The sequence below is a fragment of the Streptococcus sp. 3167 genome (assembly GCF_013277175.1).
Lineage (GTDB): Bacteria > Bacillota > Bacilli > Lactobacillales > Streptococcaceae > Streptococcus > Streptococcus pseudopneumoniae.
This window is the reverse complement of the sequence record NZ_VMML01000003.1, coordinates 856-58,526: the sequence shown is the minus strand read 5'-3', so window position 1 is coordinate 58,526 and position 57,671 is coordinate 856. Positions and strand designations below refer to the sequence as shown.

At 40.5% G+C, this 57,671-nt stretch carries 45 protein-coding genes and 3 pseudogenes (1 of these 48 running past the window's edge); 11 read left to right on the top strand and 37 right to left on the bottom strand.

The window, feature by feature from the left end:
* Window positions 1–462, top strand: the 3' portion of a protein-coding gene (locus tag HT678_RS00395; RefSeq protein ID WP_000136861.1) for a PTS system mannose/fructose/sorbose family transporter subunit IID. It extends 450 nt beyond the left edge of the window; only the last 462 of its 912 coding nucleotides appear in the window; its start codon lies beyond the left edge, outside the window; its stop codon occupies window positions 460–462.
* Between the two features lie 161 nt (window positions 463–623).
* Here HT678_RS00395 and pepC read toward each other — a convergent pair whose 3' ends face one another.
* The 10 genes from pepC to rpsL form a co-directional block, all read right to left on the bottom strand.
* Window positions 624–1,958, bottom strand: a complete 1,335-nt coding sequence (pepC, locus tag HT678_RS00390) for an aminopeptidase C (RefSeq protein ID WP_172924505.1) — start codon at window positions 1,956–1,958, stop codon at window positions 624–626.
* 111 nt (window positions 1,959–2,069) lie between these two features.
* Window positions 2,070–2,792 carry a pseudouridine synthase gene (locus tag HT678_RS00385; RefSeq protein WP_001234889.1) on the bottom strand — a complete coding sequence of 241 codons (723 nt, stop codon included), beginning with the start codon at window positions 2,790–2,792 and terminating at the stop codon, window positions 2,070–2,072.
* Between the two features lie 222 nt (window positions 2,793–3,014).
* Window positions 3,015–3,245, bottom strand: a complete 231-nt coding sequence (locus tag HT678_RS00380; RefSeq protein ID WP_023932538.1) for a GlsB/YeaQ/YmgE family stress response membrane protein — start codon at window positions 3,243–3,245, stop codon at window positions 3,015–3,017.
* 9 nt (window positions 3,246–3,254) lie between these two features.
* The gene (locus tag HT678_RS00375; RefSeq protein WP_023932544.1) at window positions 3,255–4,496 is read right to left on the bottom strand and encodes an aminopeptidase; all 1,242 of its coding nucleotides are present in this window, start codon (window positions 4,494–4,496) and stop codon (window positions 3,255–3,257) included.
* A gap of 21 nt (window positions 4,497–4,517) precedes the next feature.
* The gene (locus tag HT678_RS00370; protein ID WP_023938826.1) at window positions 4,518–4,694 is read right to left on the bottom strand and encodes a hypothetical protein; all 177 of its coding nucleotides are present in this window, start codon (window positions 4,692–4,694) and stop codon (window positions 4,518–4,520) included.
* Window positions 4,684–5,361, bottom strand: coding sequence for a hypothetical protein (locus tag HT678_RS00365; RefSeq protein ID WP_000970259.1), 678 nt, complete (start codon window positions 5,359–5,361; stop codon window positions 4,684–4,686). The genes HT678_RS00370 and HT678_RS00365 overlap by 11 nt, the downstream gene beginning before the upstream one ends.
* A gap of 37 nt (window positions 5,362–5,398) precedes the next feature.
* Window positions 5,399–9,790 carry a PolC-type DNA polymerase III gene (locus tag HT678_RS00360; protein ID WP_000071434.1) on the bottom strand — a complete coding sequence of 1,464 codons (4,392 nt, stop codon included), beginning with the start codon at window positions 9,788–9,790 and terminating at the stop codon, window positions 5,399–5,401.
* Between the two features lie 103 nt (window positions 9,791–9,893).
* The gene (gene fusA, locus HT678_RS00355) at window positions 9,894–11,975 is read right to left on the bottom strand and encodes an elongation factor G (RefSeq protein ID WP_000090345.1); all 2,082 of its coding nucleotides are present in this window, start codon (window positions 11,973–11,975) and stop codon (window positions 9,894–9,896) included.
* Between the two features lie 278 nt (window positions 11,976–12,253).
* Window positions 12,254–12,724, bottom strand: a complete 471-nt coding sequence (rpsG, locus tag HT678_RS00350; protein WP_000087873.1) for a 30S ribosomal protein S7 — start codon at window positions 12,722–12,724, stop codon at window positions 12,254–12,256.
* Between the two features lie 19 nt (window positions 12,725–12,743).
* On the bottom strand, window positions 12,744–13,157 hold the full coding sequence (rpsL, locus tag HT678_RS00345; protein WP_001142332.1) for a 30S ribosomal protein S12: 414 nt from the start codon (window positions 13,155–13,157) through the stop codon (window positions 12,744–12,746).
* 288 nt (window positions 13,158–13,445) lie between these two features.
* Here rpsL and HT678_RS00340 point away from each other — a divergent pair.
* A pseudogene (locus tag HT678_RS00340) lies at window positions 13,446–13,592 on the top strand (IS30 family transposase); the annotation flags it as partial.
* A gap of 265 nt (window positions 13,593–13,857) precedes the next feature.
* Here the strand turns inward: HT678_RS00340 and HT678_RS00335 are convergent.
* Window positions 13,858–15,855 carry a thiol-activated cytolysin family protein gene (locus HT678_RS00335; RefSeq protein WP_172924504.1) on the bottom strand — a complete coding sequence of 666 codons (1,998 nt, stop codon included), beginning with the start codon at window positions 15,853–15,855 and terminating at the stop codon, window positions 13,858–13,860.
* A gap of 581 nt (window positions 15,856–16,436) precedes the next feature.
* Between HT678_RS00335 and spuA the strand changes: the two genes are divergently transcribed.
* Window positions 16,437–20,297, top strand: a complete 3,861-nt coding sequence (gene spuA / locus HT678_RS00330) for an LPXTG-anchored pullulanase SpuA (protein WP_172924503.1) — start codon at window positions 16,437–16,439, stop codon at window positions 20,295–20,297.
* Window positions 20,298–20,372: 75 nt separating this feature from the next.
* On the opposite strand, the gene HT678_RS00325 is transcribed toward spuA, so the two are convergent.
* The 8 genes from HT678_RS00325 to HT678_RS00290 form a co-directional block, all read right to left on the bottom strand.
* Window positions 20,373–21,137 carry an amino acid ABC transporter ATP-binding protein gene (locus HT678_RS00325; protein ID WP_000942261.1) on the bottom strand — a complete coding sequence of 255 codons (765 nt, stop codon included), beginning with the start codon at window positions 21,135–21,137 and terminating at the stop codon, window positions 20,373–20,375.
* 9 nt (window positions 21,138–21,146) lie between these two features.
* Complete coding sequence (locus HT678_RS00320) at window positions 21,147–21,869, bottom strand: amino acid ABC transporter permease (RefSeq protein WP_000362517.1); 723 nt, start codon at window positions 21,867–21,869, stop codon at window positions 21,147–21,149.
* Between the two features lie 3 nt (window positions 21,870–21,872).
* A complete protein-coding gene (locus tag HT678_RS00315) occupies window positions 21,873–22,565 on the bottom strand; it encodes an amino acid ABC transporter permease (protein WP_004256697.1) in 693 nt (230 codons plus the stop codon).
* A 159-nt stretch (window positions 22,566–22,724) separates the two neighbouring features.
* Window positions 22,725–23,603 carry a transporter substrate-binding domain-containing protein gene (locus HT678_RS00310; RefSeq protein WP_172924502.1) on the bottom strand — a complete coding sequence of 293 codons (879 nt, stop codon included), beginning with the start codon at window positions 23,601–23,603 and terminating at the stop codon, window positions 22,725–22,727.
* 11 nt (window positions 23,604–23,614) lie between these two features.
* The gene (locus tag HT678_RS00305; protein WP_172924501.1) at window positions 23,615–24,613 is read right to left on the bottom strand and encodes a uroporphyrinogen decarboxylase family protein; all 999 of its coding nucleotides are present in this window, start codon (window positions 24,611–24,613) and stop codon (window positions 23,615–23,617) included.
* A 2-nt stretch (window positions 24,614–24,615) separates the two neighbouring features.
* Entirely contained in the window at window positions 24,616–24,819 is a 204-nt protein-coding gene (locus HT678_RS00300) for a hypothetical protein (protein ID WP_000823549.1), read from the bottom strand.
* A 9-nt stretch (window positions 24,820–24,828) separates the two neighbouring features.
* Window positions 24,829–25,836, bottom strand: a complete 1,008-nt coding sequence (locus tag HT678_RS00295) for a uroporphyrinogen decarboxylase family protein (RefSeq protein WP_000202171.1) — start codon at window positions 25,834–25,836, stop codon at window positions 24,829–24,831.
* A 219-nt stretch (window positions 25,837–26,055) separates the two neighbouring features.
* Window positions 26,056–27,105, bottom strand: coding sequence for an LLM class flavin-dependent oxidoreductase (locus HT678_RS00290; protein WP_172924506.1), 1,050 nt, complete (start codon window positions 27,103–27,105; stop codon window positions 26,056–26,058).
* 55 nt (window positions 27,106–27,160) lie between these two features.
* Between HT678_RS00290 and HT678_RS11340 the strand changes: the two genes are divergently transcribed.
* The gene (locus tag HT678_RS11340) at window positions 27,161–27,328 is read left to right on the top strand and encodes a hypothetical protein (RefSeq protein ID WP_023932522.1); all 168 of its coding nucleotides are present in this window, start codon (window positions 27,161–27,163) and stop codon (window positions 27,326–27,328) included.
* A 28-nt stretch (window positions 27,329–27,356) separates the two neighbouring features.
* On the opposite strand, the gene HT678_RS00280 is transcribed toward HT678_RS11340, so the two are convergent.
* The 12 genes and pseudogenes from HT678_RS00280 to ruvB all read right to left on the bottom strand — a co-directional run bounded on the left by HT678_RS00280 (window position 27,357) and on the right by ruvB (window position 43,279).
* Window positions 27,357–28,493 carry a mannitol-1-phosphate 5-dehydrogenase gene (locus HT678_RS00280; RefSeq protein ID WP_000682964.1) on the bottom strand — a complete coding sequence of 379 codons (1,137 nt, stop codon included), beginning with the start codon at window positions 28,491–28,493 and terminating at the stop codon, window positions 27,357–27,359.
* A 61-nt stretch (window positions 28,494–28,554) separates the two neighbouring features.
* A complete protein-coding gene (locus tag HT678_RS00275; protein ID WP_000764149.1) occupies window positions 28,555–28,992 on the bottom strand; it encodes a PTS sugar transporter subunit IIA in 438 nt (145 codons plus the stop codon).
* Between the two features lies 1 nt (window position 28,993).
* Window positions 28,994–30,949, bottom strand: a complete 1,956-nt coding sequence (locus HT678_RS00270; protein WP_001864364.1) for a transcription antiterminator — start codon at window positions 30,947–30,949, stop codon at window positions 28,994–28,996.
* Window positions 30,950–30,972: 23 nt separating this feature from the next.
* Window positions 30,973–32,742 carry a PTS mannitol-specific transporter subunit IIBC gene (locus tag HT678_RS00265; RefSeq protein ID WP_023939117.1) on the bottom strand — a complete coding sequence of 590 codons (1,770 nt, stop codon included), beginning with the start codon at window positions 32,740–32,742 and terminating at the stop codon, window positions 30,973–30,975.
* A 444-nt stretch (window positions 32,743–33,186) separates the two neighbouring features.
* Window positions 33,187–34,995: a glutamine--fructose-6-phosphate transaminase (isomerizing) gene (gene glmS / locus HT678_RS00260; protein WP_000334290.1), complete on the bottom strand. Its 1,809-nt coding sequence runs from the start codon at window positions 34,993–34,995 to the stop codon at window positions 33,187–33,189.
* Between the two features lie 191 nt (window positions 34,996–35,186).
* Window positions 35,187–36,566 carry a 6-phospho-beta-glucosidase gene (gene bglA, locus HT678_RS00255; RefSeq protein WP_101514829.1) on the bottom strand — a complete coding sequence of 460 codons (1,380 nt, stop codon included), beginning with the start codon at window positions 36,564–36,566 and terminating at the stop codon, window positions 35,187–35,189.
* Window positions 36,567–36,664: 98 nt separating this feature from the next.
* Window positions 36,665–38,518 (bottom strand): proline--tRNA ligase, encoded by a 1,854-nt coding sequence (locus tag HT678_RS00250; RefSeq protein WP_054392882.1) that lies wholly within the window; start codon window positions 38,516–38,518, stop codon window positions 36,665–36,667.
* Window positions 38,519–38,530: 12 nt separating this feature from the next.
* On the bottom strand, window positions 38,531–39,790 hold the full coding sequence (gene rseP, locus HT678_RS00245; RefSeq protein WP_000900657.1) for an RIP metalloprotease RseP: 1,260 nt from the start codon (window positions 39,788–39,790) through the stop codon (window positions 38,531–38,533).
* Between the two features lie 21 nt (window positions 39,791–39,811).
* Window positions 39,812–40,615 (bottom strand): phosphatidate cytidylyltransferase, encoded by an 804-nt coding sequence (locus HT678_RS00240; RefSeq protein WP_000189868.1) that lies wholly within the window; start codon window positions 40,613–40,615, stop codon window positions 39,812–39,814.
* Between the two features lie 8 nt (window positions 40,616–40,623).
* On the bottom strand, window positions 40,624–41,382 hold the full coding sequence (locus tag HT678_RS00235; RefSeq protein WP_000466722.1) for an isoprenyl transferase: 759 nt from the start codon (window positions 41,380–41,382) through the stop codon (window positions 40,624–40,626).
* A 345-nt stretch (window positions 41,383–41,727) separates the two neighbouring features.
* Window positions 41,728–42,300, bottom strand: a pseudogene (locus HT678_RS00230) (nucleotidyltransferase family protein).
* On the bottom strand, window positions 42,281–43,279 hold the full coding sequence (ruvB, locus tag HT678_RS00225; RefSeq protein ID WP_007284862.1) for a Holliday junction branch migration DNA helicase RuvB: 999 nt from the start codon (window positions 43,277–43,279) through the stop codon (window positions 42,281–42,283). The pseudogene HT678_RS00230 and the gene ruvB overlap by 20 nt, the downstream one beginning before the upstream one ends.
* Window positions 43,280–43,410: 131 nt before the next feature.
* Between ruvB and HT678_RS00220 the strand changes: the two genes are divergently transcribed.
* The gene (locus HT678_RS00220; RefSeq protein WP_000970381.1) at window positions 43,411–43,503 is read left to right on the top strand and encodes a type I toxin-antitoxin system Fst family toxin; all 93 of its coding nucleotides are present in this window, start codon (window positions 43,411–43,413) and stop codon (window positions 43,501–43,503) included.
* A gap of 595 nt (window positions 43,504–44,098) precedes the next feature.
* Here HT678_RS00220 and HT678_RS00215 read toward each other — a convergent pair.
* Window positions 44,099–44,752: a DUF4352 domain-containing protein gene (locus tag HT678_RS00215; protein WP_001074692.1), complete on the bottom strand. Its 654-nt coding sequence runs from the start codon at window positions 44,750–44,752 to the stop codon at window positions 44,099–44,101.
* A 230-nt stretch (window positions 44,753–44,982) separates the two neighbouring features.
* Window positions 44,983–45,430 (bottom strand): annotated as a pseudogene (locus HT678_RS00210) (helix-turn-helix domain-containing protein); the annotation flags it as partial.
* A gap of 115 nt (window positions 45,431–45,545) precedes the next feature.
* On the opposite strand from HT678_RS00210, the gene HT678_RS00205 reads away from it, so the two are divergent.
* Window positions 45,546–45,638, top strand: coding sequence for a type I toxin-antitoxin system Fst family toxin (locus HT678_RS00205; RefSeq protein ID WP_000970294.1), 93 nt, complete (start codon window positions 45,546–45,548; stop codon window positions 45,636–45,638).
* An 823-nt stretch (window positions 45,639–46,461) separates the two neighbouring features.
* Here HT678_RS00205 and HT678_RS00200 read toward each other — a convergent pair.
* Genes HT678_RS00200 through leuS form a run of 4 tightly spaced genes read right to left on the bottom strand, consistent with a single transcriptional unit; the run spans window position 46,462 to window position 51,026 of the window.
* Window positions 46,462–46,878 (bottom strand): GNAT family N-acetyltransferase, encoded by a 417-nt coding sequence (locus tag HT678_RS00200; protein WP_000628384.1) that lies wholly within the window; start codon window positions 46,876–46,878, stop codon window positions 46,462–46,464.
* Window positions 46,879–46,889: 11 nt separating this feature from the next.
* Window positions 46,890–47,585 carry a GNAT family protein gene (locus HT678_RS00195; RefSeq protein ID WP_001144903.1) on the bottom strand — a complete coding sequence of 232 codons (696 nt, stop codon included), beginning with the start codon at window positions 47,583–47,585 and terminating at the stop codon, window positions 46,890–46,892.
* A 55-nt stretch (window positions 47,586–47,640) separates the two neighbouring features.
* Entirely contained in the window at window positions 47,641–48,483 is an 843-nt protein-coding gene (locus HT678_RS00190; protein ID WP_001081167.1) for a hypothetical protein, read from the bottom strand.
* 41 nt (window positions 48,484–48,524) lie between these two features.
* On the bottom strand, window positions 48,525–51,026 hold the full coding sequence (leuS, locus tag HT678_RS00185; RefSeq protein ID WP_000011746.1) for a leucine--tRNA ligase: 2,502 nt from the start codon (window positions 51,024–51,026) through the stop codon (window positions 48,525–48,527).
* A gap of 147 nt (window positions 51,027–51,173) precedes the next feature.
* Between leuS and HT678_RS00180 the strand changes: the two genes are divergently transcribed.
* The 5 genes from HT678_RS00180 to HT678_RS00160 all read left to right on the top strand — a co-directional run bounded on the left by HT678_RS00180 (window position 51,174) and on the right by HT678_RS00160 (window position 57,499).
* Window positions 51,174–52,823, top strand: coding sequence for a histidine kinase (locus HT678_RS00180; RefSeq protein WP_000019712.1), 1,650 nt, complete (start codon window positions 51,174–51,176; stop codon window positions 52,821–52,823).
* A complete protein-coding gene (locus HT678_RS00175) occupies window positions 52,816–53,589 on the top strand; it encodes a response regulator (protein WP_000475415.1) in 774 nt (257 codons plus the stop codon). Before HT678_RS00180 ends, HT678_RS00175 begins: the two co-directional genes overlap by 8 nt.
* Before the next feature lie 111 nt (window positions 53,590–53,700).
* Window positions 53,701–54,747, top strand: coding sequence for an ABC transporter substrate-binding protein (locus tag HT678_RS00170; RefSeq protein ID WP_000731166.1), 1,047 nt, complete (start codon window positions 53,701–53,703; stop codon window positions 54,745–54,747).
* Between the two features lie 12 nt (window positions 54,748–54,759).
* Window positions 54,760–55,851: an ABC transporter ATP-binding protein gene (locus tag HT678_RS00165; protein ID WP_172924499.1), complete on the top strand. Its 1,092-nt coding sequence runs from the start codon at window positions 54,760–54,762 to the stop codon at window positions 55,849–55,851.
* Window positions 55,841–57,499 (top strand): iron ABC transporter permease, encoded by a 1,659-nt coding sequence (locus HT678_RS00160; protein WP_000440017.1) that lies wholly within the window; start codon window positions 55,841–55,843, stop codon window positions 57,497–57,499. The genes HT678_RS00165 and HT678_RS00160 overlap by 11 nt, the downstream gene beginning before the upstream one ends.
* Window positions 57,500–57,671 lie beyond the last annotated feature (172 nt).

The following is a 57,671-nucleotide window of genomic DNA, read 5'->3' as shown; positions in this document are numbered from 1 at the left end:
CGTATGTCATTCTTGTGGTATGTTCAAGAGATTGGATATAAGGCTGGATCAGAAATCACCAAAGATATGTCTGGTGGTATCCTTCAAGATATCACTAAAGGAGCTTCTATCCTTGGGATGTTCATTCTTGCTGTCCTTGTTCAACGTTGGGTAAATATTAAATTTGCTTTCGATGTTTCTAAAGTTCAACTAGATGAAAAGGCTTATATCCATTGGGATAAATTGCCAGAAGGGTCTAAAGGTATCCAAGAAGCATTCGCACAAGTAGGACAAGGATTGTCTCAAACTCCTGAAAAAGTTACTACTTTCCAACAAAACTTGGATATGTTGATTCCTGGATTATCAGGACTACTCCTTACTTTACTTTGCATGTACTTACTTAAGAAAAAAGTATCTCCAATCACTATTATCCTTGCCCTCTTCGCAGTGGGTATTGTGGCACATGTTCTTCACATCATGTAATCAAGCAACTAAAAAGGAACCAGGTTCTAAAATCTGATTCCTTTTTTCTAGGCTTTTATACTCAATGAAAATCAAAGAGCAAACTAGGAAGCGAGCCGCAGGCTGTACTTGAGTACGGCAAGGCGAAGCTGACGTGGTTTGAATTTGATTTTCGAAGAGTATTATTCTGCCAAGGCTCCCATTGGATCCCAAGGTGCAAGTACGATTGGTTCTGCTCCATAGGCAGCTTGTTCTTCTGCTGTCAGCAATTCCTTACGAACAACGATTTGGTATGTGTATTCGTCCATCCAAGCGTCTGAGGCAACAAAGTAACCATCGGTACCAACCTTGTCTCCCCATGAGTTTTCAACCTTCCACTTGATTGACTTGCCATTTTCATCCAAATCAACACCTGTCAAGACCATGGCGTGAGTCATCAAGCTTTCGCTGTAATCCAAACGTCCAGCCTTGTCTTGAGTAAGTTTAATGTCCATGCTTGATTCAAAGTCATAAACATCTGTCGCAAGGATTCCAGCTTTACGGTTGCTGAGCTGGCCAACATCAGAACCAAACCAAACAGTCTCACCTGCTTGCATTTGGGCAATCGCCAATTCTTTCAAGCGCTCCATTGGAACGTTGATGTAGCGAACTGCACGGCTACCAACGACATTTCCCAACATCTCAACTGTGTAAGATTTACCGTATGGTTTATCAGCAGTTGGAGCATTGATAACAGAAACGTAGTCTTCTAAAGGAAGATTGACATATTTCTTGTAAAATTCCTGTGGAGTAATACCTTTTTCGCTTTGGTAGTTATTATCCTTATCACGATAAGCAAAGTCAAATTTACGTGGTGGTAGTCCTAGTGACATGGCAAGGAAGTTAAAGATCTCTTGCAAGAGGTCTTCTTTCTTAGCTTGAACAGTCGCTTGGTCTGCGCCAGAAGCTAGTAAGTCACGCAAGATTTGAGCATCTTGGCGCAGCAATTTGTTAAGGATTGCATTTAGCTCACGGCTGCTACTAGATGAAACAGACTCAGGATAAACTGACTTAGGCACGACACCGTATTTTTCAAAGAGGGAAACGACCATATCCCATTGACCACCATCTTGTTGTGGTATTTGGAGTAAGAAGCTAACCTTACGGCTCGTCAATTCTTGGTCTGCAGTCGCAATGACTTGCTCCAAGAACCAGTTTGATTTCTCATACTTGTCCCAGAAGAAAGTGTGGGCTTGTGACAACTCAAAGTTCTCCAATTTGTATTGCGAGATGAGTTTGTGGCGAAAAGTGTTGAGAGCCGCAAACATCCAGCAACGACCAGACGCTTTCTGGTTAGTGACCTTGTCCTTGGTTAAATCCAATGAGAAAACAGGTGTGTTGTCTACATGGCTTTGGCGACGTTCCAGAGCTGCAAAAATTCCGTTGTGGCTAGCAGCATTTTCAATCGCTTGGTATTTTACATTTGCTTCATAGTTGGCAAATAGTTTATCAGTAAATGATTCTTGAATCGCGTTCATAGATTCCTCCTTTTATTCTACAGTCTATTATAACTCTTTTCACAAAGGAAGCAACTAAAAAACATAAAAGGCAAGGACATTCTTCCTCACCTTTTTCAAATATAAATCAAATTAAGCAATACTAGCAAGGAGAATTTCTAAGTCTTCCTTGGTCAAGCGACGCCATTCCCCTCGTTCCAGGTTCTCATCTAATACTAAAGTTCCCATAGTCAATCGTTGCAAGTCCACCACTTCCTTGCCACAGTAGCCCACCATACGCTTGACCTGATGAAACTTTCCTTCTGCAATAGTCACACGGATTTGGCTCTGATTCTTTTCTGCATCTGTGGAAAGAATCTCCAGTCTAGCGGGTTGACAAGTAAAGTCTTTGAGAGGAATACCCTTGGCAAATATCTCCACATCTTCTTGTGTCATAATTCCCTTGACCTGAGCCAGATAGGTCTTATCCACATGACGCTTGGGTGAAAGAAGAGCATGGGCAAGCTGACCGTCATTGGTCAGGAGCAGGAGTCCATGCGTATCGATATCCAAGCGCCCTACTGGGAAAACTTCCTTGCTCCGAGCAATATCATCCAACAAGTCCAGAACGGTTCTGTGCTTGGGATCCTCAGTCGCTGAGATAACTCCTTGGGGCTTGTTCATCATATAGTAGACAAACTCCTCATACTCCAACACTTGCCCATCAAAGCGAATCTCATCTCTTTCTTCATCAATCTGCAATTTAGCTGATTTTTCTTTTTTACCATTTACAGTCACGCGCCCAGCCTTGAGCAAGTTTTTGACCTCAGTCCGACTTCCCACCGCACAGGCAACTAAAAATTTATCTAATCTCATAGAACTATTATATCATATCAAAAGGAGGCTAGTACAATGACCTACCTCCTTTTCGTTTCATACTCTTCAAAAATCTCTTCAAACCGCGTCAACGTCGCCTTGCCGTATATATGTTACTGACTTCGTCAGTTCTATCTACAACCGCAAAGCAGTGCTTTGAGCAACCTGCGGCTAGTTTCCTAGTTTGCTCTTTGATTTTCATTGAGTATCAGATTTAAGAAATTAACTTCCTCGTCTCCAGAAAATTGCTAAGACAATCATGGAACCTAAAACAGCTGGGATAATAGCTGTTCCTGATAAAACTGGCCCCCAAGTTCCAAAGAGCAAGTGACCTAGAAAGGCTCCGATCCAACCGAGAAACATTTTTCCAAAACATCCCATTCGCTCTCCACGATTGGTCAGAGTACCTGCTAAAAATCCCACTAGGAGACCAACGAACATACTTCCTAACATATTATCTCCTTAATTTGCCCAATTCCCATTACGGAAAAGAGGTACTCGCGTTCCATCCTCACGAATACCATCGATATCCATTTGGTTAGAACCAATCATAAAGTCTACGTGAACATCTGAACGGTTAAGCCCTGCAGCTTCAAGCTCCTCTTCGCTCATCTCCGCTCCATCAACAACGCTAGTCGCATAGGCTGCACCGATAGCCAAGTGGTTTGACGCATTTTCATCGAAAAGGGTGTTAAAGAAGGTAATGCCTGACTGAGAAATTGGACTTGGATCTGGTACCAAGGCACATTCACCCAAGGCACGCGCACCCGCATTTTCAAAGACAAGGTCTTTCATAACCTGATCACCCTTCTCAGCAGTGATATCTACGATTTGTCCATCCTTAAAGGTCACCTTAATGCCTTCAATGATATTTCCGTTGTAGCTAAGCGGTTTTGTAGAAGTGACATAACCATCTGCACGACGGAAGTCAGGCGCTGTGAAGACCTCTTCTGTCGGCATATTTGGCAAGAATTCTTCGCCCTGTGCATTAACAGCACCAGCTGATTCCCAAACGTGGTTCTTCGGCAAGCCAAGGGTCAAATCTGTCCCTGGCGCTGTGTAGTGAAGGGCTGAAAATTGCTCTTTATTGAGCATATCGGCCTTGCTCTTTAAGACAGCTGCATGTTCCTCCCAAGCCTTAACGGGATCTGCTTCGTAAACACGGCAAGTTTTGAAGATTTGGTCCCAAAGGAGATCGACTGCTTCTTCGTCGCTCGCAGCATTTGGAAAGACTTTCTTGGCCCACTCAAGTCCAGCAGCGGCTGCTACAGTCCAGCTAACCTTGTTAGATTGAGTTGCGATTCGCATTGGCTTCATGGCAAGTCCCATAGCTTTAGCAGAAGCTGAAAGCTTGTCAGCGTCCACTCCGTTCAAGGCACCTGGATCAGATGAACGAACTCCAAGACGGCTAGCCTTGTTCTCCAAGAGATAGTTCATCTCAGCAATCTTGTATTCTGGCACATTGTCCAAACGCTCCATCGGGGCATGGAGGAATTTCTCACGGTTAATCACATCATCTGTCCACTGAACGATGACCTCATGCGCACCCAAGGCATAAGCTTCTTTCACGATTAGATGTGCCAATTCACGTTGCTCCACATCAATAGAGAGAGCCAAAGTGTGACCAGGTTGCACGTTAATTCCGTTCGCAACCAACAATTTCGCATATTTTTCTAGATTTTCTTTAAAATTTGGTAAAACCATGTAATTTTCTCTTTTCTATTTTTATTTTTCTTTCACAGCAGAGAATAATCCTGCTAAAGCAATGACACCTGACAAAAGTGCTGTTGATAGAAGAATTGTCTGATCAGCAAGGTCTAATTGATACTCAAAGACTTTTTCAGCTGGTTTGTCTTCCGCAAAAATTCTTAGTTTCATGAAATGTCCTTTCTTATTCTTCATGCTCTCCTAGGTAGAGGCGTCGTGCCTCTGGACTATTTGTGAGGATATCTATATAGGTTTCATAGTCATCAGGCAGAGGCTTTCCTAAAGAGATATCTTGTTCTGGATTTATATTTTTCCCATAAAGAAAGCAAAGATAGAGACGTTCGTTGAGTGTTGGAAATACTTCAATAGACATAAGTTCAGCCTGACCTACCCGATCCCAATCCTGTTCTTTGATATCTGATATGATATAGGTTTGGAAGAGTCCCATAAGTGGATTATCTTCTGGTAGTCCACTGTCTTTATCCGCCAGGACCAAAGAACAACGTCTACCAAAACCAGCAAGTTGGCGCTCCCTTCCCTTTACCGAAACAGTAATAGGATGCCCTCCAATATGGCTATAAATCCATTCTTTAGGCAGTTCATAATTTAACAGGGGGGTAACTTCTTTGACAATCGCTACAGGACTATAGCGTAGAAACTGGCGAGTAACAGCCTTACAAAAGAGGATATCTTCATCTTTCAAGGTCACTCCCTTCCAGTTATTTTCCTCATTAAAATGGTTGAAAAATACCAGATAGGGATCACGCACCATTTGTGCTAATACATAAACGCCATTTCGCAAACGTATGGAAATAACTTTCCCTGGTTTCCAGGGTGTTGCTCTTTTTTTCTTTTCCATCATGATACAACCTCAAACCTACACAAGACATTTCAAACTATTAAAACAAATCATCAAACAAGCTGAGCTGGTTATCCTCTGGCATATTTCCAAGAATCCCCATCTCATCCATCTTTTCAACCAAGGTTGATGAGAGTCCACCACGCTTGCGTAGTTCTGTTTTAGAGAGGAATTCTCCCTCTTCACGCGCTCGCACCAACTGCTTAGCAACGTTCTCTCCCAGACCATCCATTGCTACAAATGGCGGGATGAGGGTGTCTCCATCGATGAGGAATTCAGTCGCATCACTGCGGTAGAGATCGAGTTTGCCAAACTTAAAGCCACGCTCCCACATCTCATTGACAATCTCAAGAGTTGTATAAAGATCAATTTCTACATTAGAGGCTTCATTGTTCTTCCGTTTTTCAGAGATTTCTTCCATTCTGCGCTTGATAGCCTCCAAGCCCGCCCCCATGGTCTTGATATCAAAAGCCTTAGCACGGATTGAGAAATAAGCACAGTAGTAATAAATGGGATGATGAACCTTGAAGTAAGCTACGCGCAAGGCCATCATAACGTAGGCTGCAGCATGGGCTTTAGGGAACATGTACTTAATTTTCCCACAGGATTCGATATACCACTCTGGTACCTTATTAGCCTTCATGGCTTCGATGTAGCCATTGCGTTCCTCTTCGGAAATCTTGAGCCACAATCCCTTACGTACCCGTTCCATGATGGTAAAGGCCATCTTAGGTTCGAGACCAGCATGCATGAGGTAAACCATGATGTCGTCCCGACAACCAATAACAGTCGATAGGTCTGCTATTCCTTGCTTAATCAAATCTTGGGCATTTCCCAACCAGACATCTGTACCATGGGATAGACCTGAGAGCTGAAGCAACTCCGCAAAAGTCGTCGGATGGGTTTCATCTACCATGCCTCGGACAAAGTTGGTTCCAAACTCTGGAATCCCCAGCATACCCGTAGGCGTTCCGATTTGCTCAGGTGTTACTCCTAGCACATCAGTCCCAGAAAAGAGTGCCATCACGCCTTCGTCATCCATAGGAATTTCATTAGGGTCAATCCCAGACAAATCCTGAAGTTTCCGAATCATGGTCGGATCATCATGTCCTAGAACATCTAGCTTGAGGACATTCTCATCGATATCGTGGAAGTTAAAGTGAGTGGTCTGCCATTCAGCCGTCACATCATCTGCTGGATACTGGACAGGCGTAAAATCATAGACATCCATGTAGTTAGGAATAACAACGATTCCCCCCGGGTGTTGTCCTGTTGTCCGCTTGACACCAGCGGCACCTTGAGCGAGGCGTTCTACCTCTGCGTCACGATAAAACTTGCCATAATCTCGCTCATAGCCCTTTACAAAGCCATAGGCAGTCTTGGCAGCCACCGTACCAACCGTTCCTGCACGGAAGGCATATTCCTCACCAAAGATATCACGCACATCCAAGTGGGCGCTAGGCTGGTCTTCTCCCGAAAAGTTCAAGTCAATATCAGGAACCTTATCCCCATCAAAACCAAGGAAGGTCTCGAAAGGAATATCTTGCCCATTTTTGCTGAGTTTGTGACCACAGTTTGGACAGTCCTTATTGGGCATATCAAAACCTGAACCGTAAGATCCATCGGTGATAAACTCACTATACTGACACTGACCACAGACATAGTGAGGAGAGAGAGGATTAACCTCCGTAATCCCAATCATAGTCGCAACGAAACTGGAACCAACAGATCCACGGGAACCAACCAAGTAACCCCGTTCATTGGAACGTTGCACCAGCATCTGCGAGGCTAGATAAATCACGGCAAATCCATTCCCCAAAATAGAGGTTAGTTCTTTTTCAATCCGCAAATCAACAATATCTGGCAACGGATTTCCATAAATCTCAAAGGCCTTCTTATAGGTTAATTCGGCAACTGTTTCTTCAGCCTTGTTGATGAAAGGCGTGTACAAGTCACCCTTAACGACCTCAACAGGTTCAAAGATTTCTGCTAAGGCATTGGGATTTTCAATAACCAGTTTACGAGCCAGTTCCTCTCCCAAGAAGGCAAATTCATCCAACATCTCATTAGTCGTTCGAAAATGAGCCTTGGGAAGAGGAGCGGGTTGGGCATGTTCACCATGACCAATGGTTCGGTTAATCATAGCCCCCTGTCCCAAACTACGGACGATAATTTCACGATAAATCTCTTCTTCCGGTTCGATATAGTGGACATTTCCCGTAGCCAGAACAGGCTTGCCAAGGCGGTCTCCAACCTCTATCAAACTCTTGATAATGGTCTGGAGTTCCTCCATATCCTTGACCTGCTCCTTGGCAATCAAGGGAGCATAAATAGCAGGTGGCATAACCTCGATAAAGTCATAATACTTAGCCAACTCAACCGCCGCATCCACACCTTGGGAAACGACTGCATCAAAAACTTCGCCTTCTGCACAAGCTGATCCTAAAATCAAGCCCTCCCGATGGGCATCTAGAACCGTTCTCGGAATCCGTGGTACCCCTTCAAAGTACTTGGTATTAGACAAGGAAACCAGCTTAAAGATATTTTTTAGCCCTACTTGATTCTTGACATAAATGGTCGCATGTTTAATCCGAGCTTTTTTATAAGAATCTGGACTAATCAAATCAATGTTTAGTCTATCCAAGTCGGTCACACCATGTTTTTCTGCCACCTCTTTGATAAAGATGAAAAGCAGACGACCAGTAGCTTCCGCATCGTAGTTGGCCATGTGGTGATGTTCCAAAGCCACACCAAAACGCTTAGTCAAAGGCCCCAAACCATGACGTTTGTACTCAGGATAGAGGTTTCGAGCAAACTCCAGCGTATCAATCACTGGCTGACTAATCTTTGGCAGACCATGACGCTCATAATTGGCATTCATAAAGCCAACGTCAAAGGTCGCATTGTGGGCGACTAGGACCGTATCCTTGCAAAATTCTTGAAATTCCTGTAACACTTGTTCCAGTGGTTTAGCATTTTTGACATGGTCATCTGTAATTCCAGTCAACTCAGTAGTAAACGCTGACAAGGGATGTCCAGGATTAATAAATTCATCAAATTCAGCAATGACATTCCCCTTGTACATCTTAGAGGCCGCAACCTGAATCAAATCATTATAGATAGCTGAAAGTCCCGTCGTTTCCACGTCAAAGACCACATAGGTCGCTTCTGACAAGTCCATCTCCACTTCGTTATAGACGATAGGGACACGGTCCTCCACGATATTGGCTTCCATCCCATAGATCAGCTGGATTCCCGCTTTCTTAGCCGCCTTATAGCCATGTGGGAAGGACTGGACATTTCCATGATCCGTGATGGCAACCGCCTTGTGTCCCCACTTAGCAGCTGTTGCAACGATTTCTTCTACCTCTGGCAAAGCATCCATAGTCGACATGTTAGTATGAGCATGAAACTCAACCCGACGCTCACCTTCTGGCATCAAATCCTTCCGCTCATAGTGAACAACTTCCTGCACATCCTGTACGTTCATCGTCAAATCTCGTGTGAAGTTATTCATCTCCACATTCCCACGCACTCGGAGCCAAGAATTCTTCTTGATGAGATCAAACTTTTGAGCTTCTTCCTCATTTTTAACCCACTTTTGCATAGAAAAACTTGAAGTGTAGTCCGTCATTTTAAAGTTGATCAAAACACGCCCTGTTCTGGTCACTTTTTGCTCCACATCAAAAACAACCCCTTCAAATACCAAACGATTTTCCTCCGTCGTCACTTCGATCATAGGAGTAATCTCCGCCTTATCCAGCTTGGGTTTAGCTGCAGCTTTTTTGGCTTGAAAATCAAAGGCTGGTTTCTCTTCAGCTGGAGGTGGTGCCATCTGTTCCAGTTGTTCCATAGCACGAAGCGCTTCCTCATTGGCAGCTTGAACAATCTGCTCATTTTCAGCATGAAAGGCTTCCTCTTGCTCTTGGGTCAGCACATCATTTTTCTCTACTTGACAATTAAAAGTTGGAAAGCCAAATTGTTCAAGTTGTTTCGCTAAATTAGGAAGATGATTCTTCTTAAAATGTTCCTTATCAATCGCCTCTGAACCCTCAATAAAGAGTTGATTGCCCTCAGCACGAACTTGCAAATTCTGATAAAGAGATTTAAAACCTTGACTAGCACATGGCCCTTCAGAAAAAGCTTCTCTATAATAGGCCTGCAAGAGCTGATTTGAAAATTCTTGAGACAGAGCCTTGATCTCAAAAACAGCTTTATTGCCTGTCTTAGAAAATTCTTCGCTTAAACCTTTCTTTAATTCTAAAAAGATTTCAATCGGTAAAATATTAGAAAATATGAAATGAAACTCCCATACCTTACTAATTTTATGAACTACAACTCGCTCAATATCAGCCTGTGATAAAGCAGGAGCCTGTCTCATTTCAGCAGGCATCCCCAATTGATTCATCAAAATTTCAAAACTGTTTGACATTCATTTTCCTCACATTATTCTCCTACTATTTTACCATATTTAGAGGTATTTTCTAAAGACAAAAGGAAGCCACTAAGTGACTTCCTTCTAGAGCGAGGACTGATTAGTCTTCACCTTTGTTTTTCTTAATGATTTCTTCTTGTACTGACTTAGGTACATCTTCGTAGTGGTCAAATACCATCATGAATGTACCACGTCCTTGAGATGCAGAACGAAGAACTGTTGCGTAACCGAACATTTCAGCAAGTGGAACGTAAGCACGAACGATTTGGCTGTTACCGTGTGCTTCCATACCATCTACACGTCCACGACGAGCAGTTACGTGACCCATAACATCACCAAGGTTTTCTTCTGGAACAGTGATTGTTACAAGCATCATTGGTTCAAGGATAGCTGGTTGTGCTGATTTAGCAGCTTCTTTCAGAGCAAGTGAAGCCGCGATCTTGAAGGCAGTTTCAGATGAGTCGACATCGTGGTATGAACCATCGTAAAGTTTAGCTTTAACGTCAACCATTGGGTAACCTGCAAGAACACCGTTAGCCATAGATTCTACCAAACCTTTTTCAACCGCTGGGATAAATTCACGAGGAACCACACCACCGACGATTGCGTTTTCGAATTCGAATCCTTTACCTTCTTCGTTTGGAGTAAATTCAATCCATACATCACCAAATTGACCTTTACCACCAGACTGACGTTTGAAGAATCCACGAGCTTGAGTAGAAGCGCGGAATGTTTCACGGTAAGATACTTGAGGAGCACCTACGTTTGCTTCAACTTTGAACTCACGACGCATACGATCAACAAGGACATCAAGGTGAAGCTCACCCATACCAGAGATAACTGTTTCACCAGTTTCAACGTTTGTTTCAACGCGGAATGTTGGATCTTCTTCAGCCAATTTTTGAAGGGCGATACCCATCTTGTCTTGGTCAGCTTTAGATTTTGGCTCAACCATCAATTGGATAACTGGTTCTGGAACGTTGATTGACTCAAGGATGATTTTAGCTTTTTCATCTGTCAATGAGTCACCAGTTGTAGTATCTTTCAAACCAACGGCAGCAGCGATATCACCTGAGTAAACAGTGTCGATTTCTTGACGGCTGTTGGCGTGCATTTGAAGGATACGTCCGATACGTTCACGTTTACCTTTGGAAGTGTTCAATACGTATGAACCTGATTGAAGAACACCTGAGTAAACACGGAAGAATGTCAAACGACCTACGAATGGGTCAGTCATGATCTTGAAGGCAAGAGCTGCAAATGGCTCTTCATCAGATGCTGGACGAGTTTCTTCAGCGTCTGTATCTGGGTTAATACCTTTGATTGCTGGGATGTCAAGTGGGCTTGGAAGGTAGTCGATAACCGCATCAAGCATCAATTGAACACCTTTGTTTTTGAAGGCTGAACCACACAATACTGGGAAGAATTCAACGTTGATAGTCGCTTTACGGATACCAGCTTTCAATTCTTCGTTAGTGATTTCTTCACCTTCGAGGTATTTCATCATCAATTCTTCGTCAGTTTCAGCAACTGCTTCAATCAATTTTTCACGGTATTCTTGAGCTTGGTCAAGGTATTCAGCTGGGATGTCTTCTTCAAGGATATCTGTACCAAGGTCGTTAGTATAGATTTCAGCTTTCATCTTGATTAAGTCGATGATACCACGGAAGTCATCTTCAGAACCGATTGGCAATTGGATTGGGTGGGCATTTGCTTGAAGACGATCGTGAAGTGTGCTTACAGAGTAAAGGAAGTCAGCACCGATTTTGTCCATTTTGTTGGCAAATACGATACGTGGAACTCCATACTCAGTTGCTTGACGCCAAACTGTTTCAGTTTGAGGCTCAACACCTGATTGTGAGTCAAGAACTGTAACCGCACCGTCCAATACACGAAGAGAACGTTGTACTTCGATAGTGAAGTCCACGTGTCCTGGTGTGTCGATGATGTTTACGCGGTGGTTGTTCCATTGAGCTGTTGTCGCAGCAGATGTGATAGTGATACCACGCTCTTGCTCTTGCTCCATCCAGTCCATTTGTGACGCACCTTCGTGAGTTTCACCGATTTTGTGGATTTTACCAGTGTAGTAAAGAATACGCTCAGTAGTTGTTGTTTTACCGGCATCGACGTGAGCCATGATACCGATATTACGAGTTTTTTCAAGTGAAAATTCGCGTGCCATGAGGTTTGTTTCTCCTATTTATTTTTGATTTCTATTCTATTATAACACGATTTTAATAAAAACGGATAGGCAGGACCTACCCGTTCTCAATGTTTTCATGCTATTGTTGGTTTCAACTTACGAGCTGGTAAGTTGAGTTATAGCTAATACTAATCGATTTAGCTAATTTGAACCCGGGCTAAAAGCTCGGAAAATAGATAAGCTCTCCTAGAATCTTCGATTCTTCGTCAAGCTTCCTAATTTTCAGTCGCTTTTTTAACGCCCTTAGTATCTTAATCTTACCAACGGAAGTGTGCGAATGCACGGTTAGCTTCAGCCATACGGTGAGTGTCTTCACGTTTCTTAACAGCTGCACCAGTGTTGTTAGCAGCATCCAAGATTTCTTTTGCAAGACGGTCTTGCATTGTGTGTTCACCACGAAGACGAGCGATTGTTACCAACCAACGAAGTCCAAGTGTTGTACGACGTTCTGGACGAACTTCAACTGGGACTTGGTAGTTAGAACCACCAACACGACGTGCACGTACTTCAAGTACAGGCATGATGTTTTCCATAGCTGTTTCAAATACTTCAAGTGCATCGTTGCCAGTAGCTTCTTTGATTTGCTCAAAAGCACCGTAAACGATTGAAGCAGCTGTACCACGTTTACCGTCAAGCATAACGCGGTTGATAAGACGAGTAACTAGTTGTGAATTGTAAAGCGGATCTGGCAATACGTCACGTTTTGGAGCTCTATTTTTACGACTCATTTCTCTTTATCCCCTTTCCTTATGCTTTTGGACGTTTAGTACCGTATTTAGAACGGCCTTGTTTACGATCGTTAACACCTGCAGTATCAAGTGCACCACGGACGATATGGTAACGTACCCCTGGAAGGTCTTTTACACGTCCACCACGAAGAAGAACCACGCTGTGCTCTTGCAAGTTGTGTCCGATACCTGGGATGTAGGCAGTAACTTCGATAAGGTTGCTCAAACGTACACGAGCGAATTTACGAAGGGCTGAGTTAGGTTTTTTAGGTGTCATTGTTCCAACACGAGTTGCAACACCACGTTTTTGTGGTGAAGAAACGTTTGTTTGAACTTTTTTATGACTGTTGTAACCAACGTTCAAAGCTGGTGATTTAGATTTTTCTACTTTTGATTTACGCGGTTTGCGAACCAATTGGTTAATTGTAGGCATCTACATTCTCCTGTGTTTTTTTATTTTTGGTGATGATACACTTGGTGACAGCTATCATCTGTGTGTACTTTTGCAACATTTGTCAGCACGTCCCTGTACACTTTTGAGAGACCAAAAGTAAAAAGTACCGTCTATTATTGTAACAAAATTTTCCCTTGCTTGTCAAGATATTTTTCTTTTTTTGTTAATTTTAGCTCTTGCTAACTTCTCAAAGTAACTTCCATTTGCCTGACCAAAGTGGAAATTAGTCTAAAACGGATTTTTATAGTGGAATTAAGTATGAGACTTTTCCGTTCCATCGTTGAGAATATGGGAAAAGGCCCGTCAAAGATTTCAAAGGAAATCAAGCGCAATCGCATCATGCATCCAACATCCGTCAAATCTGATTACACGGATTGCCCACTACTCGACAAAGCTCCTGATATCTGTAAAAACGCGTTTTTCTCTTACTAAAAGCTAGGTTGTGGAAAACTGGAAGTTAGTTTTATATTGAATTGAAATAAGACATGAACAAATCTATTGGGAAAGTCAACTTAATTTCTAGAAATGTTTTAATAGCAACAACGTACTATTCTAGTTTCAAGCTACTATAGAAGTTCCTCTTTTCATCTTTTCATTCTCTCAAAAGTCAATCATAAAAGAGGAGGAATCGAAGTTCCTCCTCTTCACTGTTTACTATCGAATCAAGTAAATCAAATCGTTACTCATTCACAATTTTTTCATCAACTTTAGGGTTTAGAGTTGTTCCCCAATGTGTAATTGTACGCTGTTGTACTAGTGGTAAGTCTGTGCGGTTGTAAACTGTACGCCATGGTTCCCATACAAGACCTGTCTTTTCTTGAACCTTGATACGAAGATTACGGACATTTCCTCTAAATTGAATCTCTGTTTGGAAGCCTGAAGTTCTGTTTTTTCCGTTATCTTCCCATTGACGTGAACGGATTTCTGGATTTCCTTGTTCATCATATGTAATTTCATCCCAATAAATGTAGTAACGCGCAACATAAGCACCCTTATGATGAAGTTTCAAGAAGCCATTTTTGTAAGAAGTAACCTTCGTTTCGATATAGTCTGTACTATTTTGTAAAGTTGCTTGGGCATTATCTTTTAGGAAGGCAGTCTTATATGAGATTGGCACAGCTGGACTTTGAGCGCTAAAGTTGGCTCCTTCTCTGATGAGTTCCTTCAAGTTTTCGACTGTTCCTGTGACAACTTTGGCGGCACCGCTAGCATTACCTCCTACAATTACTGCTGTTACAGAAGTATTCTTCAATAGACGGCTCCATTCAGAATTTGGAGCAATTGTTGCACCTTTGATAACCGCATTAATAGCTGCTTTTAATTCAGTAGACTTACTTGTTGACTCAAACTTAACATAGATTTGACGTCCGTAAGAAACGTTTGATACATATACAGGTGGAGTTTGTGAATCAACGCCTCTTTGTTTTAAATCTTCAGGTGTCACACTCTTGTCAAATACAGCTGCTGGATTGGTCGGTGCATCAAATGTCGCTGTATAGTAAATTTGTTTAAAGTTTACAACTTCAATTTGCTTTTCACCCTTTTGCACAGCCTCAAAGTCAATCTTAAGCGGTGCGCCTGCTTTTTCAAAGTCTGCACCAAATTTTGCTTTCAATTGGTTCATGCTATAGGCTGTAGTTGATTCATACTGAACACGGGCAGGAACGGAATGGCTAGATGAGTAATTCTTTGTCCATCTTTCAACCAAGGTATTCATCGCAGACTGCATACCACTAGTTGTAGGATCTGCTTCAATTCGGCTGTCAGACTGAATCATACCAGGTAAATCGACGCTGACTGTCCCCTTTGCACGGGCAAGACTAATCAATTCTGGCTGATTTTCTAGCAGATTTTGGTTGGCTTTATACAAGCCACCTAGGAAGACATTTTGATTTCCATTGATGGAAACATCTGCTGTGCCTGTAGAGAGGGTTTTCTTGATTTTTTCTACAACGACAAACTCTCCATTTTGTTCCTTAGCACTTGTGTTGTAGCGATTTTCTAAGGTTTCTCCCTTGCGAGTTAAAATATCCAAAGGATTATAAGTTAAACCAAAAAGGTAGTCTTTCAATGCTGATGTTTGATTTACTACTGGTGCGGTTCTGTCCTGTCCAACTTGAGTTGTTGCTGAACGGAATACTTCCACTTCTGCCAAGCTCAATGGAGTATTTTTAGTTTTCAACTCCACTTTTACATAACGAGCGTCTTTGGCGGTGAAGAAAACTTCAAGTTCTGCCTTCCCATTCAAACTATCAAAGTGTTGACGAGCAACTTCTTGTTTTGCTTCATTTAACAAAACAACATCAAAATTGGAAAGACGATTAGCTACATTCCCATCTCCACGATTGTAAAGTTTAACTTTTCCAACATTCTCTGTTTTTCCAAGATCAACTTGCCACCAAGCATTGTCTTCAAAGTTTGTGTGCGTTACAGAATGGTGCCCATAGTTACTATCAACATTACCATCCACTGCTCGTGTAGCAGCTCCTCCATAAGCAGTAGAGCTTTGACTAGCTTGTTTTCCACGAGCGATGTTTTCTGTCTCAACTGGACGATTCCCTTGCTCTGTAGCCAAAGCTACTCCCTGAGCGCTCAATAAAAAGGCCGCAACAACAGCACTACACACACCGAGTCCACACTTTTTGACAAAGCGATGCAAACGTTTTTCTTGATTCATTCCTTATTCCTCCATTTTTAAATGAATACGTTTTCCTATTTGTTTATAGTCTATCAAATTTCAAGTAAAAGTCAAGCACAAACCAGCAAAAAAGTCAAGAAAATAAGAAGAAAACGTTTGCTGAATTTTTCTGATATTTTCTTTCGATTTCCAGTAAATACTATAGTTTGGAAACTAGATAACACTTGAAAAACACTAACTTTTTTCTTTTCCTATTTATAGTTTCACTAGATGAGCTTTTTAAAAGAAATATTAGAGATCAATTTCTGAATAAAAATAGCTGGGAACACATCATCTTCCTAATAATACGTCTTGTCTTATGTGACATTTTTATACTCTTCGAAAATCTCTTCAAACCACGTCAACGTCGCCTTGCCGTACTCAAGTACAGCCTGCGGCTAGTTTCCTAGTTTGCTCTTTGATTTTCATTGAGTATTATTTCCATTATTTATACTGATATATAAAATAATACGGAAAACTTCTCAAAAGTAAGAATTTCTTTGACAAACCAAAGAAAACGCTTGCATATTGTTTTACTACATGCTATACTGGTATAGAAATTTATTGATTGGAGAATCATCATGAGAAAAACACCAGCTCAAACTGAGAAAAAAATGGTCTACAGCATCCGTTCCCTCAAAAATGGAACTGGTTCTGTCCTTATCGGCGCAAGCCTTGTCTTGCTTGCCATGGCTACACCAACTATCTCAGCAGACGAAAGTACACCAACCACTAACGCAAATAATAGTGAAACTACTACTGCCCTTGCCCAGCCTCTTACTGATACAGCAACTAGCACTGGTAAGAAAGAAAGCGATTTTTCTTCACCTAATAATGCAAGCGCTTCCCTAGAGAAAGAAGAAAAACCTGCAACAGAGGCGACCACTCCTGTTGCAAGCCCAGCCGATCCAGCACCACAAACTGGACAAGATCGTTCAAGTGAGACAACTACTTCCACTAGTCCAGTAACGACTGAAACTAAGGCAGAAGAGCCCATCGAAGATAACTACTTCCGTATCCATGTCAAAAAACTTCCTGAAAAAAACAAGGATGCTCAAGGACTATGGACTTGGGACGATGTTGAAAAACCATCTGAAAATTGGCCAAACGGAGCCTTGTCCTTCAAGGATGCCAAAAAAGATGACTACGGCTATTACCTAGATGTCAAATTAAAGGGAGAAGAAGCCAAGAAAATTAGCTTCCTCATCAACAATACAGCTGGAAAAAATCTAACCGGCGATAAATCTATAGAAAAACTAGTTCCAAAAATGAACGAGGCTTGGTTAGACCAAGATTACAAGGTTTTCTCTTACGAGCCACAGCCTGCAGGAACTGTTCGCGTCAACTACTACCGCACAGATGGCAACTATGACAAGAAATCTCTCTGGTACTGGGGAGATGTGAAAAATCCAAGTAGCGCTCAATGGCCTGACGGAACAGACTTTACGGCTACAGGCAAATATGGCCGCTATATCGACATTCCTCTTAATGAAGCCGCAAGAGAATTTGGATTTTTATTACTAGATGAGAGCAAACAAGGAGACGACGTGAAAATCCGTAAAGAAGATTATAAATTCACAGATTTGAAAAATCATAGCCAAATTTTCCTAAAAGACGATGACGAATCAATTTACACAAATCCATACTATGTCCATGATATCCGTATGACAGGTGCCCAACACGTAGGAACTTCTAGCATTGAAAGTAGTTTTTCAACACTTGCCGGTGCTAAAAAAGAGGATATCCTCAAACACTCCAACATCACTAATCACCTAGGAAATAAAGTAGCTATCACCGATGTTGCAATAGATGAAGCTGGTAAAAAAGTGACCTACAGCGGAGATTTCTCTGACACAAAACACCCATATACTGTTAGCTACAATTCCGGCCAATTCACTACCAAAACAAGCTGGCGCCTGAAAGATGAGGCTTACAGCTATGATGGTAAACTTGGAGCTGATCTCAAAGAAGAAGGAAAACAAGTTGATTTAACCCTTTGGTCACCAAGTGCTGACAAGGTTTCTGTTGTTGTCTACGACAAGAATGACCCTGAAAAAGTAGTTGGAACTGTCGCTCTTGAAAAAGGGGAAAGAGGAACTTGGAAACAAACTCTAGATAGCACAAACAAATTAGGCATCAAAGATTTCACTGGATACTATTATCAATACCAAATCGAGCGTCAAGGGAAAACTGTTCTTGCACTCGATCCTTACGCTAAATCCCTCGCTGCTTGGAATAGTGACGATGCCAAGATTGACGATGCCCATAAAGTAGCTAAAGCTGCCTTTGTAGATCCAGCCAAACTAGGACCTCAAGACTTGACTTATGGTAAGATTCACAACTTCAAGACTCGTGAAGATGCCGTTATCTACGAAGCTCATGTGCGTGACTTCACTTCAGATCCTGCCATTGCAAAAGACTTAACCAAACCATTTGGTACATTTGAAGCCTTTATTGAAAAACTAGACTACCTCAAAGACTTAGGTGTGACCCACATCCAGCTCCTTCCAGTCTTGTCTTACTACTTTGTCAATGAATTGAAAAACCATGAACGCTTGTCTGACTATGCTTCAAGCAACAGCAACTACAACTGGGGATATGACCCTCAAAACTACTTCTCATTGACTGGTATGTACTCAAGCGATCCTAAGAATCCAGAAAAACGAATCGCAGAATTTAAAAACCTCATCAATGAGATCCACAAACGTGGCATGGGAGCTATCCTAGACGTAGTTTATAACCATACAGCCAAAGTCGATCTCTTTGAAGATTTAGAACCAAACTACTACCACTTTATGGATGCTGATGGGACACCTCGAACTAGCTTTGGTGGTGGACGCTTGGGGACAACCCACCATATGAGCAAACGGATCCTAGTTGACTCTATCAAATATCTAGTTGATACCTACAAAGTGGATGGCTTCCGTTTCGATATGATGGGAGACCATGACGCCGCTTCTATCGAAGAGGCTTACAAGGCTGCACGCGCCCTCAATCCAAACCTAATCATGCTTGGTGAAGGTTGGAGAACCTATGCTGGTGATGAAAATATGCCTACTAAAGCTGCTGACCAAGATTGGATGAAACATACCGATACTGTCGCTGTCTTTTCAGATGACATCCGTAACAACCTCAAATCTGGTTATCCAAACGAAGGTCAACCTGCCTTTATCACAGGTGGCAAGCGTGATGTCAACACTGTCTTCAAAAATCTCATTGCTCAACCAACCAACTTTGAAGCAGACAGTCCTGGAGATGTCATCCAATACATCGCAGCCCATGATAACTTGACCCTCTTTGACATCATTGCCCAGTCTATCAAAAAAGACCCAAGCAAGGCTGAGAACTATGCTGAAATCCACCGTCGTTTACGACTTGGAAATCTCATGGTCTTGACAGCTCAAGGAACTCCATTTATCCACTCCGGTCAGGAATATGGACGTACTAAACAATTCCGTGACCCAGCCTACAAGACTCCAGTAGCAGAGGACAAACAACCAAACAAATCTCACTTATTGCGTGATAAGGATGGCAATCCGTTTGACTATCCTTACTTCATCCATGACTCTTACGATTCTAGCGATGCAGTCAACAAGTTTGACTGGACTAAGGCTACAGATGGAAAAGCATATCCTGAAAATGTCAAGAGCCGTGACTACATGAAAGGTTTGATTGCCCTTCGTCAATCTACAGATGCCTTCCGACTTAAGAGTCTCCAAGATATCAAAGACCGTGTCCACCTCATCACTGTCCCAGGTCAAAATGGCGTGGAAAAAGAGGATGTAGTGATTGGCTACCAAATCACTGCTCCAAACGGTGATATCTACGCAGTCTTTGTCAATGCGGATGAAAAAGCTCGCGAATTTAACTTGGGAACTGCCTTTGCCCACCTCAGAAATGCTGAAGTTTTAGCAGATGAAAACCAAGCAGGACCAGTCGGAATTGCCAACCCTCAAGGACTTGAATGGACTGAAAAAGGCTTGAAATTGAATGCCCTTACAGCCACTGTTCTTCGAGTCTCTCAAAATGGAACTAGCCATGAGTCAACTGCAGAAGAGAAACCAGACTCAACCCCTTCCAAGCCTGAACATCAAAATGAAGCTTCTCACCCTGCACATCAAGATCCAGCTCCAGAAGCTAAACCTGATTCTACTAAACCATCTGCAACAGTAGCTGATGCAGAAAATAAACCTAGCCAAGCTACAACTGGTTCACAAGCTTCACAACCAGCACAAGAAGCACAAGCATCATCTGTAAAAGAAGCGGTTCGAAACGAATCGGTAGAAAACTCTAGCAAGGAAAATATACCTGCAACCCCAGATAAACAAGCTGAACTTCCAAATACAGGAATCAAAAACGAAAACAAACTCCTATTTGCAGGAATCAGCCTCCTTGCGCTCCTTGGTCTCGGTTTCTTACTAAAAAATAAAAAAGAGAACTAAACTAGCCCTCCTATAGAACTATCCCCCAAGCCTTAACGCTCGGGGGATTGATTTTTGCCCTGATAAGCCTATCTATCAAATCATATATTCTACACTATAGGTCGCATCCGAGAGTATTCGTGCCAAAAATTGCTTGGTTCGTTCTTCTTTTGGACGACTAAAGAAATCATGGGCATTATTTTCTTCAACAATTTTCCCACCGTCCATAAAAATAACATGATTGGCTACATCTCTAGCAAAACCCATCTCATGAGTCACTACTACCATAGTAACTCCTTCTTTAGCTAACTGTTTTAAAACATCTAAAACATCCCCTACCAACTCTGGATCCAAGGCCGATGTTGGCTCATCTAATAAAATGACCTCTGGTTTCACAGCAATGGCACGCGCAATACCGATTCGTTGTTGCTGGCCTCCAGAAAGCTGAGAGGGATAGTAAGCTTTATAAGCTAGTAAACCAACTTTTTCTAAGGCAGCTTCCGCACGTTTTGTTGCTTCTTCCTTAGGAATTTTCCGAGCAATAATCAAGCCCTCCAAAATATTTTCCAAGGCCGTTTTATTAGCAAATAAATTATAATGTTGAAAAACGAAAGCAGTCTTCTTGCGAATTTCTAAAATATCTTTTTTAGTCAATTTTCCAAGGTCGTATTCTTTATCAGCAAGCTTCAAAGAGCCACTATCGGCTTTTTCTAAATGATTGAGACATCTGAGAAAAGTCGTTTTACCTGATCCAGATGGCCCCAATATTACAACCACATCCCCTTGGTTGACCTTGAGATTAACATCTCCCAGGACTTGTCTGTCTCCAAATTTTTTTGCAACATGTTCTACTTGTAACATTGTCTCCTCCTATGCTAAACCTGTACTGGGCACTACTTGTCCCTTTCTTCTTTGAATATAGCGTTTCTCTAAGATTGAAAAGCCCCATTGAATCAATCCGCAAATAAGAATGTACTGTAAAAAGATCACAAAATAGGATTCAAAATACTGATAACCATAAGACGCTTCAACACGGGCAATTGCTGTAATATCCTTAATGGTCATCACAAAGACCAAAGAGGTTCCTTTTACAATATTTATGACTAGATTAGCCAGATTGGGCAAGGCTGATTGCAAGGCCTGTGGAAAAACAATCCTCACATAAGCCTGACTAGTGGTTAAACCAATCGCTTGTGCAGCTTCTAATTGTCCCTTATCCACAGTCAAAATAGCCGAACGTAAGATTTCTGATAAACTACCTGTTGTCATCAAACTATAGATAATAAAAGCATAATAGATCGGATTGAGTTTAAAGATATCAACATCACTCCCTATGCTTTTGAGAAATTGATTGAGCAAACTCGGAAACAAACTATAAAAGAAAAGAATCAGCAAAATCGGAGGTGTTGCTCTTATAAAAGCTAGATACACGAGAGAGAAAGTTCGAACACCTTTGACTTTATATATTTGTCCCAGAGCTAAAAACAAGGCTGGTCCAAAACTTAAGACCATGGCTACAATCATAATGATTAAGGTGGTTGGCACCCCTTTTAAGGTCTCTAAAAAAGTTTTCGCAATATAGTCTAAATCCATATCCTATCTCCCTTTCGTTTCCAAAGATTTTTCTAACAAGCGACTCAAGAAGGAAACAGCCAAGGCTACACCCCAATAAAGAATGGCAACCGCTGTATAGGTTTCAAGAGAGTAATTCCCCAAATTGCGACTGATTAAGAGATTCCCAGCTCCCATGACATCCACAAAACCAATCGTATAGGCTAGGGCAGCGTCCCGCATCAAATTTAGAATAGCGGTCGTCATATTTGGAAGAGCCACTTGAAAAGCCTGAGGAAAAATGATTCTCCAAAATGTCTGACTAGGGGTCAGACCAATACTGACTCCAGCTTCCATCTGACCTTTGGGAATTGCCTGATAGGACGCCTTAAATACTTCTGCAATGATAGCCGCAAATAGCAAGACCATGGTGAATAAGACGAAGACCGTCTTAGACCAGTTGTTGATATCTAAATTCAGCCACCATTTTAAAAATTCAGGTAAACCATAAAAAACTAAAAACAGTAAGACAATGGGGGGAGTACAGCGAAGAGTGAAAATATAGCCCTTAGAAAGACCTGCAAAAGTCTTGTCTTCTCCCACTTGAGCCCAAGCCAGTAAGCCACCGAAAAGGGAACCAAGGATTGTAGTAAAAAAGAGAATGGACAAGGTCATCGGAAGAGCCTGCCATAAGGTGGGTAAAAATTGGAACACTCTTGAAAAGTCATATGAAACCATGTAAACCTCTTTCTAATACTCAATGAAAATCAAAAAGCAAACTAGCCGCAGGTTNNGTTGTGGATAGAACTGACAAAGTCAGTAACCATACCTACGGCAAGGCGACGTTGATGCGGTTTGAAGAGATTTTCGAAGAGCATAACATGCCTGATTGCTCATCTAATCTTTATCAACGTAGCTAAAGACATCTTCTTTAAAGTATTTTTGAGAAAGTTTAGCTAGAGTACTGTCTTCTTTTAATTCTTTAATCGCTTTTTCATACTCTTTAGCAAACTTCTCACCCTTTTCATCACGGTGAATCAAGGGATAGGTTGGAATTCCTTTATAAGGGAACCAGCTAAGTTTGTCCGCATATTGGTGGTAAGAACCATCCTCTGCTGTCACTGCTTTTTCAAAAGACAACTTGATGTCAAAGAAAGCATCATAACGTCCTTCTAAAACCCAAGCATAAGCATCTGCCACCTTGAAAGATTCAGCAGCTGTCAACTCAATTGGTGTATCCTTGTGCTTGTCATTATAGCTATTAATCACATTCCACTGGGCATTTTGAGGAGAGATGGGTACTAATTTCCCTTTATTTTTGGCGAAATCATCAATATTCTTATATTTAGCTTCATCTCCTTTTCTGACAGTAAAACCAATAATGCTGGCTCCTACTGGCTCAGATGGAATAATGAATTTCTTAGCCCGTTCATCTGTATACCAAGCACCTTTAGTTCCAATATCGTACTTGCCAGACTCAAGTCCAATCAAGAGATCATCATCACTAGTTCCAGTATACTCAAATTTATAATCTGCTAATTTCTCATCCACCGCCTTTAAAACAGCGACTTCATAACCATCTGATTCCCCTTTTTCGTCAATAAAATCATAAGGGACATAGTTTTGAGTATGGGCAACTTTTAAAGTTGTTACTTGTCCAGACGAAGCTGCATCTGCACCTTTAGCAGATGCTCCCGACAAAGTCCTACCAATAATCGTTGCTCCAAGCACTGCCACAACCGCAACTCCACCAACAATCCATGTTTTCTTACTCATATTCTTCTCCTTTATTTAGCTACTGCTTCTCTCACCCACTGGATACGCTCCACTGCAATATCGTTTGGAATGGTACAATCTGCTCCAAGTATGAGGCCATCTTTCCCTGTTTCTTCTACCAATCGTTTGGTTTCAGCCTGAATTTCTTCCTTACTGCCTCGATAGAGAAGGCCGTCTTTACCGTTTTCAAATCCTCCCAGAACAGCACGACCCTTGAAAATCTCACGACCTTCTTTTAGGCTAATCCCTTCTGGACCAACTGCCCAGTTAAAAACATGAGCTGGATAGTCGGCAAAGATATGAATATCGTTTCGGGCTCCTTCATAGCCACAGATATGAAGGATATTTACCCCACCAACCGACTTAGCCGCATTTAAAACAGTCAGTTCACTCGGCGCAATAATCTCCTGATAGGCTTCAGCAGAAACACGCGCATCCTGAATACTTTGCACACTGAGATAAATACCATCTACTCCTGCATCTTTAATAATAACTTGACTCAAGCTAGCGATATCTTGCGCAATCACATCAAGGACTTTTTTCAATTTCTGAGAATCTTGAACTAAGAAGTCTGCAATGAGATCATCTCCACCAGACACTTCTCCAAGTAACCATTTGAGGTAGGTCACAGGCGCAAAAATATTGTAAATAGCAACAATATCTTCCGTAAACTCCTGCTTAATCTTCTTCACTAATTCTACCTGCTCTCTAATCCACAGATGATCTTCACCCAGAGGTTGAATCTCCGACAGCTCTTGGAGTGACTTTCCTTTGGCAATAACTGGATTTGGATAAGCAAAATAGCCATCACTCATCAACTTGATAAAGTCTGGATGTAGGTCACGGATAAAACGTTTGTGACCTTGTATGTTCTTTTCAATAATCACAGGATTGGAAAATCCCTTTAACCATTCCTCTTCTGATGTAAAGTGGTGCCAAAAACCTACAGGTACACGGCCAACCACTTCTCCTCTAAATGCTTTTAAAACCCAGTCTCTTTTTTCTGACATCTCTATTTTCCATTTCTTTCTTTTTCAACTAATAAAACACTGGCAATATCATTGGTTTGAATAAAGGGAAGACTTCTCTTCTGAAAATCCTGAATCCCATGACATCTTGGCCCTTCCTTACAAGCAAGTCCCTTTGTAAGACTGATCGCAAGTAAGATGACAAAGCCGAGGGCCGTCCCTACCAATAGCCACTTTTTTCTTTTCATAAGGCTCTCCTATTCTAACATAGCAGCCTGACGAATCCAGTCCAATCTTTCTAATTCAAAGTCATCTGGAACCGTGCAATCCGCTCCAAGAAGGACTCCTCTAGTCCCAGCTTCAGCCAACAATCGTTTGGTTTCCTCTTGTAGTGCAGCCTTTCTACCTCCATAAAGCAGGCTCTGCTTCCCATTTTCAAAACCACCCAAGACCGCTTTGCCATGAAATAGCTCCTGACCTTGAGGTAAACTGACTGCTTCATGGTGGGTTGCCCAATTGAAAACCTGGGCTGGATAATCTTTGAAAATAGTCACATTGTTACTGGCACCTTGGAAACCGCAGATATGCAGGATATTTACCCCACCTACCTGATTGGCAGCTTCTAAAACCTTTATGTTACTTGGCTCAATATAGGTCTGATACAATTCTGCTGTGATGCGCTCATCCTGAATTTCTTGTGTACTGAGATAGATTCCATCTGCTCCACCATCCTGAATGATTTTTTTAGTTAGGATAGCGATATCCTCAGCTATCACGTCTAAAACATCCCTGAATAGCTCTGGATTTTCAAGAAAAAGATCTGAAACCTCCTTATCACCTCTAGAAGTCTCTGTACGAAACCACCTTTTCAAATAGGAGATCGGAGAAAAAATATTGTAAAATGATGCAATGTCCTCAGTGAAGGTTGCTCGAATAGCCTCTACCACTTCTACTTGTTGCTGAATCCAAGGATGGTTTTCACCAATCGACTCAATAGAAGCTAATTCCTGAAGACTTGTAACCTTAGGACTGTAGACATTACTTGGATAAATGAAAAATCCGTCACTCATCATTTTGACAAAATCAGGATGGATTCTTTCCACGTACTTCCGATGTCCCTCTACACTTTTTTGAAAGATACGTGGATTATTTAAACCTTGTCCTTTTTCCTCCAGTGTTACAAAATGAAACCAAAAGCCAACAGGAACCCGTTCCACCTCTTCTCCTCGAATAGCTCTAAAAACTAGCTCTCTTTTACTTGTCATACTTCTCTCCTTCCATTTGGATTGAAACCATCTTACCACTCCTTTTGACCTTTTCCCAATATATATTGACTATCGACTTGATTGGGATTGTTTATATCAATAGAGAAAAAAATCTCTGAAAAGCTTGATTTTACTAGCTTTTCAGAGATTTTTTCTGTTTATTGCTTTTTTAAAATAGTTGTTATATAGATTTTTTATCAGCCTGATTAGTATTTTTTATTAAGCCTCTTTCATGGCAAAGTAAGCCCGGACTTTGGGTGCTACTTGTGTTCCGAATAGTTCAATAGCTCTCAGAACCTGATCATGAGGCATAGAACCAAGAGGTAGGTGCAACATGAAGCGGTCCAAATCTAAATCCTCTATCATGCGAATCAATTTTTCGGCCACCTGATCTGGATTGCCCACAAACATGGCGCCATTTGATCCTACCTGCTCCAAATATTGCTTATAACGCAATTCTTGCCAGTGTGGACGGTCTTTGGAAATAGCATCCACTACTTGCTTGGTCGGATGGAAATAATCTTTCACAGCCTGCTCGCCATCTTCAGCAATCCAACCCCAAGAATGGACCCCAACCTTTAGTTCATGAATGGCATGGTCTGCTTCGCTCCCAATCTCACGATAAGCCTGAATCAACTTTTTAAAATAACGAGGGTTACCACCAATAATGGCATAGACAATCGGTAGGCCTGCCTGAGCAATCTTTACTGTTGATTCGACATGACCACCTGTCGCTATCCACAAGGGTAATTTGTCCTGAACTGGACGAGGATAAACTTCTTTACCAGCAATCGTTTGGGTCAATCGACCTTTCCAGTCTAGCTTTGTCTTTTCATTGACTAACTGGAGCAAGTCTAATTTCTCATCAAAAAGGGCTTCGTAGTCTTTCAAATCATAGCCAAACAGAGGAAATGATTCCGTGAAAGAACCCCTTCCAGCCATAATCTCCGCACGTCCATTTGACAAAGCATCGATAGTGGCATATTGTTGGAATAAGCGAATCGGATCCATACTCGAGAGAATGCTGACTGCACTGGTCAAACGGATTTTCTTGGTATTGACTGCCCCAGCTGCCAGGACAATCTCTGGGGCTGATACTGCAAAATCCTCTCGATGGTGCTCACCAATCCCATACACATCCAAACCAACCTTGTCAGCCAGTTCAACCTCTGCTAGCAACTGGCGAATGCGTTCGTCATGACTGTAAGTTTGCCCAATCCCTTCAAGCTCCGTTGTTTCCCCAAATGTTGAAATTCCCAATTCTACCATATCCATTATCCCTATCTACTCTGTCCTCCAATTTGAAAAATTATTCTAATACTCAATGAAAATCAAAGAGCAAACTAGGAAGCTAGCCGCAGGCTGCTCAAAGCACTGTTTTGAGGTTGCAGATAAGACTGACGGAGTCAGCTCAAAGCACTGCTTTGAGGTGGTAGATAGAACTGATGAAGTCAGCTCAAAATACTGTTTTGAGGTTGCAGATGGATGCTAACCTGATTTGAAGAGATTTTCGAAAAAGATTAAATATACTCTACAATTTGCTCAATCAATTCTGGGTCGTCTAAACCTGTAACTTGTATAACAACATCTTTGACTGATTGTTTAGCCAACAATTCACCTAATCGAATACTTTCTTCATCATTTACATCGCGATAGTCAAAGGCATAGCCAACTGTTTTAAGTAGGTTTTTATATGACAAACTGAGTTCTTTCAATTCACGTATCGGCCGGATGAATCGTTCATTATAGCCTAATTTTCGGATTGGAGTACGAGCTACGCGACTAACCTCGTCCACTATGAAAGGATTTTCAAACCGTTCTATAATGACTTTGTGATAATTCTCCAATTCTTTTTTATCAAAGTTCCATTTGGCAATCAAGAGACTCCGAATTTCAGTTAATACAGATTCAATCCGAGATTTGATATTAGGATTTTGAAGAGCTTCCAAAATTGTCTTGGCACCATAATGCGCACCAATGTAAGCTGAAGTTGCATGTCCAGAATTGACTGAAAAAAGTTTTCGCTCAATAAAGGGTTCTAAATCTTCTTCATAATGCACATCTTTTAGACGTAAATCTGGATTTTTAAGACGCTTGGTTTCCACGACCCATTCATTAAAGGGTTCGACCACAACAAAAAGGGAATCTTCGTGACTTTGTGCTGGAACAATCCTGTCTACTGCAGCATTTGGAAAACCTATGTAGTTATCAGCAAATGTCAAACCTTCCGGACTTAAATATTTCTTGACTTCTTGATAAAGAAATTGAGACCCGCCAATCATATTTTCACAGGCCATAACATCCAATGCCTGTGTATTTCCTGCAACTCGGCGAGCTTCGATTCCTTTGGCTAGAAGTTCAGCGATAAAAGGGAGTATATTAGGTCCGATTGCAGTAGTAATAATATCCGTCTTTTGAATCGCTTCAATGACTTGCTCAGGGTCTTCTTTGCTATTAATGCCAGCCACATTAGTTACTTCTATACGAGACTGTCCTTTCTGTGCAATTTCAATTTCATACTTGCCCTTTTCATTTAGAGCATGAATTATCTGATTATTGACATCCACAAAATCAATATGGAAACCATTTTTAAATAGAATTTCACCTATAAAACCACGACCGATATTACCGGCACCAAAATGAACAGAATGTTTCATTCAATTTCTCCTTTTCCTATTTGAGGGACATATATACTAGATAACAAATGACTAAATTCAATTATTCAACAGCATCAAATAAGCGCAATACTTCCTCTTTTGACTGAGCATCTGCTAGTTTAAGAACATTATCTACATCTGCACAGAAGATAGAAATTTTCTGAATAATTTCTAAGTGTTCATTACCAATACCAGCAATACCAAAAAGAACCGTTGCCACTTGAGGGTTAGATACATTCCCAAAATCAACCCCTCTAGGGACTTGAACGACTGTAATACCAGACTTGAGGACATCATTTTTTGCTGCATCTGTTCCATGCGGTATGGCGATAAAGTTACCCATGTAAACAGATAGCTCTTTATCTCGCTCAATCATGGCTTCAATATAGTCTTCATTAACATATCCACCCTCATAAAGAACTTGCCCACAATAACAAATAGCTTCCTCCTTGTTAGAAAATTGTTTATTAAGCTTAATCAAATGTTTTTCAAGTTTCATATTAGTTCTCCAATTTCTTAATTTTTTCGTTAAAAATAGTATTTAGCATCTGATAAATAATGGATTGATTTCCCGTCTTGTAAATCTCTGTATAAAGATGATTTTCAATAATCGACTGACTGATAGCTGTCATTAAATCTCTCGCTTCCTCGCTAGCTTCTTTAGACATTAGCATTAGCAGACACCTTTTGACCTCTTCTTCCTCTCGTTTCATTGACAATGCGGAGATAGGTAGTTTGAGTTCAAACATAGTAAAACTATTTGTTGTTACTTTGCTAGACTGACTATGTAAAAGCACCAGACCAGTATTAGGAATAGCCATAGGACTATTCTGGAAGTGAGATAACAATTTTCTTGTTAGGTAATCTCTGTCACTCACATTCTTCTGATATTGGATGATTTGTTCTACCGTGTGCTCAAATGATTGATTATTCTCCAATTGAACCAACTCGAATTGACTCAAAAGCTGACTACTAGATATTAAATAATCTTGCAAGTCATAACTTTTCTCTGGAGCGATAGCATCACGCGCGACAATTGTACGATGTGCCTGTACATACTGAAGTCGTTCCTGTAATTCAAGCAGTTCTTTGACGGTTGGAAAACTAGAAATTACATCGATTTCCTGATTAGTCAGCGGCTTGGTAGATAAAATATAATCATACTGACTGAGATCAATACTATGGTAATCTACTAGAGACTGAATATCTATCAACTCTACAAAAGGAGCAACACTCTTAATTTTACTGACTAATAAATCTCTAGTGACCCGACGTTCATCCGTTAAAAGCAAAACACGGACTGGATAAATCTCTGGACTACGGCCTAAGCTAGAGATAAAATGTAGGGCAATCATGCCATACTCATACTCTGTATGAAGATATTTCGGAAAAATATCATTCACTAAAAGACTGATGACTGTATAAAGAAATTTATTCCTTTCAACTAAAATCTGGACAGATTCTGGCAAATTTTCACCCTGAAAAAGGATAGGGACGCCTAAACTGAGCCGAATATGATGGAAAAGAAAATTGAATAAAACCTTGTCCTTAAAAAAGTCAATCTTGGTATACATGGAAACCGTATCAATCAGATTTGAAATATTGTAGAAAAATTCACCATCAAATTTCTCCGTAAAGAGCGGATTGTCCTGACGTTTAATGATTAATTCATCCAAGATGCTCGCAAAATAGATAATTTCCTGAATACTATAAAATTGTGCAGTCTGCTTAGAGTAAGCTTGAAAAATTTTTTGAGAAATTTCCAAAGCCTGCTTACTAGTATTAGGTGAATTTTCAATGTTTTGCTCCTGACCTATAAGAGATAACAAGATCGCAAAAAACATCTTCATCCTAGCATCCATATCTGGAAAACCTGACAGTTGCTTATTAACAATCTGACTGGCCAGCCTAGTTCTATCTGCTTCTAAAATATCAAAGCTCCCAAAATTACCGGTTGAAAAATCTGCTACTGAGATACAGTTTGTCAGTAAAATAGCCAAAAATCTTCTCTTACCAACTGAATCACCAGAAATACGATAACCTTTTTGTCGTTCAATTTTCAGATCAAAGTCTAAAAGACGCTTATCAATATCTGAAATATCCTGAATAATAGTTACATTACTGACTTTCATGCACTCTTGCAATGCTTCATTGGTGACAAAACCACTCTCAGTCAGAAGGCGATAGGTAATCAACTCTTGTCTTTCTTGGGGACTATACTCAACTAACACTTCAAGTTCTGTCGGCAAATCATCCAACTCTCCAGTCAAAATATAGTATTTCCCATGCTTCGTTATTTCGATTCCATATTGCTCCATGCTATCTGTCAAATCTGATAAAGTTCGATAAATTGTTCTAGATGAAACCTGTAAGATTTCAGTCATGTCTTGCATTGAAAGCTTCCCTACATGTAGGAAAGCCTTCAATAATTGTTCTTCTCGTTTGGTTAATAGCATTCGTAATTTAGAAACCTCTAGTTCTATTTGTACATTCTAACAGCCATTTTGTCATATTCTGGTGTTGTTACTAAACTATCCACAATAAGAAATTGAGAATTCGGTGCTGTTTGCTGCACTTCTGCCTGTAAAGAAATAGTTGTTACAATCATTATGTTTTTAGAATTAAATTCACCTAATTCTGAAATTTTGGCAGTAGAAACTGGAATACGAATATTCTTGTTTCTAAAGATAGCCCGAATCGTTTCACAGCCCATAGTTGCAGATCCCTGTGCTTTACCATAAGCAACTACTACAGCATCAATATGGTTAAGGTCAATTTCCTGACTATCTACTGGTGCTGAAGTTGATATATCTCCTTCAATTTCTGCTATTGGAGAAGCTCCTGTTAATGAAGCTACAATTTCATCATAACGAGGGGACGCTAAGAAATTATCAACAGAAACATGAATAGCACTTGGACTCTTGTCTTTAGCTCTTGGTGTCAGTTCTTCCTGAGTAACAATTAATGTTTTTGGTGTATCAAGCAAATTTGAGATTGCCTGATTAGATACTGGAATCTCTAGACCTGCTTTTTTAACCTTATCTCGAAGAATACTAGCTCCCATAGCAGAGCTTCCCATACCAGCATCGCAGGCGAAAATGATTTTTTCCACTGAGTCTGTCGAAACAACTGCATCAACAGAAGTTGATACTAACTGACCTTTAGACTGAGCCTTAGCTGCTTGGGTAGCCGCCTGAGCAGCTTCGAGCGAATCCTCAGTTGACTTGTCTGCATGAAGAATAAGGGCTGCTACAAGGAAAGAAACAACTGCTGCCACTAAAACACCTAGAAGAACATTTAGATGGGGCCAAACGCCTTTTGGCGCCGTAGCCATAATCGCAATAATAGAACCTGGTGAAGCTGGAGATTTAAGACCAGCGTCTAAGAGTTGAAAAGTAAAAGTTCCAGAGATACCTCCTGCCATAGCAGCTAAAAATAGAGTAGGCTTCATCATAACATAAGGAAAGTAAATTTCATGAATCCCTCCGAAGAAATGAATAAGCATTGCCCCCCAAGAAGAAGATTTAGCAGAACCTTTACCGAATACAGCATAAGCTAATAGAATTCCCAGGCCTGGTCCAGGATTAGCTTCCAATAGGAAGAGAATTGACTTACCAGCTTGAGCTACCTGTTCTACTCCCAGAGGAGTAAAAATGCCATGATTGAGGGCATTATTGAGGAAAAGGACTTTAGCCGGTTCGATGATAATATTAGCTATAGGAAGGAGGCGAGCATTAACAATAGCCTCAACACCATTCCCAACAGCTCCAGTAAGAGTCGATACGACTGGACCGATTGCGTAGAAAGCCAAAAGCAATAATGCAAAACCAACGAGACCAGCTGAGAAATTATTAACTAACATTTCAAATCCGGGACGAATTTTTTCCTGGAACTTTTCATCAAATTTCTTGATAGTCCATCCTCCCAGTGAGCCCATTACCATAGCTCCGATAAACATAGGAACACTAGAACCTGTGATTGCACCAACAGTAGCAATAGCTCCTACAACGGCACCACGTTGACCATGGATCATATATCCACCTGTGTAACCAATCAGGATTGGCAATAAATACGTTAACATAGGACCAACAACAGTAGCTAACTGTTCATTTGGCAGATAGCCATCAGCGATAAAGAGGGCAGTCAACACTCCCCAAGCAATAAATGCTCCAATATTGGGCATAACCATATTTGAAAGCGATGTCCCTAGTTTTTGAACTCTGACTTTCAATGATACTTTTTCTTCCATTAGGATCATCCTCCTTTTCTTAAAACTAGTATATACAAAGTTAAAAACCTTTAAAACTAAAGTTTTGTCACAGATTTTGTGCCAAAACTTTACTTTTGACGAGGCTGGGCAAAAAGGCTTAAAAATGATAAAACGCATCATATCAGGTGTACAAAACCTTAATATGATGCGTTTTATCATGGAAAGATTTACTGAATTTTCTCTTCAAATTGAGTTTTTGCCCAGCTTCCTCTTTTTATAGTAGTTTGAAATAAGATACGAACAAATCAATTGGAAAATTCAAATTAATTTCTAGAAATATTTTAGTATTCCTGTGTACTGTTCTAAATTCAATCTGCTATAATTATTGAAAAGTAAACCCCTATCATCATTTGTAACATAAAAAATAGGCTGTAAAACCTTATAGGATAAACCTATGGCTTTACGCCCGTATATTCATAGATTCTATTCTACCGTTACTGATTTAGCAAGGTTACGTGGTTTGTCCACATCAAGACCACGGTGGAGGGTTGCAAAGTAAGCGACCAATTGTGTTGGTACGACCATTGAAATTGGTGAGAGGTAAGGGTGTACAGTCGTAAGGACGATATCGTCTGTCTCTTTAGCAACATTTTCTTCTGCGATAGTGAGGACTTTTGCACCACGGGCTGCCACCTCTTGGATATTTCCACGAGTGTGGTTGGCAAGGACTGGATCTGACAAGAGAGTCAAAACAGGTGTTCCTTCTTCAATCAAGGCAATAGTTCCGTGCTTGAGTTCTCCTGCCGCAAAGCCTTCACACTGGATGTAAGAAATCTCTTTAAGTTTGAGACTTGCTTCCATGGCTACGTAGTAATCTTGACCACGTCCGATGTAAAAGGCGTTACGAGTTGTTTCAAGTAGCTCACGAACCTTGACTTCAATGGTTTCTTTCTCTGAAAGAGTTGATTCGATAGACTGAGCTACGATTGACAACTCATGAACTAAATCAAAGGCTTGCGCTTTGGCATTGCCATTTGCTTCTCCGACTGCTTTTGCAAGGAAGGCAAGGGCTGCAATTTGCGCTGTATAGGCCTTGGTTGAGGCTACGGCAATTTCAGGACCTGCGTGAAGGAGCATGGTATGGTTAGCTTCACGTGAAAGGGTTGAACCTGGGACATTTGTCACTGTCAAGCTTGGGATTCCCATTTCATTAGCCTTGACCAAAACCTGACGGCTATCCGCTGTTTCACCAGACTGGCTGATAAAGATGAAAAGTGGTTTCTTGCTGAGAAGTGGCATACCGTAGCCCCACTCAGATGAGATTCCAAGTTCAACTGGCGTATCTGTCAATTCTTCCAACATTTTCTTAGAAGCAAATCCTGCGTGGTAAGATGTTCCAGCTGCAAGGATGTAGATACGGTCTGCGTCTTGAACAGCCTTGATAATAGCTGGGGCTACGACAACTTGACCAGCCTCATCTGTGTAGGCTTGGATAAGTTTCCGCATAACCGTTGGTTGCTCGTCAATTTCCTTGAGCATGTAGTAAGGATAAGTTCCCTTACCGATATCTGACAAGTCAAGTTCTGCAGTATAGCTAGCACGTTCACGACGATTGCCATCATAGTCTTGAACTTCTACGCTATCTGCCTTGACGATTACCAACTCTTGGTCATGAATTTCCATATATTGATTAGTCTCACGAATCATAGCCATAGCATCTGAACAGACCATGTTATAGCCTTCTCCAAGACCAATCAAAAGTGGTGATTTATTCTTAGCTACGTAGATAACTTCAGGATCTTGTGAGTCAACCAAGGCAAAAGCATAAGAACCACGGATGATGTGAAGAGCTTTTTTGAAAGCTTCAAGAACTGACAAGCCATCTTCTTCCGCAAATTTTCCGATCAAGTGAACGGCGATTTCCGTATCTGTTTGCCCTTTGAAGTTGTGCCCCGCAAGGTATTCTTCCTTGATTTCAAGATAGTTCTCAATCACCCCGTTATGCACCAAGACAAAACGTTCAGTCTCAGAGCGGTGTGGGTGAGCATTGTCTTCCGTTGGTTTTCCGTGAGTCGCCCAACGAGTATGTCCAATACCAGTTGTTCCCTCCACACCAGCTGTCTTAGCAGACAATTCTGCAATACGGCCAACCGCCTTGACCAGATGATTTTCAGCACCACCTAGGACAAAAATTCCCGCAGAATCATAGCCACGGTATTCAAGCTTTTCAAGCCCTTGAATCAAAATATCAGTTGCATTTGTGTTTCCAACAACACCAACAATTCCACACATAGTATATACGACACAGACAAGCTGTGCTTTCTCCTTAAAATTGGTATAGTCTAATTCTTCTTTTATAGAATCAGCAAAAACAGTATATACTTGTTTTTTTCACTTGTCAAGAGTAAAAATTGGTATAGTTCACATTAACTTCTTGTAAACAAAAAACTCTGACCAATTAGGATAATCAGTCAGAGTCCTTTTTAAAATCCATTATTATCGCTTAATTCCTTGAACCAGTGCCCTGATTTCTTCAGACGGCGTTCTTGCGTTTTCAAGTCCAATTCAACCAAACCATAGCGATTTTTATAGCTGTTGAGCCATGACCAACAGTCAATAAAGGTCCAAATTAAGTAGCCCTTACAATTGGCTCCGTCTTCAATAGCACGGTAAAGTTCGCGAAGATGACCTTTTACAAAGTCAATACGGTAATCATCTTGAATCATTCCATTCTCACGGAATTTTTCTTCCCCTTCAACACCCATACCATTCTCTGTCAACATCCACTCAATATTGCCATAGTTTTCCTTGATATTTTGGGCAATGTCATAAATCCCTTGCTCATAAATCTCCCAGCCACGGTGAGGATTAATTTTACGTCCAGGCATCACATAAGGCTCATAAAAATGTTCTGGTAAGAGTGGACTCTCTGGATGCTTCGCAAATCGAGGAGCCATAACACGCAAAGGTTGATAGTAGTTGACACCAAGGAAGTCCACCGTATTGTCACGAATGAGCTCCAACTCCTCCTCTGTAGCATCAGGCAAGAGCCCGTATTCATGCAAGATTTCTACCAACTCCTGTGGATAAGTCCCCAAAACAGACGGATCTAAGAAAGATTGGGCCTGAAAAAGGTCCGCAATACGAGCCGCCTTGACATCAGCAGGATGCTGGCTACGTGGATAAGCCGGTGTCAAGTTTAAGACAATCCCAATCTTGGAATCAGGCAAGAGTTCATGACAGGCCTTAACCGCCCGACTGCTGGCCAATTGTGTATAATAAGCTACTTTAACCGCTACCTCTGCATCCACCTTATGTGGATAATGGGCATCGTAAAAATAGCCAAATTCTACTGGAACGATTGGCTCGTTAAAGGTAATCCATTGATCCACTAAATCTCCATAAGTCTCAAAACAAAAACGAGCATAGTCTTCATAGGCTGAGACTGTCGCCTTATTTTCCCAACCATCCCCATCCTCTTGAAGGGCAAAAGGCAAATCAAAATGATAAAGATTGACTAACAGACGAATCCCTTTGGCCTTAATAGCCTCAAAAACCTTACGGTAAAAATCTACACCCTGAGAATTGACTTTTCCACGTCCTTGTGGAAAAATCCGTGACCACTGAATAGAAGTTCGAAAGGCCGTGTGACCAGTTTCTAACAGGAGGTCGATATCCTGTTCCCAATTTTCATAAAAGGTCGATGTTTTATCTGGACCAATCCCATTATAGTATCGATTTGGCTCCACTCGGTACCAATAATCCCAGAGATTATCTCCCTTACCGTCACCAGCTACACGTCCTTCTGTTTGTGGTCCAGAAGTAGAGGATCCCCAGACAAAATCCTTTGGAAATCTTAGCATACATTTACCTCTTTATCTAGTCATTTTTCCCATTATACAGAAAAAACAAGGTAAAAACTAGTTACATTTTTTCCTTGTTTTTCTTCTGATTATAGTTTTTATTTCTTGCTGAGGATTTCAAGCGTTTCAAGTAAGTTATCTGCATGAACTTCGATAGTATCACCAGTCGCTTTAATCTTCACTTCTACGATGCCATCGGCTGCTTTCTTCCCAACAGTGATACGGATTGGCAATCCAATCAAGTCGCTATCGCTGAATTTAACACCAACACGTTCGTTACGGTCATCCGTCAAGACTTCGTAACCAGCTCCCATCAAGCTTGCTTCAAGCTTTTCTGTCAAGGCTTGTGCTTCTTCGTCCTTGACATTGACAGTGATCAAGTGCACATCAAATGGTGCCAATTCTTTAGGGAAGTTGATTCCCCAAGCGTAACGGTATTCACCTTTTGGCGTTTTATTAACAAAGAGGCGAGCGTGTTGCTCCATCACTGCTGAAAGGAGACGGCTGACACCGATACCGTAACATCCCATGATAATTGGCACAGCACGGCCATTTTCATCCAAGACATCTGCTCCCATGCTTGCTGAATAGCGAGTGCCGAGTTTAAAGATGTGACCAATTTCGATACCACGCGCAAAGTTAAGAACACCTTGTCCGTCTGGGGAAATTTCACCCTCACGAACTTCACGGATATCCACATATTCTGCAGTAAAATCGCGACCTGGATTCACACCAGTCAAGTGGTAGCCATCTTCGTTAGCACCGACAACTGCATTGCGAACATCTTGTACCTTACGGTCTGCAATGATTTTAATATTCTCTGGCAAACCAACTGGTCCAAGTGAACCAAATCCTGCTTGAACAAGATTCGCCACTTCTTCTTCGCTAGCAACGTCAAAGAAATCTGCTCCCAAGTAGTTTTTCAACTTGACTTCGTTGAGTTGGTCATTTCCAACTAGAAGGGCTGCAACAAGCTCACCATCTGCCATGTAAAAGAGGGTTTTAATCGTTTGTTCTTCTGGAACATTGAGGAAGGCTGCAACTTCATCAATTGATTTAACATCTGGCGTTGCAACACGAGTAACTTCTTCTTCAGCGACAACACGGTTGCTTGGTTTGTACTCGTTTGTTGCCATTTCTAAGTTAGCTGCATAGCTAGACTCACTTGAGTAAGCAATGGTATCTTCACCAGAGACTATCCATTTGAGCAATTCTGCCTTGATTTCTTCTTGCGCTTGATCAGGAATTTCGTCAAATGAGGCAACTGACTTGTCCAAGACAACCCAGCGGTCAAGGTCTGTACGAGCAGATGTAATGGCCATAAATTCTTGGCTATCCTTACCACCCATGGCTCCACCGTCACCAATAATAGCCTTGAAGTCTAAACCACTACGAGTGAAAATACGCTCATAGGCTGCTTTGTACTCATCATAAACACTATCCAAACTATCATAGTTAGCGTGGAAACTATAAGCATCCTTCATGATAAACTCACGTGTACGAAGAAGTCCATTACGTGGGCGTTTTTCATCACGATACTTAGGCTGGATTTGGTAAAGGTTGAGTGGCAATTGCTTGTAAGACTTAACAGAATCACGGACAATAGCTGTAAAGGTTTCTTCGTGTGTTGGACCTAGGATAAAGTCTGATTTTTCACGGTTTTTTAGTTTGTAAAGGTCTTCACCGTAAGTTTCGTAACGACCTGATTCGCGCCACAATTCTGCACTGAGAAGGGCAGGAGCCAACATCTCAACGGCACCAATCTTGTCGAATTCTTGGCGCATGATATTTTTAGCTTTTTCAATCACACGATTAGCAAGTGGTAGGTAAGAATAAACACCTGCAGATACTTGGCGAACATAACCAGCACGCAACATAAGAGCATGGCTGATAACTTGAGCATCGCTTGGCATTTCGCGAAGCGTTGGGATAGGTATTTTACTTTGTTTCATAATATTCCTCGATTATCTAAAAAAGAGTCGCATAATGTCATTCCAGGTCACAGCAATCATCAAGACAACCATGATGACCACTCCGGCCAAGGTAACATAGGTTTCAATTTCTTGTTTTAATGGTTTGCGGCGGATGGCTTCCAGGATATTGAGCACAATCTTACCACCATCCAGAGCTGGAATCGGAATAAGATTAAAAATCCCGATATTGATAGAAATCATTGCCAAGAAGTACAAGACATTCTCAATTCCATTTTTAGCAGCATCACTACTTGCCTTAAAGATGGCAACAGGTCCACCTAGCTTGTTCAAATCCGGTTGGAAAATCAGATTTTTCAGAGCTGATAGGATTCGGATAGCCGAGTCGGCTGCAGTTGTAAATCCACCTACAAACATGGATAGAAAATCTGACTTAATTCCCGGTTGAACACCTAGAAGGTAACGGCCTTGACTTTCTTCGGGTGTAACAGTGACTTGTTTGTCACTCCCCTTTTCAGAAATAGTCACATCCAAAGTCGGGGCCGTCTTATCTTTGGTTTCTGTTTCCACAGCCTGAATCAAGCTTTCCCAGTTGTTAATCTCATGTGAGCCAATCTTGGTAATTTGTGCCGTTTCTGGCACTCCCACCTTAGCCAAGGCCCCTTGGGGCATGACATGGAACTGGTTGGTATCAACATCTCTGACGCCACCCTGCATAAAGATTAAAATCCAAAAAACAACGACACCCAAGATAAAGTTATTCATAGGGCCTGCAAAGTTGGTAATCAGTTTGCCCCAGATAGTCGCATTTTGATATTGAACATCTAAAGGTGCAATCCGAACCTCAGTACCATCTGCTTCCACAACCGTTGCATCGTGATCCACTGCAAATGTTTTTTCTTCTTCCAGAACCAATCCTTTGATAAAGAGCTTGTCTTCAAAATCAAACTGGGTCACCTGCATAGGGAGGGCTGTTTGATCCAATTTTTTACCTGAGAGATTGATGCGTTTAACCTTACCATCATCAGCAAGTGTCAAACTAACAGGCGTTCCTGTCTTGATTTCAGTTGTATCATCACCCCAACCGGCCATGCGGACATAGCCACCCAGAGGCAAGATTCGAATGGTATAGGCCGTTCCATCCTTGCCAATGTGAGCAAAAATTTTAGGTCCCATACCGATGGCAAATTCACGTACTAAAATCCCTGATTTCTTGGCAAAGTAGAAGTGCCCGAACTCGTGCACCACTACAATAATCCCGAAAACCAGAATAAAGGTTAAAATTCCGAGCATAGCGTTTCCTCCGTCTTTTGATTAAAAGAGTCCAAATAAGTGCATGATTGGAAATACAAGCAACATACTATCGAAACGATCCAAAACACCACCATGTCCAGGGATAAATTTCCCAGAATCCTTAACACCAAAATGACGTTTGATCGAACTTTCTAGTAAATCACCAAATTGTCCAGCAATACTAAAGAAAATAGCAAAGACTGACATCTTGTAAATTCCATATGGAAGAGCAACTGTACTGTCAACTATCATAAAGATAATGGTTACTAAAATCGCTCCTAAAATACCACCCAAGGCACCCTCAAGGGTTTTATTAGGCGATACCCTTGGTGCTAACTTTCGTTTCCCATAGTTCATCCCAACAAGATAGGCACCACTGTCTGTCGCCCAGACGATACACAAGGCCAAAAGCGCCTTATCTAAACCTGCAACACGAGCATCTAGTAAAGCATTAAATCCAAAGCCCACGTAGAAGCTCATAGCAAGAGGGAAAACCGCATCCTCAATCGTATAAGACTTGCTAAAAACGGTCGTTCCTAACATGATTGAAATCAAAACACTATAGGCAACCACATTCCCATCAACTGGCAAAAAAGTCAGGTAATTCTCCAAGGGAATGGTCAATGCAAAGGTTGCAAAGAGGGTCAAGAGGCCCTCCATCGTCATGGTCTCTAGACCTCTCATCCTCAAAAGTTCATGCATGGCTAGCATGGCTATGATTCCGATTGCTATCTGAAGCAAGAGTCCCCCAATCATCAAAATCGGTAGGAAAATAGCCAGTGCAATCCCTGCAAACAAGGTTCTTTTCTGTAAATCCTGTGTCATATTTCCTCCTAAACTCCTCCAAATCGGCGATGACGACGATTGTAGGCAAGAATGGCTTCCTGCAAGGCCGCCTCGTCAAAATCAGGCCACAAGGTATCTGTAAAATAGAGTTCACTATAGGCCCCCTGCCATGGTAGGAAATTACTCAAACGCAATTCTCCACTGGTACGGATAATCAAGTCTGGGTCTCGTAACTCCTTAGGTAAATGCTGGGTAAAAAGATAATTACCAATCAACTCCTCTGTGATGTCACCTGGGTTGATTTTGGCATCTAAAACATCCTGAGAAATCAACTTAAGAGCCTGTGTAATCTCAGCACGTCCACCATAGTTAAGAGCAAAATTAAGAATCAAACCTGTGTTGTTCTTAGTCAATTCCTCAGCCTTGGTCAGAGCTTCAAAGGTTTGCTTAGGCAGGCGGTCCGTTTCTCCGATCATTTGAATCTTAACATTATTCGCATGCAGTTCCGGGACATAATTATCATAAAACTCTACTGGCAAGTTCATGATAAACTTGACTTCCTGATCTGGACGGGTCCAGTTTTCTGTAGAAAAAGCATAGACCGTAATAACCTTAACGCCTAGTTTGTTAGCTGCCTTGGTCACAGTTTGCAATGCTTCCATGCCCGCCTTATGTCCAAAAACTCGCGGTTGCATACGTTTTTTAGCCCAACGGCCATTGCCATCCATGATGATGCCAATATGAGCAGGGACCTGTGTCGGAACCTCTACTTCCACAGCCTTATCTTTCTTAAAAAATCCAAACATGATCTTATTCCTATTCAAAAATCTATCGTTTCATTATACCATATTTCCCTATTTTCTTCTATCACTAAGCTATTTATACTCTTCGAAAATCTCTTCAAACCACGTCAGCTCTATCTGCAACCTCAAAACAGTGTTTTGAGCAACCTGCGGTTAGCTTCCTAGTTTACACTTTGATTTTCATTGAGTATTATTCTCAGGCACCAAGCCCATTTTTCAAAAAAATAAGCCGCCTGATTGGGCGACTTTATTTTTTATAGGGAGATTATTATGAAAAAGTTTTAGGAGTTTAAGTTAAGGTCTTCTTAACTTATGAACTCAGTATACACTCCCTAGCTTAAAGTTTCCTTAAGAAGTTTTAAAAATCAAATTTTTCCATTTCTCCTGACAATTTTTCTTGGATAAACGTGTTTGATAAAGCTCCATTCGGTCTTCATTTTCTAAGAAATGAGGAGTTGGACGAACTTGAAAATTCAAAATATCCTCGAGTCCGTAAGGAGTAAAGAGTTCTAAAGTAGAATCTTCATTCAAGCGCAGTCCAACAGCCGTACATCGTTCTGGATACTTACTCATGGCATCACAAGAGCTGCTATAGGGAGCAGTATGAGGACTGTGCTGATGCATACAGACCTGATTTTTCAATTCCCACTAGTACTGAGGAAAATCCTCTCTCAACTTTTTCTCTAGAGACAAGGTTTCCTCATAAGAAATATCTGGATCAAAGAAAATTACATCTACATCTGTTTCACAGTCAAAAGGGGATTTGTCTGACAAGAGATTCCAGATAAAATTTCTGACAGAACCTGCTGCCAACCAGGAATCTTTCAGACCAAGGTTTCGGATGATAGTCAGAATAGCCATCATATCCGGATTTTCTCTGAAAGAGTCTAAAATTTCAGCCTTATTTTTCAATATATTCATACCCAAAATGCTCATAAGCCTTAGCAGTCGCCACCCGTCCAGACCGTGTCCGCATGATAAAACCTTTTTGAATCAAGTAAGGCTCATACATGTCTTCCACCGTCTCACGTTCTTCTGCTATGTTAACAGAAAGAGTTCCTAGACCAACAGGACCACCTCCGTACATCTCAATCATGGTACGAAGGATTTTCTGGTCCACATAGTCCAGACCTTCATAGTCAACATCCAGCATAGTCAAAGCCTTATCGGTAATAAGATCATCGATCACCCCATTCCCCATTATCTGGGCAAAATCGCGCACGCGCTTGAGGAGACGATTGGCAATACGAGGGGTCCCACGACTACGTAGGGCCAACTCAGATGCTGCCTCATGGGTGATTTCCATCTCAAAAATATCTGCCGTCCGCTCAACAATTTCCGTCAAGTCAGCATGGGCATAATACTCCATATGACCTGTAATCCCAAAACGTGCCCGTAGCGGATTTGAGAGCATACCAGCCCGAGTCGTCGCCCCAATCAAGGTAAAAGGTGGCAACTCCAAATGAACGCTGCGACTGCCTTCACCAGCACCAATCATGATATCAATGTAGAAGTCCTCCATGGCACTATAAAGCACCTCTTCCACAGACATGGGCAAGCGATGAATCTCATCAATAAAAAGGACATCCCCAGGCTCCAAGTCATTCAAAATCGCTACCAGATCACCGGCTTTTTCAATGACAGGCCCAGACGTTTGCTTGAGATTGACACCTAGTTCATTGGCAATAACAAAAGCCATGGTCGTTTTTCCCAAGCCTGGAGGGCCAAATAAGAGCACATGATCCAGCGCTTCATCCCGCATTTTGGCAGCTTCGATAAAGATTTGGAGCTGGTTCTTGACCTTATCCTGTCCGATATATTCACGTAAATACTGAGGACGGAGCGTGCGTTCTACTAACTCCTCATCCCCCATTATCTCATTATCTAAAATTCTACTCATGGCTCTATTATATCAAAAAACCAAGCCACAAACAAAAAAGCCACTGGATTGTGACTCCCGAGTCTAGCACTTATGTGGTATAATATTGTTCGGAACTTCTACACCGCCTACGAAAGGAGGTGAGATAGCCCATGATGGAATTAGTACTCAAAACTATCATCGGACCAATTGTGGTCGGTGTCGTTCTTCGTATAGTCGATAAATGGCTAAACAAGGACAAATAGTGTCAAAAAAGACCTCAAGCTTATTTGGTCGTGAGCTTGGGGTCTTTTCTAGCCTATGATATAGAACTAGTACTCAATTCCTTTTTATTATCCCATAGTTCACGAATTTTGTCAAAGGTTTATATCCTCATCCATTCAGCTTCTCCAACTTTAGAATCTGTCCAATAAAGTTTATAAGATTTAGAGAAAGCTATTGAAAAATGATATTTAGAAAACTTCCGAAAAGCCTGAAATAGAGCAAAAAAACTCCACCAGTCCCGGTGGAGTTAAGGGAGATTATGATGAAAAAGAAAAGTTTAGGATTTTATTAAATAAAGTTAGGAGGTCTTTATTTAATGACTATATAATACTAGACTAGCCTTAAATTTTGCTTAAGCAAAAACAAGTTTTATTATTTTTCTCTGTTGATCCAAGTCATCCCTATACAATTATAGGTGGATAAGGCTTCAAAATCCAATTTGCACCATTTTCTCCACTTCAACATAATTCCTAGATTACTAATTTTTTAAAACCATAACATAAAAACAAATGTAAAGAATAAGAAAAAATGCATAACATCTACTAAAAAATAGACATTTTGCATTTTTAATTCAGACTAATCTAGACTAATTTTTCCTCTTTGAGTTCCAAAAACACCTGTTTGTACTTGTAACTGTAAGCCTGAAGCATCTGCAGTCTCCGTATTCACATCAAATACCACATTTCCTGTGATACTATTTTCAGGGTTTAATTCTGACAAAAAGAATTTTGCTTCCTGATTTGCATAGATACCAGCTGTACTATCAGTTGAGTACTCTGTATCATCTTTTAAAAGCTTAAAGAAATCATCCGTAACAGTTATAGATTTTTTACCATTATTTTTTACCGTCACATTCAGAATTAAATAAATACCATTTGCGTTTTTGCCAAATTCTCCTCCAACATTTTGAGACAGAGATTTTGAATTCACGATATATTCAACATCTCCAACTTTAACAACTTCTCCGATTTTATTCTCTGCCTTAGCTTTTGTCTCCTCTTCCTTATTTTTATTTTTTTCTGTTGCCTTTGTTTGAGAAGTTTCTTCTGATGCTGCTGTTTGCGTACTTGAACTAGATGCAACTTCCTGCTTAGTGGAGTTACTTCCACTTCCACCTTTAACTACACCAAATACAACAATAATAACAATCAATATGAACCACCATTTTTTATAAAAAGGTGTTTTTTTCACATATACATTCCCATTTTCATCTTTGATTTTCTTAGCCATAAGAAATTTCCTTTAATCTTTTTCAACTATTATATTATATTTCCTAAAAAAAAAAAAGCATTTTTGAGGGTAATTTTAATTTTTTTAAATAAATGCGATTTAAAAAGTTTCAATCACTGAGCCTAGCTAAACAATTTCAACTAACAAAATTATCTCAAAAGAACTTTGCCATTTCAATTTTTCTAAAATATAGCACTCTAAGACAAATGAGGTGATTCTTGTTCATACTCAATTGTCTGAGCGTCTGCCTTCTTGGGATGCTCAGGTCGAGGAGTGACCGTTCGCCAACCATGGCATTTCAGGAGATAATAGCAACCATCACGTGTGGAAGTGCGACCAATCTCTTTTTGATAGGCTTCAAATAACTGATTGACAGTTACAAATTCCCCAGCCTGAGCAGCTTCTATATGACGTTTTAGAAATGCTTGTTCTTCTTCGTAAGTCATATATTCTCTATGACGTCCACCACGGGTCTCTTGAAGAAGCGCTTCTAAACCAAACTCCTTATATTTTTTCAAATTCCTCCAAACAGTTGTTTTATTGCAATCTAGCAGATCCATGATTTCCTTATAACTCTTTTGAATAAAATATAATCTATAGACGTTTGTGGTATTCGGCGTACGATGAATCTCTTAGGAGTTTTTCAATTTTTTGTGTTTCTTCGTTTGTGAGTTTCATAACTACTATTATAAGATGTTTTTTGACTTTAGTATAATATGAGAGAGTAGATTACTTTATGGTATAATATTCTACGGCACTGCTACACCGCCTGCGAAAGGAGGTGAGATAGCCCATGATGGAACTAATCCTTAAAACTATCATCGGACCGATTGTGGTCGGTGTCATCCTTCGCTTAGTCGATAAATGGCTAAACAAAGATAGATAGTGTCAAAAAAGACCCCAAGCTTAATGTGGAAGTTAGCTTGGGGTCTTTTCTAGTCCATGATATAGAACTAATCCTTAATTCCTCTCCATTATCTCACAGTTCACAAAATTTGTCAAAACTTTACATCCTCAGCTTCTCAAGCTTTAACCACTTTACAACAAGACTTTCAAGTTTAAGAGAAAATTAGGGATTCTATCAATTTCATAGAAATTTTGATTTAGTAAACGAAGAGACAATCTTATATGTCACTCCTCATTTAATACGCCACTACTGGACAAGCAAAATCATTATTACAGTAGTTCTAGTCCTTCAATTAACAGTCACTTACATTCAAAGTGAGGTTGAAGTAGCTGAAGGTACAACAGACCTATTTCTTAATCATATTCGCTAAAAAAGCCCCCGCCAATTCCCCGACCAAAATCCGAAAAATACCGAAAAATATCGAAAAATGATTTTTAGAATAGTCCCCAAAAGCCTGAAATAGAGCCAAAAAACTCCACCTAATCGGGTGGAGTTAAGGGAGATTATTATGAAAAAGAAAAGTTTAGGATTTTATTAAATAAAGTTAGGAGGTCTTTATTTAATAACTATATGATACAAGACGAAGCTTAAAACTAGCTTAACTTTTCTCAGATTCTACCATTTTGCAGAAAATCACTATCACTATCACCTCACAAAAAGCCACCTGATTAGGTGACTTCATTAGGAGATTATGATGAAAAAAAGTTTTAGGATTTCATTAAATAAAGTTAGGAGGTCTTTATTTAATGACTATATAATACTAGACCATCCTTAAACTTTGCTTAAGAAAAAACAAGTTTTGTTATTTTTCTCGATTCGCCCAAGTCATCCCTATACAATTATAGGTGGATAAGATTTCAAAGCCCATAGAACGATAAAATCCCACGTTTTTTTCTGTCTCTTCTGTCACCAGCTGGACTTGATAAGCATCTTTGTAATCTTTTAAGGCCTCTTTCATTAGGGCACTACCAATCCCTTGACGCTGATAGATTGGTAAAACAATCAAATCCTGTACAAAAACTGATGAGAATCCATCTCCAACCAAACGAATCAAGCCCACCACAGCATCACCATCAAGTGCCAGATAAATTACTAATGAATGCGATAAGGCATGCTCCAGCATCTCTGGTTGATGGGTATAATTTGTCCAACCGACAGCCTGATAGAGATGCAAAACATCCTCTAGCTTGACAATTTCTTGCTTTTTAATAGTAATCATCTCAACACCTCTTAAAGTTCTCTCAAGCTCTTGTACTGCTGTCCATTTTTATCAAAATTTTCAGGACGCAGCCATGTTTCCAAACGATCTTTGACTTGAGGCCAGTCCTTATCAATCATAGACAACCAATCCGTATCCCTCGTCCGTCCCTTATAAACCACCGCCTGGCGGAAGGTTCCTTCATAGACAAATCCCAAACGCTCCGCAACTCGTCTGGATGGCAGGTTAAGAGCATCGCATTTCCACTCATAGCGACGATAGTTTAGCTCCTCAAAAATATAGCGAGCTAGGAGATACTGAGCCTCAGTTCCTATCCGTGTACCCCTTAGCTCTGGAGAAAAAGTGACTGCTCCGACTTCTATTACTCGGTTATTCTGGTCAATGCGCATGAGAGAAAAAGTTCCCAAAGCCTTACCAGTCGCCTTGTCTATGATTGCATAGTAAAAACGGTCCTTACGAGCCAACATCTGATTTAAAAGGCTAACCAGCTCCCCCATATCTGCTACTGGCTCCTGAAAAAGATAGGTCCACATCTCCCGAGGAGTATCCGGGCCATAAACAGCTAGCAAATCCTCCGCATGTTTTTCTACCGAGAGAGCCTCTATCCTAGCATAACGCCCTTCTAAGAAATCAATAGAAGGCAGTGCACCGGGTGTATAACCTTCCATTGACTCACCAATCATCTGACCATATTCATTTACTGGCATAGCTTTCTCCTTGTTTCACTTTTCAAACTTTTTACTCAACTCTATTTGAATTGTCCTATCTGCTAATTTCAAGTTTTTTATCAATTTCATTTAACAATTTTTCTGCATCTTCTTTATTTAAAACATTTTCTCGTGCTACATAGTTTCTACAAATATTCAGGGCCGCAATTTGGTCTGCTTTATCCAAAGATTCAAACATAATTCTCACTGAGTTACTAGCAATAACTCCTCGTTTATCATCCGAATTTTGAAGAAAGTTAAGTAGAACACTTAAATTGTTCTGACGACACGATTCGTACAAATCAATATATTCACCGTATTTTTTCGATTCAGAATCAGTAAGTTTATCTACAACTTTTACCTGCGAATAAAAATAGATTATTTCCCTATTTTGAATAATATAATTTATTTTTCTGATATATTTTAATCCCTCTATTAAGAGCCAAATAAAATAGATTATCAGAATACCAAACAGTGGTAGCCACATGATACCAACACTGGATTGAATACGAGGATAAGTTTCATTAAAAGAAACTATTAAATTTTTGGCTCCAAAATAATGAATAATGGATAACAAATTTGTCACTATTAATAGAGTTGCAAAAGATTTTGTAAATAAAAATTGATACACTTCAGACTGTGTCCTTATAATTTCATTTGGAGATATTCCAAAAATATTGCTTGATTTATCATTTGAAAAACTAAAGAAAGTAATAAAAACTGCAAAGAGAGTGTCTAAAGTGAGTGTCAAATTTAAACTTTCCTTGTCCCAAAGACAATTTTTAAAATAATATGCACCCACTATTGACATTACTAATACTATAACTGACACTACAATAATAGAAATCTTAAATAATAAAATTTCACACTTCCTGCTATCGTTCACTAATCTATTCATTCTGACCTATTCTAAAGTTCATACTCTAGAGTTACTTCTTTTTATTTCACAACAATGTTAACCAATTTATTCGGTACCGCAATTACTTTCACGATTTCCTTACCGTCAATTTCTGCTTTGACTTTTTCATCCGCTAGAGCAATTTCTTGCAATTCTTCGCGTGATAGGTCTTTAGCGACCATGAGTTTGGCACGGACTTTTCCTTTGATTTGGACGACGATTTCGATTTCGTCTTCAACCAATTTGCTTTCGTCCCATGTTGGCCAAGCCACGTAAGAGATTGACTCACCTGTTGCTGCAACAGTTTGCCAGAGTTCTTCTGCCAAGTGAGGAGCAAACGGTGCAATCAATTGGATAAAGCCTTTGGCGTAGTCTACATAAAGTTTTTCTTCCTTGTTAGCCGCGTTGACAAAGACCATAAGTTGGGCAATGGCTGTGTTGAATTTGAGGGACTCAATTTGTTCTGTGACAGCTTTAACGGTTTCGTTATAAACCTTGTCAAGAGCACCATTGTTTTCCGCAATAATTTCCTTACTTGTAATCAAACGGTAAACACGGTCAAGGAATTTACGACTTCCTTCCAGACCTTCTTCTGACCAAGCGATTGAAGCATCAAGTGGGCCCATGAACATTTCATAAACACGAAGGGTATCGGCACCGTATTGTTCCACCACATCGTCTGGGTTGACAACGTTCTTAAGAGATTTAGACATCTTGGCTGGTGCTTGCTCCAACTCTTCTCCTGTTTCCACATGGAAGAAAGAACCGTCACGTTTTTCAACCTTATCGGTTGCCACAAGAGCCCCACGGTGGTCACGGTAGCTTGTTCCCAAAATCATTCCTTGGTTAAAGAGTTTTTGGAATGGCTCTTTTGTTGGAACCACACCGAGGTCATAGAGGAATTTGTGCCAGAAACGAGCATAAAGCAAGTGAAGTACAGCATGCTCTGCACCACCCACGTAGATATCTACTGGCAACCATTGTTTGAGAAGGCCCTCATCAGCCAATTTCTCAGTGTTGTGTGGATCGATATAGCGGAGGTAGTACCAGCTTGAACCTGCCCATTGTGGCATGGTGTTGGTTTCACGACGACCTTTAACACCATCTTCACGAGTCACTTCAAGCCAGTCTGTCAAGTTAGCTAGTGGACTTTCACCAGTACCTGAAGGACGGATATCCTTGGTTACAGGCAAGACAAGTGGCAATTCACTTTCAGGAACAGCTGTTGAAGTTCCATCTTCCCAATGAATGATTGGAATTGGTTCACCCCAGTAACGTTGACGGCTAAAGAGCCAGTCACGGAGACGGTAGGTAACCTTCTCTTGTCCACAGCCTTTTTCTTCCAACCAAGCCACAATCTTGGCAATTGCGTCTTCTTTGTTCAATCCATCTAGGAAGTCTGAATTAACATGAAGGCCATCTTCTGTGTAGGCAGCTTCTTCAACGTTTCCACCTTCAAGTACTTCGACGATTGGAAGGTCAAATTGTTTGGCAAATTCCCAGTCACGTTGGTCGTGGGCAGGCACAGCCATAACCGCACCTGTTCCATAACTAGCAAGAACATAGTCCGCAATCCAGATTGGAATTTCCTTGCCATTGACAGGGTTGATGGCATAAGCACCTGTCCAGACCCCAGTTTTTTCCTTGGCAAGGTCTGTACGAGCCAAGTCAGATTTGAGGCTAGCTTGGTGTTTGTAGTCTGCAACTGCTTCTGCTTGCTCTGAACTTACGATAGCGTCTACTAATTCATGCTCAGGAGCCAAAACAGTGAAAGTCGCACCGAAAAGAGTATCAGGACGAGTGGTAAAGACTGTGAATTCCTTATCAGTTCCCTTAACCTTGAAGGTTACATTAGCACCAGTTGATTTCCCGATCCAGTTGCGTTGCATGTCCTTGATAGACTCTGGCCAATCTAGTTCATCTAAGTCATTGAGCAAGCGCTCTGCGTAAGCCGTGATTTTGAGCATCCATTGGCGCATTGGCTTGCGGACAACTGGATAGCCTCCACGCTCAGACGTTCCATCAGGAAGGACCTCTTCGTTGGCGATGGCTGTTCCCAATTCCTCAACCCAGTTTACTGGCACTTCCGCTTCATAGGCCAAGCCTTTTTCGTAAAGCTTGGTGAAAATCCATTGCGTCCACTTGTAGTAGTTTGGATCTGTTGTGTTGACTTCACGATCCCAGTCATAAGAAAATCCAAGCGCATTGATTTGGCGTTTGAAGTTGGCAATGTTCTCCGCCGTAAATTCTGCTGGGTCATTACCAGTATCCATAGCGTATTGCTCTGCAGGCAAACCAAAAGCATCCCAACCCATTGGGTGAAGAACATTGTAGCCTTGCGCACGTTTGTAACGACTGAGGATATCGGTTGCAGTATAACCTTCTGGGTGTCCTACGTGCAGACCAGCTCCAGACGGATAAGGGAACATATCAAGAGCATAAAACTTAGGTTTTGATGCATCTGTTCCTGTCTTAAATGTATGATGTTCTGCCCAGTAGCCCTGCCACTTAGGCTCAATTTCTTTATGATTGTAAAAACTCATGGTCTCTCTCCAATTTTGTGATGTTACTATTATACCATTTTTGAGGGAATTTGGTCTCGTTCTATTCTATACTTTTCTATTTTACCTTGCTCTAAAATTTTTAAACTGCTATACTTATAACAGAAAACCCTTCCAAGGAGGTAGCAGATGTCTCATTCCTTTAAAAAATCGCTCCAAAAAGAAATTCTCCATAGAAGCTCTATCGCAGCCTTTGTGACCTCTCTTTTACTACTCATTTTACTTTTTGGTTTTTCCTATTTTTTACAAAAGCAGCAACTCTCCAAAGATACGAGACAGATTGTCAAACAGGTTCAAGAAATGAAAGAAGCAAATAATGAGCTCCTGACTACTATGAACCATAAAATGATTCCTGAATTTTTGGACGGCAAACACACAGAGAGAGAAGTCTTTAGCTTATTTTACGAGACAAAAGCTAGATTGAAGCTTAGTTCTGACCTCATTATTCTAAACGATACAGGTGAATTACTATTTAGTACCAATCGAAATCATCAAGAAAGTATTTTATCACCCTACTATCTAAAACTGCTCATTCAAAATCCTTCTCAAGAAAAAGTGACAGAAAAAATTGCACTCTCTTCAGATAAGCAACATTACACACTCTTTATCAAACCACTACTTCAAAACCAACGAGTTAAGGCCTATACTATTGCTTTCGTAAATGAGAATGATTTCATCTCAAGCTTCCCAATGATCAATTCCAAATACATCATTACCGATAGCTTTGGAAATATGTTTTCCAACAATACAAATCAGTTTACTCGCTCCACTCTTGAAAAATTGGATGAAAAACTCCTACACTCTCGCACCCACTGGTATGCGAATGAACCGCTTATTGTTCAAAAAGAAAAAGTCGGTGCTATTTTTTCAATCTATACTTTTCAATCCTTCTTTCCCATTCCTAGCTTACTTGGTCTAGCCTCCATTCTCACCTTGTGTATATTCTTCCTCTACTTCTGGCAAGCAAGACGAATTGCTCATAAGATTGCCACACACAATGCTGTTCCTATTGAAAGTTTGGTTTACCAACTTCAAGAAATTCCTAAACAAGCAGAAAAAAGGCTTTCTCTACAAACAGGTGATGAGTTTGAGTTTATGGCAGAAAAAATCAACAATATGTTGTACGAATTAGATCAACTTCATCAAAAAATGTTGACCATAGAAAAAGAAAAATGGATTTTTGAAAGAAAAATGCTGGAAGCTCAGTTCAATCCTCATTTTCTCTACAATACACTTGAGACGATTAAAATCACTTCTTTAATGGATGCCGCCCTCACACAAGACCTAATTCAAAATCTCACGCGCATTCTTCGCTACAGTATCACGGATTTAGAAAAAGAAACAACCATTTGTCAGGATTTAAAGATTATAGAGGATTACCTTATGATTCATAAGATTCGTTTTGAGCACTTTTCTTATGATATTGTCTGTCCAGAAACTGTCGATAATCAGCCTATCCCTAAACTTTTCTTACTTCCTCTAGTAGAAAATGCTATAAAATATGGGATGCAATACCGTATTGATCTTCATATTGATATCCAAATTACCTTGGAAGCAGATTCTCTGACTTTTTTAATCAAGGATAATGCCGGAGGGCTCACAAAACAAGAGCGACTCGCTATTTTAGACTCTTTAGAAAGCCCTCATACCCAGCATGGCATCGTGAACAGCTACAAACGATTGAGCAATTTCTTTTCTGATGTCCAGCTAGATTTAGGAGTCAATCGCCAAGGAGAAACTTGGGTCAAATTTATAACGAAAGGACTAACTCATGTTTAAGCTCATTATCGTAGAAGACGAACACCTCATCCGAAAATGGCTAGAGATTGCCGTAGACTACTCTGCCGTAGGTATCCAAGTCGTAGGAACTGCCAGTCACGGTCAAGAGGGAATGAAACTCATCCAAGAAAAAGAACCTCATATTGTCTTAACAGACATCACCATGCCAATTATGGATGCTTTTATGATGTTCGAAGCCACTCGTACCCTTTCCTATGAAAAAGTTATCTTATCAGGTTATAACGATTTTCAAAATGCCAAAAAAGCCATGCAATACGGAGCAGTTGATTTCTTATCCAAGCCAATTGATACCAAGGAATTGACAGAATGTCTTCAAAACATTGTTTTGCGATTACAAGGTAGTACCTATCAAGAAACTCCTTTTTTAGAAGAATATCAAACTTTACTCACCTCTATCCAACAGGTTGATACACAAAACCAAATCATTCAACAAATTATTTCCTTTGTCCACAAGCATTATGCAGAGCATTTTACGATTGCGACTATTGCTGAAGCTTTAAACTATAGCGAAAGCTATCTATATAAAGTTATCAAAGAAGACTTCCCCATGACTCTAAATGAATATATCTTACAATATCGTCTGAAACAAGCTATAGATAAGATGGCTGAATCTCCCAACTCCCCTCTAAGCGACATCTCTGATCAAGTTGGATTTTCAGACTATAAATATTTTGCCAAAGTATTTAAAAAGTATCTCCATATTTCCCCAAAGGAATTGAAATCACTCGGAAGAATAGTAAAATAAGCTATTCTTCTTTTTGTAGAGAATTTTACTCTAATAGAATAGAATTGTCGGTTTTAAAAACGCTTATATTGTTTTAAAATAAACTTAAATAACACAACGGAGGTATCCATCATGAAAAAGAAATGGATGTATTATGCTGCTTGCGGACTAGCCCTTTTTGGTCTTGCTGCTTGTTCTTCTAATGAATCTGCCGATGGCGGTTCATCTGATAAAGGAGACGGCGGTTCGCTAGTCGTTTATTCACCAAACTCAGAGGGCTTAATCGGAGCAACTATTCCTGCCTTTGAAGAAAAATATGGTATCAAAGTAGAACTGATTCAAGCTGGTACTGGAGAACTTTTCAAAAAACTGGAGTCAGAAAAAGAAGCTCCTGTAGCTGATGTCATCTTTGGTGGTTCTTATACACAATATGCTACCCACGGAGAACTCTTTGAAAACTATACTTCAAAAGAAAATGATAATGTTATCAAAGAATATCAAAACACAACTGGCTACTCTACTCCTTATACACTAGATGGTAGTGTTTTAATCGTCAATCCTGATTTAACGAAAGGCATGAACATCGAAGGATATAGCGACCTTCTCAAACCTGAACTAAAAGGAAAAATTGCAACTGCTGACCCAGCAAACTCTTCTAGCGCCTTTGCTCAATTAACAAATATGCTACAAGCTCAAGGTGGTTACAAAGACGATAAGGCTTGGTCTTATGTAAAAGATCTCTTCACACTTATTGATGGGAAAATCGGTTCAAGCTCATCTGGTGTCTATAAAGCAGTCGCTGACGGAGAAATGGCTGTTGGTCTCTCTTATGAAGATCCAGCAGTTAAACTCTTAAATGACGGAGCTAATATCAAGGTAGTCTATCCAAAAGAAGGAACCGTCTTCCTACCTGCTAGTGCTGCTATCGTTAAAAAAGCGAAAAATATGGAAAATGCCAAGAAATTTATCGATTTTATTATCTCTCAAGAAGTACAAGATACACTTGGTACAACCACTACTAACCGTCCTGTTCGTAAAAATGCCAAAACAAGCGAAAACATGAAACCAATTGACAAAATCAAAACACTCACTGAAGATTATGATTATGTCATCAAAAATAAATCAGATATCGTTAAGAAATACAACGAAGTCTTTACAGATATCCAATCTAAACAGTAAAAGAGGTTCACTATGAGTGAGATCAGAATTATTAACGCCAAAAAAACCTACCACGATGTCCCTGTTATTGAGAATTTGAACATTACAATTCCAAAAGGAAGTCTCTTTACCCTTCTTGGGCCTTCAGGGTGTGGGAAAACGACCCTTCTTCGTATGATTGCAGGTTTCAACAGTATCGAAGGTGGAGAATTTTACTTCGATGATACAAAAATCAATAATATGGAACCCAGCAAACGCAATATCGGGATGGTTTTCCAAAACTACGCTATTTTCCCACATTTGACTGTCCGAGATAATGTCGCTTTTGGTCTCAAGCAAAAGAAGGTTCCAAAAGAAGAATTGATTCAACAGACCAACAAGTATCTTGAACTCATGCAAATTGCTCAATATGCGGATCGGAAGCCCGATAAACTCAGTGGTGGACAACAACAACGTGTCGCCTTGGCACGCGCCTTAGCTGTTAATCCAAGTGTTCTCCTCATGGACGAGCCACTTAGTAACCTAGATGCCAAACTTCGCTTGGATATGCGTCAAGCCATTCGAGAAATCCAACACGAAGTGGGAATTACAACCGTCTATGTAACCCACGACCAAGAAGAAGCCATGGCTATTTCAGATCAAATTGCTGTTATGAAAGACGGAGTCATCCAACAAATCGGTCGGCCAAAAGAACTCTATCATAAACCAGCTAATGAGTTTGTAGCAACCTTTATCGGACGCACAAATATCATCCCTGCCAATCTTGAAAAACGGAGCGACGGCGCTTATATCGTCTTTTCAGATGGCTATGCTCTTCGAATGCCAGCCCTTGATCAGGCTGAAGCACAAGCTATTCATGTAAGTATTCGTCCTGAAGAGTTTATCAAAGATGAATCTGGAGATATTGAAGGCACTATTAGCGATAGCGTCTATCTTGGACTGAATACTGAATACTTCATCGAAACAGGATTTGCCTCAAAAATTCAAGTTAGCGAAGAATCAACTTTTGAAGAAGATCTACAAAAAGGCGATCGTATTCGTCTACGAATCAATACTCAAAAATTAAACGTCTTTTCTGCAGATGGTTCACAAAACCTGATAAAAGGAGTCAACCATGGAACGTAAAAAACTAAATATTTGGACAGCCTCCTCTTTCTTCATCTTTCTTACTTATCTTGTCTTTCTCGTTTATCCTATCGTTACCGTGCTCAAGCAAGCACTCATACATGAAGGACAATTCTCACTAGCTAATTTTGTCACTTTCTTTAGTAAAGCCTACTACTCTGAGACACTCGTCAACAGTTTCAAGGTTTCCATTACCGCTACTGTCACTTCCTTAGTTGTAGGAACCCTATTAGCTTATCTCTTCTCTATGTATGACTTCAAGGGAAAGAAATTTCTACAAATATTGATTATCATTGCTTCCATGTCAGCTCCTTTCGTGGGAGCCTACTCCTGGATTCTCTTGCTGGGACGAAATGGGGTCATTACTAAATTCCTGACAAATACCCTTCATCTTCCAGCTATCGATATTTATGGATTCAAAGGAATTGTACTTGTCTTTACACTGCAACTATTCCCACTGGTATTTCTATACGTTGCTGGGACAATGAAAAGTATTGACAATTCTCTACTTGAAGCTGCTGAAAGCATGGGTTCCTTCGGATTTAAGCGTATCGTAACGGTTGTTTTGCCTCTCCTAGTTCCAACCTTACTAGCTGCTGCCCTACTTGTATTTATGAGAGCATTCTCAGACTTTGGAACGCCTATGTTGATTGGTGAAGGATATCGGACTTTCCCCGTCTTGATTTATACTCAATTTATTAGCGAGGTTGGAGGAAATTCTGCTTTTGCATCTGCTTTAGCAATTATGGCGATTATCATTGCCTTGGCAATCTTCCTTATCCAAAAATACATTTCAAACCGCTACAGTTTCAGTATGAATTCGCTCCATCCAATTGAGCCTAAAAAAACCACAAAAGGAAAAATGGTTGCCATTTATGCAACAGTCTACGGAATTATCTTGTTCTCTGTTCTACCTCAAGTCTACTTGATTTATACTTCTTTCCTAAAAACATCAGGTATGGTATTTGTCAAAGGCTATTCTCTAAACAGTTACAAGGTAGCTTTCAATCGTATGGGATCTGCTATTTTCAATACTATTCGTATCCCTTTGATTGCCTTAGTTCTAGTTGTCCTATTTGCAACATTTATCTCCTACCTAGCCGTTAGAAAACGGAATTTATTTACAAACTTAATTGACAGCCTCAGTATGGTCCCTTATATTGTACCAGGAACCGTTCTAGGGATTGCCTTCATTTCTTCCTTCAATACTGGCCTATTTGGAAGTGGATTTCTTATGATTACAGGGACAGCTTTCATCTTGATTATGTCCCTATCTGTCAGAAGATTGCCTTATACTATTCGCTCATCTGTTGCTAGCTTGCAACAAATAGCACCAAGTATTGAAGAAGCCGCTGAAAGTTTAGGAAGTAGCCGTCTCAATACCTTTGCCAAGATTACAACTCCAATGATGCTATCTGGTATTATTTCTGGAGCCATCCTATCTTGGGTCACAATGATTTCAGAACTCTCTACTTCTATCCTCCTCTACAATGTCAAAACAAGAACAATGACTGTAGCCATTTATACAGAGGTTCTCAGAGGGAATTACGGCGTAGCCGCAGCCTTGTCAACTATCCTGACTGTTCTAACAGTAGGTTCCTTGCTCTTGTTTATGAAAATCTCTAAAAGCAATAGCATTACACTTTAGTTTTCCCCATCAAAAACAGCCGAAAGGATTACCCTCGGCTGTTTTTTCTTATCTTGATATTCCTATCAAATCCTCAGTTCCTAGCAAGTCTAGACTAATTATACTCAATGAAAATCAAAGAGCAAACTAGGAAACTAGCCGCAGGTTGCTCAAAACACTGCTTTGAGGTTGT

Bases quoted from the DNA above. Each gene is read 5' to 3' on its own strand.
- pepC (WP_172924505.1), bottom strand. From the start codon at position 1,958: ATGAACGCGATTCAAGAATCATTTACTGATAAACTATTTGCCAACTAT.
- HT678_RS00385 (WP_001234889.1), bottom strand. From the start codon at position 2,792: ATGAGATTAGATAAATTTTTAGTTGCCTGTGCGGTGGGAAGTCGGACT.
- HT678_RS00380 (WP_023932538.1), bottom strand. From the start codon at position 3,245: ATGTTAGGAAGTATGTTCGTTGGTCTCCTAGTGGGATTTTTAGCAGGT.
- HT678_RS00375 (WP_023932544.1), bottom strand. From the start codon at position 4,496: ATGGTTTTACCAAATTTTAAAGAAAATCTAGAAAAATATGCGAAATTG.
- HT678_RS00370 (WP_023938826.1), bottom strand. From the start codon at position 4,694: ATGAAGAATAAGAAAGGACATTTCATGAAACTAAGAATTTTTGCGGAA.
- HT678_RS00365 (WP_000970259.1), bottom strand. From the start codon at position 5,361: ATGATGGAAAAGAAAAAAAGAGCAACACCCTGGAAACCAGGGAAAGTT.
- HT678_RS00360 (WP_000071434.1), bottom strand. From the start codon at position 9,790: ATGTCAAACAGTTTTGAAATTTTGATGAATCAATTGGGGATGCCTGCT.
- fusA (WP_000090345.1), bottom strand. From the start codon at position 11,975: ATGGCACGCGAATTTTCACTTGAAAAAACTCGTAATATCGGTATCATG.
- rpsG (WP_000087873.1), bottom strand. From the start codon at position 12,724: ATGAGTCGTAAAAATAGAGCTCCAAAACGTGACGTATTGCCAGATCCG.
- rpsL (WP_001142332.1), bottom strand. From the start codon at position 13,157: ATGCCTACAATTAACCAATTGGTTCGCAAACCGCGTAAATCAAAAGTA.
- HT678_RS00335 (WP_172924504.1), bottom strand. From the start codon at position 15,855: ATGAATCAAGAAAAACGTTTGCATCGCTTTGTCAAAAAGTGTGGACTC.
- spuA (WP_172924503.1), top strand. From the start codon at position 16,437: ATGAGAAAAACACCAGCTCAAACTGAGAAAAAAATGGTCTACAGCATC.
- HT678_RS00325 (WP_000942261.1), bottom strand. From the start codon at position 21,137: ATGTTACAAGTAGAACATGTTGCAAAAAAATTTGGAGACAGACAAGTC.
- HT678_RS00320 (WP_000362517.1), bottom strand. From the start codon at position 21,869: ATGGATTTAGACTATATTGCGAAAACTTTTTTAGAGACCTTAAAAGGG.
- HT678_RS00315 (WP_004256697.1), bottom strand. From the start codon at position 22,565: ATGGTTTCATATGACTTTTCAAGAGTGTTCCAATTTTTACCCACCTTA.
- HT678_RS00310 (WP_172924502.1), bottom strand. From the start codon at position 23,603: ATGAGTAAGAAAACATGGATTGTTGGTGGAGTTGCGGTTGTGGCAGTG.
- HT678_RS00305 (WP_172924501.1), bottom strand. From the start codon at position 24,613: ATGTCAGAAAAAAGAGACTGGGTTTTAAAAGCATTTAGAGGAGAAGTG.
- HT678_RS00300 (WP_000823549.1), bottom strand. From the start codon at position 24,819: ATGAAAAGAAAAAAGTGGCTATTGGTAGGGACGGCCCTCGGCTTTGTC.
- HT678_RS00295 (WP_000202171.1), bottom strand. From the start codon at position 25,836: ATGACAAGTAAAAGAGAGCTAGTTTTTAGAGCTATTCGAGGAGAAGAG.
- HT678_RS00290 (WP_172924506.1), bottom strand. From the start codon at position 27,105: ATGGTAGAATTGGGAATTTCAACATTTGGGGAAACAACGGAGCTTGAA.
- HT678_RS11340 (WP_023932522.1), top strand. From the start codon at position 27,161: ATGAAAATCAAAGAGCAAACTAGGAAGCTAGCCGCAGGCTGCTCAAAG.
- HT678_RS00280 (WP_000682964.1), bottom strand. From the start codon at position 28,493: ATGAAACATTCTGTTCATTTTGGTGCCGGTAATATCGGTCGTGGTTTT.
- HT678_RS00275 (WP_000764149.1), bottom strand. From the start codon at position 28,992: ATGAAACTTGAAAAACATTTGATTAAGCTTAATAAACAATTTTCTAAC.
- HT678_RS00270 (WP_001864364.1), bottom strand. From the start codon at position 30,949: ATGCTATTAACCAAACGAGAAGAACAATTATTGAAGGCTTTCCTACAT.
- HT678_RS00265 (WP_023939117.1), bottom strand. From the start codon at position 32,742: ATGGAAGAAAAAGTATCATTGAAAGTCAGAGTTCAAAAACTAGGGACA.
- glmS (WP_000334290.1), bottom strand. From the start codon at position 34,995: ATGTGTGGAATTGTTGGTGTTGTTGGAAACACAAATGCAACTGATATT.
- bglA (WP_101514829.1), bottom strand. From the start codon at position 36,566: ATGCTAAGATTTCCAAAGGATTTTGTCTGGGGATCCTCTACTTCTGGA.
- HT678_RS00250 (WP_054392882.1), bottom strand. From the start codon at position 38,518: ATGAAACAAAGTAAAATACCTATCCCAACGCTTCGCGAAATGCCAAGC.
- rseP (WP_000900657.1), bottom strand. From the start codon at position 39,790: ATGCTCGGAATTTTAACCTTTATTCTGGTTTTCGGGATTATTGTAGTG.
- HT678_RS00240 (WP_000189868.1), bottom strand. From the start codon at position 40,615: ATGACACAGGATTTACAGAAAAGAACCTTGTTTGCAGGGATTGCACTG.
- HT678_RS00235 (WP_000466722.1), bottom strand. From the start codon at position 41,382: ATGTTTGGATTTTTTAAGAAAGATAAGGCTGTGGAAGTAGAGGTTCCG.
- ruvB (WP_007284862.1), bottom strand. From the start codon at position 43,279: ATGAGTAGAATTTTAGATAATGAGATAATGGGGGATGAGGAGTTAGTA.
- HT678_RS00220 (WP_000970381.1), top strand. From the start codon at position 43,411: ATGATGGAATTAGTACTCAAAACTATCATCGGACCAATTGTGGTCGGT.
- HT678_RS00215 (WP_001074692.1), bottom strand. From the start codon at position 44,752: ATGGCTAAGAAAATCAAAGATGAAAATGGGAATGTATATGTGAAAAAA.
- HT678_RS00205 (WP_000970294.1), top strand. From the start codon at position 45,546: ATGATGGAACTAATCCTTAAAACTATCATCGGACCGATTGTGGTCGGT.
- HT678_RS00200 (WP_000628384.1), bottom strand. From the start codon at position 46,878: ATGATTACTATTAAAAAGCAAGAAATTGTCAAGCTAGAGGATGTTTTG.
- HT678_RS00195 (WP_001144903.1), bottom strand. From the start codon at position 47,585: ATGCCAGTAAATGAATATGGTCAGATGATTGGTGAGTCAATGGAAGGT.
- HT678_RS00190 (WP_001081167.1), bottom strand. From the start codon at position 48,483: ATGAATAGATTAGTGAACGATAGCAGGAAGTGTGAAATTTTATTATTT.
- leuS (WP_000011746.1), bottom strand. From the start codon at position 51,026: ATGAGTTTTTACAATCATAAAGAAATTGAGCCTAAGTGGCAGGGCTAC.
- HT678_RS00180 (WP_000019712.1), top strand. From the start codon at position 51,174: ATGTCTCATTCCTTTAAAAAATCGCTCCAAAAAGAAATTCTCCATAGA.
- HT678_RS00175 (WP_000475415.1), top strand. From the start codon at position 52,816: ATGTTTAAGCTCATTATCGTAGAAGACGAACACCTCATCCGAAAATGG.
- HT678_RS00170 (WP_000731166.1), top strand. From the start codon at position 53,701: ATGAAAAAGAAATGGATGTATTATGCTGCTTGCGGACTAGCCCTTTTT.
- HT678_RS00165 (WP_172924499.1), top strand. From the start codon at position 54,760: ATGAGTGAGATCAGAATTATTAACGCCAAAAAAACCTACCACGATGTC.
- HT678_RS00160 (WP_000440017.1), top strand. From the start codon at position 55,841: ATGGAACGTAAAAAACTAAATATTTGGACAGCCTCCTCTTTCTTCATC.